The sequence below is a fragment of the Acinetobacter sp. YH12136 genome (assembly GCF_013418545.1).
GTDB classification, from domain to species: Bacteria; Pseudomonadota; Gammaproteobacteria; order Pseudomonadales; family Moraxellaceae; genus Acinetobacter; species Acinetobacter towneri.
The window spans coordinates 1-57,671 of the sequence record NZ_VPBV01000019.1; the positions used below are offsets into that span (position 1 = coordinate 1).

56 protein-coding genes and 1 rRNA gene (1 of these 57 running past the window's edge) are annotated in these 57,671 nt (G+C 41.5%); 42 read left to right on the forward strand and 15 right to left on the reverse strand.

Going from position 1 to position 57,671, the window contains the following annotated elements; translation table 11 throughout:
- From rrf to hisC, 8 genes are all read left to right on the forward strand, one after another.
- A 5S ribosomal RNA gene (rrf, locus tag FTU71_RS09590) occupies positions 1–104 on the forward strand; the annotation flags it as partial.
- Between the two features lie 220 nt (positions 105–324).
- Entirely contained in the window at positions 325–1,779 is a 1,455-nt protein-coding gene (locus FTU71_RS09595; protein WP_180111915.1) for an RNA polymerase factor sigma-54, read from the forward strand.
- A gap of 166 nt (positions 1,780–1,945) precedes the next feature.
- Entirely contained in the window at positions 1,946–2,278 is a 333-nt protein-coding gene (gene hpf / locus FTU71_RS09600) for a ribosome hibernation-promoting factor, HPF/YfiA family (RefSeq protein WP_004975196.1), read from the forward strand.
- 138 nt (positions 2,279–2,416) lie between these two features.
- Complete coding sequence (gene ibaG / locus FTU71_RS09605) at positions 2,417–2,668, forward strand: BolA family iron metabolism protein IbaG (protein WP_004975198.1); 252 nt, start codon at positions 2,417–2,419, stop codon at positions 2,666–2,668.
- Between the two features lie 7 nt (positions 2,669–2,675).
- Positions 2,676–3,932: a UDP-N-acetylglucosamine 1-carboxyvinyltransferase gene (gene murA / locus FTU71_RS09610; protein WP_004975199.1), complete on the forward strand. Its 1,257-nt coding sequence runs from the start codon at positions 2,676–2,678 to the stop codon at positions 3,930–3,932.
- Positions 3,932–4,636, forward strand: a complete 705-nt coding sequence (hisG, locus tag FTU71_RS09615) for an ATP phosphoribosyltransferase (RefSeq protein WP_167846233.1) — start codon at positions 3,932–3,934, stop codon at positions 4,634–4,636. The genes murA and hisG overlap by 1 nt, the downstream gene beginning before the upstream one ends.
- 186 nt (positions 4,637–4,822) lie before the next feature.
- Positions 4,823–6,127 carry a histidinol dehydrogenase gene (gene hisD / locus FTU71_RS09620; protein ID WP_179990908.1) on the forward strand — a complete coding sequence of 435 codons (1,305 nt, stop codon included), beginning with the start codon at positions 4,823–4,825 and terminating at the stop codon, positions 6,125–6,127.
- A 135-nt stretch (positions 6,128–6,262) separates the two neighbouring features.
- Positions 6,263–7,351, forward strand: coding sequence for a histidinol-phosphate transaminase (hisC, locus tag FTU71_RS09625; RefSeq protein WP_179990341.1), 1,089 nt, complete (start codon positions 6,263–6,265; stop codon positions 7,349–7,351).
- Between the two features lie 66 nt (positions 7,352–7,417).
- Here hisC and pabB read toward each other — a convergent pair whose 3' ends face one another.
- Positions 7,418–8,758 (reverse strand): aminodeoxychorismate synthase component I, encoded by a 1,341-nt coding sequence (gene pabB / locus FTU71_RS09630; RefSeq protein WP_180111916.1) that lies wholly within the window; start codon positions 8,756–8,758, stop codon positions 7,418–7,420.
- A 255-nt stretch (positions 8,759–9,013) separates the two neighbouring features.
- Between pabB and FTU71_RS09635 the strand changes: the two genes are divergently transcribed.
- The 6 genes from FTU71_RS09635 (at position 9,014) to FTU71_RS09660 (ending at position 17,237) form a co-directional block, all read left to right on the forward strand.
- A complete protein-coding gene (locus tag FTU71_RS09635) occupies positions 9,014–10,066 on the forward strand; it encodes a DUF6160 family protein (RefSeq protein WP_180006092.1) in 1,053 nt (350 codons plus the stop codon).
- Positions 10,067–10,258: 192 nt separating this feature from the next.
- Entirely contained in the window at positions 10,259–11,092 is an 834-nt protein-coding gene (locus FTU71_RS09640) for a C39 family peptidase (protein ID WP_096902113.1), read from the forward strand.
- A 45-nt stretch (positions 11,093–11,137) separates the two neighbouring features.
- On the forward strand, positions 11,138–12,268 hold the full coding sequence (locus tag FTU71_RS09645) for a hypothetical protein (RefSeq protein WP_180006091.1): 1,131 nt from the start codon (positions 11,138–11,140) through the stop codon (positions 12,266–12,268).
- Between the two features lie 12 nt (positions 12,269–12,280).
- The gene (locus FTU71_RS09650; protein ID WP_070154334.1) at positions 12,281–13,945 is read left to right on the forward strand and encodes an OmpP1/FadL family transporter; all 1,665 of its coding nucleotides are present in this window, start codon (positions 12,281–12,283) and stop codon (positions 13,943–13,945) included.
- Positions 13,939–15,306, forward strand: coding sequence for a putative pilus assembly protein FilE (gene filE / locus FTU71_RS09655; protein ID WP_180111917.1), 1,368 nt, complete (start codon positions 13,939–13,941; stop codon positions 15,304–15,306). Before FTU71_RS09650 ends, filE begins: the two co-directional genes overlap by 7 nt.
- A 20-nt stretch (positions 15,307–15,326) precedes the next feature.
- Positions 15,327–17,237 (forward strand): flagellar protein FilF, encoded by a 1,911-nt coding sequence (locus FTU71_RS09660; protein WP_180111918.1) that lies wholly within the window; start codon positions 15,327–15,329, stop codon positions 17,235–17,237.
- A gap of 101 nt (positions 17,238–17,338) precedes the next feature.
- Here the strand turns inward: FTU71_RS09660 and FTU71_RS09665 are convergent, their stop codons facing one another.
- Positions 17,339–17,887: an NUDIX hydrolase gene (locus FTU71_RS09665; protein ID WP_026438436.1), complete on the reverse strand. Its 549-nt coding sequence runs from the start codon at positions 17,885–17,887 to the stop codon at positions 17,339–17,341.
- A gap of 123 nt (positions 17,888–18,010) precedes the next feature.
- Here FTU71_RS09665 and FTU71_RS09670 point away from each other — a divergent pair, with 123 nt between their 5' ends.
- The 9 genes from FTU71_RS09670 (at position 18,011) to FTU71_RS09710 (ending at position 26,379) form a co-directional block, all read left to right on the forward strand.
- A complete protein-coding gene (locus tag FTU71_RS09670; protein WP_180111919.1) occupies positions 18,011–18,607 on the forward strand; it encodes a CoA pyrophosphatase in 597 nt (198 codons plus the stop codon).
- Between the two features lie 31 nt (positions 18,608–18,638).
- Complete coding sequence (locus FTU71_RS09675) at positions 18,639–19,169, forward strand: gamma carbonic anhydrase family protein (RefSeq protein ID WP_131261917.1); 531 nt, start codon at positions 18,639–18,641, stop codon at positions 19,167–19,169.
- A 160-nt stretch (positions 19,170–19,329) separates the two neighbouring features.
- On the forward strand, positions 19,330–19,995 hold the full coding sequence (tsaB, locus tag FTU71_RS09680; protein WP_096902124.1) for a tRNA (adenosine(37)-N6)-threonylcarbamoyltransferase complex dimerization subunit type 1 TsaB: 666 nt from the start codon (positions 19,330–19,332) through the stop codon (positions 19,993–19,995).
- Between the two features lie 12 nt (positions 19,996–20,007).
- Positions 20,008–20,832 (forward strand): undecaprenyl-diphosphate phosphatase, encoded by an 825-nt coding sequence (locus tag FTU71_RS09685; protein ID WP_180006089.1) that lies wholly within the window; start codon positions 20,008–20,010, stop codon positions 20,830–20,832.
- On the forward strand, positions 20,826–21,647 hold the full coding sequence (locus tag FTU71_RS09690; RefSeq protein WP_179989105.1) for a class I SAM-dependent methyltransferase: 822 nt from the start codon (positions 20,826–20,828) through the stop codon (positions 21,645–21,647). Before FTU71_RS09685 ends, FTU71_RS09690 begins: the two co-directional genes overlap by 7 nt.
- A 146-nt stretch (positions 21,648–21,793) precedes the next feature.
- Positions 21,794–23,203: a C13 family peptidase gene (locus FTU71_RS09695; protein WP_180006087.1), complete on the forward strand. Its 1,410-nt coding sequence runs from the start codon at positions 21,794–21,796 to the stop codon at positions 23,201–23,203.
- Between the two features lie 18 nt (positions 23,204–23,221).
- Positions 23,222–24,061 carry an S-formylglutathione hydrolase gene (gene fghA, locus FTU71_RS09700; protein ID WP_180006086.1) on the forward strand — a complete coding sequence of 280 codons (840 nt, stop codon included), beginning with the start codon at positions 23,222–23,224 and terminating at the stop codon, positions 24,059–24,061.
- Between the two features lie 168 nt (positions 24,062–24,229).
- Positions 24,230–25,333 (forward strand): YjgN family protein, encoded by a 1,104-nt coding sequence (locus tag FTU71_RS09705; RefSeq protein WP_180111920.1) that lies wholly within the window; start codon positions 24,230–24,232, stop codon positions 25,331–25,333.
- Between the two features lie 14 nt (positions 25,334–25,347).
- On the forward strand, positions 25,348–26,379 hold the full coding sequence (locus FTU71_RS09710; RefSeq protein WP_180006084.1) for a M48 family metallopeptidase: 1,032 nt from the start codon (positions 25,348–25,350) through the stop codon (positions 26,377–26,379).
- A 10-nt stretch (positions 26,380–26,389) separates the two neighbouring features.
- Here FTU71_RS09710 and FTU71_RS09715 read toward each other — a convergent pair whose 3' ends face one another.
- On the reverse strand, positions 26,390–26,671 hold the full coding sequence (locus FTU71_RS09715) for a DUF2218 domain-containing protein (protein ID WP_026438437.1): 282 nt from the start codon (positions 26,669–26,671) through the stop codon (positions 26,390–26,392).
- A 229-nt stretch (positions 26,672–26,900) separates the two neighbouring features.
- Here FTU71_RS09715 and rpe point away from each other — a divergent pair, with 229 nt between their 5' ends.
- The 8 genes from rpe to FTU71_RS09755 all read left to right on the forward strand — a co-directional run bounded on the left by rpe (position 26,901) and on the right by FTU71_RS09755 (position 34,412).
- Positions 26,901–27,587, forward strand: a complete 687-nt coding sequence (gene rpe / locus FTU71_RS09720) for a ribulose-phosphate 3-epimerase (RefSeq protein WP_004975246.1) — start codon at positions 26,901–26,903, stop codon at positions 27,585–27,587.
- 426 nt (positions 27,588–28,013) lie between these two features.
- Positions 28,014–28,535 (forward strand): hypothetical protein, encoded by a 522-nt coding sequence (locus tag FTU71_RS09725; RefSeq protein ID WP_253105011.1) that lies wholly within the window; start codon positions 28,014–28,016, stop codon positions 28,533–28,535.
- 45 nt (positions 28,536–28,580) lie between these two features.
- Positions 28,581–30,626: a multicopper oxidase domain-containing protein gene (locus tag FTU71_RS09730; protein ID WP_180111921.1), complete on the forward strand. Its 2,046-nt coding sequence runs from the start codon at positions 28,581–28,583 to the stop codon at positions 30,624–30,626.
- Positions 30,613–31,485 (forward strand): copper resistance protein B, encoded by an 873-nt coding sequence (locus FTU71_RS09735; RefSeq protein WP_180006081.1) that lies wholly within the window; start codon positions 30,613–30,615, stop codon positions 31,483–31,485. Before FTU71_RS09730 ends, FTU71_RS09735 begins: the two co-directional genes overlap by 14 nt.
- A gap of 122 nt (positions 31,486–31,607) precedes the next feature.
- Positions 31,608–32,669: a cation transporter gene (locus FTU71_RS09740; protein ID WP_180006080.1), complete on the forward strand. Its 1,062-nt coding sequence runs from the start codon at positions 31,608–31,610 to the stop codon at positions 32,667–32,669.
- Between the two features lie 146 nt (positions 32,670–32,815).
- Entirely contained in the window at positions 32,816–33,133 is a 318-nt protein-coding gene (gene sugE, locus FTU71_RS09745; protein ID WP_180006079.1) for a quaternary ammonium compound efflux SMR transporter SugE, read from the forward strand.
- A 97-nt stretch (positions 33,134–33,230) separates the two neighbouring features.
- A complete protein-coding gene (locus tag FTU71_RS09750; protein ID WP_180006078.1) occupies positions 33,231–33,722 on the forward strand; it encodes a methylated-DNA--[protein]-cysteine S-methyltransferase in 492 nt (163 codons plus the stop codon).
- 51 nt (positions 33,723–33,773) lie between these two features.
- On the forward strand, positions 33,774–34,412 hold the full coding sequence (locus tag FTU71_RS09755) for a nuclease-related domain-containing protein (protein ID WP_180006077.1): 639 nt from the start codon (positions 33,774–33,776) through the stop codon (positions 34,410–34,412).
- A 63-nt stretch (positions 34,413–34,475) separates the two neighbouring features.
- On the opposite strand, the gene FTU71_RS09760 is transcribed toward FTU71_RS09755, so the two are convergent.
- Positions 34,476–35,243 (reverse strand): hydroxymethylpyrimidine/phosphomethylpyrimidine kinase, encoded by a 768-nt coding sequence (locus FTU71_RS09760; RefSeq protein ID WP_180006076.1) that lies wholly within the window; start codon positions 35,241–35,243, stop codon positions 34,476–34,478.
- Between the two features lie 88 nt (positions 35,244–35,331).
- Between FTU71_RS09760 and FTU71_RS09765 the strand changes: the two genes are divergently transcribed.
- Positions 35,332–35,991, forward strand: a complete 660-nt coding sequence (locus FTU71_RS09765; RefSeq protein WP_019837216.1) for an HAD-IA family hydrolase — start codon at positions 35,332–35,334, stop codon at positions 35,989–35,991.
- A gap of 106 nt (positions 35,992–36,097) precedes the next feature.
- Positions 36,098–36,445: a hypothetical protein gene (locus FTU71_RS09770; RefSeq protein ID WP_004975264.1), complete on the forward strand. Its 348-nt coding sequence runs from the start codon at positions 36,098–36,100 to the stop codon at positions 36,443–36,445.
- Between the two features lie 117 nt (positions 36,446–36,562).
- Here the strand turns inward: FTU71_RS09770 and hemJ are convergent, their stop codons facing one another.
- Both hemJ and FTU71_RS09780 read right to left on the reverse strand, forming a co-directional pair.
- Entirely contained in the window at positions 36,563–37,015 is a 453-nt protein-coding gene (gene hemJ / locus FTU71_RS09775; protein ID WP_004975266.1) for a protoporphyrinogen oxidase HemJ, read from the reverse strand.
- Between the two features lie 18 nt (positions 37,016–37,033).
- The gene (locus FTU71_RS09780) at positions 37,034–38,263 is read right to left on the reverse strand and encodes a beta-ketoacyl synthase N-terminal-like domain-containing protein (protein WP_004975268.1); all 1,230 of its coding nucleotides are present in this window, start codon (positions 38,261–38,263) and stop codon (positions 37,034–37,036) included.
- Between the two features lie 284 nt (positions 38,264–38,547).
- On the opposite strand from FTU71_RS09780, the gene FTU71_RS09785 reads away from it, so the two are divergent.
- From FTU71_RS09785 to rimI, 7 genes are all read left to right on the forward strand, one after another.
- Entirely contained in the window at positions 38,548–40,056 is a 1,509-nt protein-coding gene (locus FTU71_RS09785) for an EcsC family protein (RefSeq protein WP_180111922.1), read from the forward strand.
- Between the two features lie 139 nt (positions 40,057–40,195).
- Complete coding sequence (rpsL, locus tag FTU71_RS09790) at positions 40,196–40,570, forward strand: 30S ribosomal protein S12 (protein WP_000246374.1); 375 nt, start codon at positions 40,196–40,198, stop codon at positions 40,568–40,570.
- 179 nt (positions 40,571–40,749) lie between these two features.
- Complete coding sequence (gene rpsG / locus FTU71_RS09795; protein ID WP_004975277.1) at positions 40,750–41,220, forward strand: 30S ribosomal protein S7; 471 nt, start codon at positions 40,750–40,752, stop codon at positions 41,218–41,220.
- Between the two features lie 131 nt (positions 41,221–41,351).
- Positions 41,352–43,487, forward strand: a complete 2,136-nt coding sequence (gene fusA, locus FTU71_RS09800; RefSeq protein ID WP_179990306.1) for an elongation factor G — start codon at positions 41,352–41,354, stop codon at positions 43,485–43,487.
- A 94-nt stretch (positions 43,488–43,581) separates the two neighbouring features.
- Positions 43,582–44,772: an elongation factor Tu gene (gene tuf, locus FTU71_RS09805; protein ID WP_179989672.1), complete on the forward strand. Its 1,191-nt coding sequence runs from the start codon at positions 43,582–43,584 to the stop codon at positions 44,770–44,772.
- A gap of 287 nt (positions 44,773–45,059) precedes the next feature.
- Positions 45,060–45,941: a metal-dependent hydrolase gene (locus FTU71_RS09810; RefSeq protein WP_180111923.1), complete on the forward strand. Its 882-nt coding sequence runs from the start codon at positions 45,060–45,062 to the stop codon at positions 45,939–45,941.
- A gap of 106 nt (positions 45,942–46,047) precedes the next feature.
- Positions 46,048–46,506 carry a ribosomal protein S18-alanine N-acetyltransferase gene (rimI, locus tag FTU71_RS09815; RefSeq protein ID WP_180111924.1) on the forward strand — a complete coding sequence of 153 codons (459 nt, stop codon included), beginning with the start codon at positions 46,048–46,050 and terminating at the stop codon, positions 46,504–46,506.
- A gap of 40 nt (positions 46,507–46,546) precedes the next feature.
- Here rimI and FTU71_RS09820 read toward each other — a convergent pair whose 3' ends face one another.
- The 3 genes from FTU71_RS09820 to trxB all read right to left on the reverse strand — a co-directional run bounded on the left by FTU71_RS09820 (position 46,547) and on the right by trxB (position 49,179).
- The gene (locus FTU71_RS09820; RefSeq protein ID WP_131261724.1) at positions 46,547–47,362 is read right to left on the reverse strand and encodes an arginyltransferase; all 816 of its coding nucleotides are present in this window, start codon (positions 47,360–47,362) and stop codon (positions 46,547–46,549) included.
- Positions 47,363–47,386: 24 nt separating this feature from the next.
- Positions 47,387–48,118, reverse strand: a complete 732-nt coding sequence (gene aat / locus FTU71_RS09825) for a leucyl/phenylalanyl-tRNA--protein transferase (protein WP_096902699.1) — start codon at positions 48,116–48,118, stop codon at positions 47,387–47,389.
- A 107-nt stretch (positions 48,119–48,225) separates the two neighbouring features.
- Positions 48,226–49,179 (reverse strand): thioredoxin-disulfide reductase, encoded by a 954-nt coding sequence (gene trxB / locus FTU71_RS09830; RefSeq protein WP_004975288.1) that lies wholly within the window; start codon positions 49,177–49,179, stop codon positions 48,226–48,228.
- A gap of 341 nt (positions 49,180–49,520) precedes the next feature.
- Between trxB and FTU71_RS09835 the strand changes: the two genes are divergently transcribed.
- On the forward strand, positions 49,521–52,709 hold the full coding sequence (locus FTU71_RS09835; protein WP_104853253.1) for a DNA translocase FtsK: 3,189 nt from the start codon (positions 49,521–49,523) through the stop codon (positions 52,707–52,709).
- Between the two features lie 130 nt (positions 52,710–52,839).
- Here the strand turns inward: FTU71_RS09835 and FTU71_RS09840 are convergent, their stop codons facing one another.
- The 6 genes from FTU71_RS09840 to FTU71_RS09865 form a co-directional block, all read right to left on the reverse strand.
- Positions 52,840–53,127, reverse strand: a complete 288-nt coding sequence (locus FTU71_RS09840; protein ID WP_004975291.1) for a PA4642 family protein — start codon at positions 53,125–53,127, stop codon at positions 52,840–52,842.
- A gap of 94 nt (positions 53,128–53,221) precedes the next feature.
- Complete coding sequence (minE, locus tag FTU71_RS09845) at positions 53,222–53,494, reverse strand: cell division topological specificity factor MinE (RefSeq protein ID WP_180111925.1); 273 nt, start codon at positions 53,492–53,494, stop codon at positions 53,222–53,224.
- Positions 53,495–53,496: 2 nt separating this feature from the next.
- On the reverse strand, positions 53,497–54,309 hold the full coding sequence (minD, locus tag FTU71_RS09850; protein WP_096902697.1) for a septum site-determining protein MinD: 813 nt from the start codon (positions 54,307–54,309) through the stop codon (positions 53,497–53,499).
- 69 nt (positions 54,310–54,378) lie between these two features.
- On the reverse strand, positions 54,379–55,104 hold the full coding sequence (gene minC, locus FTU71_RS09855; RefSeq protein ID WP_096902696.1) for a septum site-determining protein MinC: 726 nt from the start codon (positions 55,102–55,104) through the stop codon (positions 54,379–54,381).
- Positions 55,105–55,247: 143 nt separating this feature from the next.
- Positions 55,248–56,306 (reverse strand): hypothetical protein, encoded by a 1,059-nt coding sequence (locus FTU71_RS09860; protein ID WP_004975298.1) that lies wholly within the window; start codon positions 56,304–56,306, stop codon positions 55,248–55,250.
- A 15-nt stretch (positions 56,307–56,321) separates the two neighbouring features.
- Positions 56,322–57,248, reverse strand: a complete 927-nt coding sequence (locus tag FTU71_RS09865) for an acyltransferase (RefSeq protein WP_004975299.1) — start codon at positions 57,246–57,248, stop codon at positions 56,322–56,324.
- 256 nt (positions 57,249–57,504) lie between these two features.
- On the opposite strand from FTU71_RS09865, the gene FTU71_RS09870 reads away from it, so the two are divergent.
- A protein-coding gene (locus tag FTU71_RS09870; RefSeq protein WP_004975301.1) for an OmpA family protein crosses the window boundary here: on the forward strand, positions 57,505–57,671 show its start. 487 nt of this gene lie beyond the right edge of the window; 167 of the gene's 654 nt are visible here — the first part of the coding sequence; the start codon lies at positions 57,505–57,507; its stop codon lies off the right edge, out of view.

Genomic DNA, 57,671 nt, shown 5'->3' on the forward strand with positions numbered 1-57,671 from the left:
TAGCAAGAGTGAACCACCTGATCCCTTCCCGAACTCAGAAGTGAAACCTCTTCGCGCTGATGGTAGTGTGGGGTTACCCATGTGAGAGTAAGTCATCGCCAGCTCATTATTCTAAACACCCTCAACTAATGTTGGGGGTGTTTTTTTATGCAAGAGAGAAAATAAAGTTAGAAAAACAATAATAAATTGAATAGAACTTCTGATTAAAATCTTTATGTCTTTTGATAAATCTGTGCTATACCTAATAAAACGGCATAGAAATTGCTTATCAAAAACTTATATATTAAGTTGTTGAAAAACATAAATTTAAAAGAGTGGGTGAAAATGAAGTTATCGGTTGGATTAAAAGTTGCAAACTCCTTGTCACTGACACCGCAGTTACAACAAGCCATTCGTTTGCTTCAACTTTCGAGCTTGGAACTTGAACAAGAAGTTCAAATTCAGTTGGACAGTAATCCCTTATTAGAAAAAGTCGAAGAACAAAGTAGTGTCGAAAGTTTATCCACCTTAGAAGAGCAAGAGCATGATCAAAAGGATTTGACTAAAGAATTAAATGCAGATCATCTACCGAATGACTTGCCTGTCGATACAGACTGGGATGATGTGTACACTCATTTACCCACGAGTTTGGGAGCAGCGGAATATGAAGAGCGCGAGGATAATCGTCAGGGACATTTAGGTTTAAAAGAGCACATGATGCAACAAATCAATCTGTTGCATTTTTCTCAAGTCGAGCAGCTCATTGCCTACTGTATTGTCGATGCTTTGGATGACAATGGTTTCTTGGATTGTGAAATATCTGAAATAACTACATCTGTGCAACATTTATTGATCTCCATGGAATACAAAGATGAAGTTGAAGACGATGAAGTTTTGGTCGTTTTGAAACATATTCAGCGTTTAGAGCCGATTGGTATTGGTTCGCGTAATTTGGCGGAATGTTTATCTATTCAGCTTGAAAGTTTGGCTACAGATGTGCCTTATCGGCAGGAAGCACTGCAACTCTTGCAGCATTATGAGTTATTAATTTCGAATGATTTAGCCAAGTTAATTAAGCAAACGGGTTTAAGCGCAGATCAGCTACAGCATGCAGTGGCTTTATTAAAAACCTTGAAAGCGCATCCTGGTACAGCATTTGAAGATCAGGAGTCAGATTATCAAATTCCAGATGTAGTGGTCAGTAAAAAGCAGGACCATTGGCAGGTGCAGCTGAATCCTGATGTTGTACCGAAGCTTAGAATCAATTCATTTTATGCCAATATGATTAAACGCGCAGATCAAAGCGAAGACAATCAATATTTGCGCAATCAAATGTTGGATGCAAAAAACTTTATTAAAAGTGTCGATGAGCGTCATAAAACTTTATTAAAAGTCGCAACCTGCATTGTGCAACATCAACGTGAATTTTTAGAAATTGGTGCTGAAGGAATGAAACCGTTGATTTTGCGTGATGTTGCCGATGAGGTGGAGTTGCATGAATCTACAGTTTCACGGGTGACCACTAATAAATATATGTTAACTCCACGTGGTTTATTTGAATTGAAATATTTCTTTTCAAGTCATGTTGGAACAAGTTCAGGTGGAGAAGCATCCTCAACTGCGATTCGCGCCAAGATAAAAAAATTAATTGCAGAGGAAAATCCACGTAAACCTTTGTCAGACAACACAATTGCAAACCTTCTTAAGGAGGAGGGAATTGATGTAGCACGCCGAACAGTTGCGAAATATCGTGAGTCATTAAATATTCCGTCATCTTCTGAACGAAAAGTCTTGATCTAATTTTTAAAATCGGTCTATTCTAAGGATTCATTATGACCAAATAATGAATCTTTTTTGAAGGAATAGTTAGACATGATTTAAAGTGACCGCTACAGTGATCTGTTATTTGGCAATCAATCATGTGAACTATGCCTTCCTAATCCTAATGAAGGTGAGGGATAGAATTATGCAAATAACAATTCGTGGACATCACTTAGCTATCACCCCTGCAATTGAAGAAAATATTCGACTTAAATTTGCACAAATGACCAAACATCTGGATCAGGTCAATAGTATGCAGGTGAAATTAAGTAAAGATCATCAAATCGATAAACATTCTAAAAAAGGCAGCGCCAATCATATTGCAGAAGCAATTATTCGTTTACCTGGAACGGAGCTTTTTGCGCAGGCTAGTGCAGATGATATGTATACTTCAATTAAGATGATGACAGAAAAATTAAAACGTCAGTTAGAGAAACATCGGAAGATGCAGTTGGATTATCAGCCTTTAGCCATCTAGTTAAAATGTGATTTAAAAAGAGGTTTTGGATAAACCTCTTTTTTTATTGCGATAATGTATAGGATTAATGAATTATTTTTTCTATTTATAGTAAAATGACAGGTTTTTACACCGTTGGTCCTATAAGAGGTCTTTGTGATGAATAGTGAACAGCTCACTGAAATTTTAAAAGCTGCTTTTCCAGAGGCTGAAGTTGCTGTAAGTGGGCAAGGCGGCAAGTTTGATCTTCGTATTGTAGATAATCAGTTTGAAGGTAAGCGTCCTGTTGCTCGTCAACAAGCAGTGTATGCACCATTGAATAGCTATATTGCCAGCGGTGAAGTTCATGCGGTTACAATTCGTGCAATGACACAAGAAGAATGGCGTAAAGCAAGCTTATTTGGAGCTTAATAATTTAATGGATAAATTTTTAATTCAGGGCGGTAATAAGCTCGAAGGTGAAGTGCGTATTTCTGGTGCAAAAAATGCAGCCTTGCCACTTCTTGCTGCAATGATTCTTGCAGAAACGCCAATTACATTGAAAAATGTTCCAAATTTAAAAGATGTAAATACCTTGGTGAAGTTGATCGCAGGCTTGGGCATTAAAATGTCTTATGAAGGCGATACAGTCATTGCAGATACATCAACGTTGGACAACCAATTTGCACCTTATGAATTGGTAAAAACCATGCGTGCCTCTATTTTGGTGCTTGGCCCATTGGTTGCGCGCTATGGTAGTGCAAAAGTATCTTTGCCAGGGGGGTGTGCAATAGGCTCACGTCCTGTCGATCAACATCTTAAAGCACTTGAAGCTTTAGGCGCAGAAATTGAAGTTGAAAATGGCTATGTAAATGCCAAAGTCAATGGTCGCCTTAAAGGTGGCGAAGTGGTCTTTGATATGGTCACTGTTGGCGGTACAGAAAACATTCTCATGGCTGCGGTATTGGCAGATGGTGTTACCACTATTCGTAATGCTGCACGTGAACCTGAAATTACCGACCTTGCGCAAATGCTCATCAAAATGGGCGCTAAAATTGAAGGTTTAGACACCGATACTTTAGTGGTTACAGGTGTTGAACACTTGCATGGTTGTGAGTATTCAGTAGTTGCTGACCGTATCGAAACAGGTTCTTATTTGGCTGCAGCTGCAATTACGGGCGGTAAAATCAGAACCACACATACCGATCCTGCCTTGCTAGAATCTGTGTTAGATAAGTTTGAAGAAATGGGTGCGGAAGTCACACGTGGCGATGACTGGATTGAACTGGACATGATGGGCAAGCGCCCTAAAGCCGTGAGTTTCAGAACTTTACCACATCCTGAATTTCCAACAGACATGCAAGCACAGTTAATGGCGGTGAATGCGATTGGACGCGGTTTTGCTACCATTTCGGAAACTATTTTTGAAAACCGTTTTATGCATGTCCCTGAGTTGTCACGTATGGGTGCCAATATTCAGGTAGAAGGCAATGATGCGGTGGTGACAGGCGTAGAAAAACTTTCTGCTGCACCTGTTATGGCAACTGATTTACGTGCCTCATTCTCGTTGGTGTTAGCAGCATTGGCGGCAGAAGGCGAAACATTGATTGACCGTATTTATCATATTGATCGCGGTTATGAAAATGTAGAACAAAAGTTACAAGGTTTAGGCGCCCAAATTAAGCGAGTAAATTGATGAATGACATGAGAAACGATGATCCAAATTTTGACGTCATGGGCAATTTTGATCATGGTTTAACTTTGGCATTAAGTAAGGGGCGAATTTTAAAAGAAACTTTGCCTTTATTAGAAACTGCGGGAATTAATTTACTGGAAGATCCAGATAAATCACGTAAGTTGATTTTCCCAACCACACATAAACAAGTGCGTATTTTAATTTTACGTGCCTCTGATGTACCAACTTATGTTGAAAATGGTGCGGCAGATATTGGGGTTGCGGGTAAAGACGTGCTGATGGAGCATGGCGCTCAAAATGTATATGAGCCGCTGGATCTGAAAATTGCCAATTGTAAATTAATGACTGCGGGCAAAGTTGGTATGCAGCGTCCAAAAGGTCGTTTAAAAATTGCCACTAAATATGTGAATTTGACCCGTCAATATTATGCCAGCTTAGGTGAGCAGGTTGATGTCATTAAACTCTATGGCTCAATGGAATTAGCACCATTGGTCGGTTTGGGTGATTACATAGTCGATGTGGTTGATACAGGTAATACTTTACGTGCCAACGGTTTAGAGCCGCTAGAAGAAATCTGTAAAGTATCTTCACGTTTAATTGTCAATAAAGCCAGTTTTAAGCGCAAGCAAGATTTGCTCAATCCAATTTTGGCACAACTTGAAAAAGCAGTGGTAGAACGCGAGTTGGCAAAACAATCTGCTTAACTTTGCATCCATCATCCTGCTTTCTCAAAAAACCGTCATTTAATGACGGTTTTTTTATGTCCACCCATGATTCTGTTCTTGAATGATTTTGAACGTGAATTTCCATCAAAACATACTGCTTTCGCCATGTATAGATTCCCACAAAGCCCTAGAAACAAGGTAAACTAAACTTTTCTATCAAACCTTGTGGGTAAATTGATGCGACGTTTATCGACTCAAGATCAAAGCTTTAAACAAGCCTTTGCAGACTTGTTGGCTTTTGAAACTGTCAGTGATCCTGAACTTTTAAAAACTGTAGATCAAATTATTGCTGATGTGCGTCAGCACGGTGATGCTCAGGTTCTTAAACTCACTCAACAGTTCGATCGACATCCAGCGCATCAATTTTCAGAACTTGAGTTAAGTCAGGAGCAACTGAAAGCCGCATTTGATGCTTTAGATAACGAAGTTCGTGAAGCTTTGGAATTGGCTGCTGCACGTATTCGTGAATTTCACCAAGCGCAAAAGCAGGATGGCTGGACTTATGTTGATGCTTTGGGCAATACACTTGGGCAAAAAGTCACGCCATTAGATCGCGTTGGTATTTATGTACCGGGTGGTTTGGCATCTTATCCATCTTCTGTGCTCATGAATGCCGTGCCTGCGCATGTTGCTGGTGTACCTGAAATTATTATGGTGGTACCTGCACCGAATGGTGAACTCAATCCATTGGTTTTGGCGGCTGCATATTTAGCAGGGGTGACTCGTGTATTTACCATTGGCGGAGCGCAAGCTGTTGCTGCATTGGCTTATGGTACAGAAACCATCCCATCGGTAGATAAAATTACGGGGCCGGGTAACCGCTTTGTGGCGGCTGCAAAACGTGCTGTGTTTGGTCAGGTCGGCATTGATATGATTGCAGGGCCATCCGAAATTTTGGTTTATGCCGAAGGTGAAAATAATCCTGAATGGTTGGCGATGGATTTACTTTCCCAAGCCGAGCACGACACGGTTGCACAATCTATTTTTATTACACCAGATGCGCAATTGCTGAATCAGGTTGAACAAGCGATTGAACAGCACTTGGCGAATTTGCCTAAAGCTGAAATTGCCCGCACTTCTATTGCAAATCGTGGTGCATTGATCTTAGTCAAAGATCGTCAAGAGGCGATTGAATTGATCAACCAAGTTGCGCCCGAACACTTGGAGTTGTGTATGGATGATCCACAAGTGATGGCAGAAGAAATTCGTCATGCGGGTGCGATCTTTATGGGGCGCTATACACCAGAAGCTATTGGTGATTATTGTGCAGGGCCAAACCACGTATTACCAACGTCGGGTACAGCACGTTTTTCATCGCCATTGGGTGTTTACGATTTCCAAAAACGCTCAAGTCTGATTATGTGTTCAGCTGAGGGCGTGAAAAGTTTGGCGAAAACCGCTGATATTTTAGCGAAGCAGGAAAATCTGGATGCGCATGCACGATCAGCACGTTATCGTTATCAATCATAAATAGCATTACAACCTCTCCCTGACCCTCTCCTAATAAAGAGAGGGGAATTTAAACCACACAAATTTTGTGTCTTTAGTAATGAAAATTCCTCTCCCTTTGGGAGAGGTTAGGAGAGGGTTTAAAGAGAATACAAAATGAATATCACAGCAGAACAAATGCGTTTTTGGAGCCCTGAAGTACGTGAGCTAGAGCCTTATGTACCGGGTGAGCAGCCAAAAATTCAAAATTTATTAAAATTGAATACCAATGAAAACCCGTATCCACCTTCGCCTAAAGTGGTGGAAGCGGTGCAAAAGGTTTTAGAAAACTCGGCAGATGCACTGCGTTTATATCCAGATCCAGATGCGTCTGAGCTTAAGCAAGCCATTGCGAAACAGCAAAATGTAGCTGTTGGAAATGTCTTTGTTGGCAATGGTTCAGATGAAGTCCTTGCACATATTTTTAAGGCTTTTTTTGTTCAGGAACAGCCGTTACTGTATCCAGATATCACCTATAGTTTTTACCCTGTATATAGTCAATTTTTTGGGGTAAAAACTAAAATTTTGCCTTTAAATGATGATTTTGAAATTGTAGTTGATGACTATAAGCAAGCCAATGGTGGCATTATCATCACCAATCCGAATGCACCGACCAGTATTGCTTTGGGTTTAAGTGCGATTGAAGAAATTTTACAGGCCAATCCAAATTCAGTGGTGGTGATTGATGAGGCTTATGTCGATTTTGGTGCAGAGTCTGCAGTAAAATTGGTAGAAAAGTACGATAATCTTGTGGTGTGTCAAACCACATCTAAATCACGTTCTTTGGCAGGTTTACGTGTTGGTTTTGCGATTGCGCAACCGCATTTAATTGCCGCACTGGAAGCCGTGAAAAATAGTTTTAACTCCTATCCAATGGATCGTTTTGCGATTGCAGCAGCGGTGGCATCTTTTCAAGATCAGGCGTATTTTGAAGCACAATGCCAAAAAGTTATTGCAAGCCGTGAGAAATTGGTGACGGATTTAACGAGCTTGGGCTTTAAGATATTGCCATCACACGCCAACTTTATTTTTGCATCACATCCTCAACAGGATGCGGGTGAATTAGCTGCAGCATTACGTGAACGCGGTATTATTGTGCGTTATTTTAATAAACCACGCATCAATCAATATTTGCGCATTACTATTGGTACAGATGATCAAAATCAACGCTTAGTAGATACTTTAAAATACGATATTTTGGCTTAATTGTTAAAATATCGTAGAGGCGAGTGAAGCATTGAATTCACTCGCTTTTTTTGTTTTTGCGACATGCTATTGCGCAGGTTTGTACCAGCGGTTCAATAAGTCCAACATCGCTGAAACCTTGTCAAAACATTCTTGATATTCTGCTTCACAAACAGATGCAATCGTGACGCCACCACCAGCCCATAATGAAACATCTTGCTGATATTTCTGAATAGAACGGATCAGGATATTCCAAGAACCCGTTCCATCGGCATCAAAATAACCCATAGAGCCGCAATAGGCGCCACGTGCTGCACCTTCGAGTTCATCTATAATTTGCATGGCACGAATTTTCGGTGCGCCTGTAATTGACCCACCTGGCAAGGCAGACATCAACACATCAAAAGGATTCATCTCGGCTTTTAGTGTTGCGGTCACTTCACTGACCATGTGATGCACTTGGTTAAAAGACTCAATATTGAATAACTTTGGCGTTTTGACGCTGCCAGTTTCGGCATAAACACTTAAATCATTACGTAATAAATCCACAATCATCACATTTTCAGCCTGATCTTTTTTAGATTCACTTAATTGTTGTTTCGATTGTCGGTCTAATTCAGGATCGCCATAACGTGGCATCGTGCCCTTAATGGGTTTTGTGGTAATTTTTCGATTTTCCTCAAAATCGATAAAGAGTTCGGGCGAACAACTTAAAATTTCAAAATCACCAATACGTAAATAACCTGCATAAGGTGCATTGGTCAGTTGCCAAAACTGAGCTGCAGTCTCTAAAAGTTGACCTTGAGCCTCAGCGCTAAACTCTTGCGTAAGATTAATTTGATAACAATCTCCTGCCACTATATAGTCTTGAACATGTTGAAAGGCGCGTTGGTAATCTGTGAAATTCCAGCGGGCTTGACACTTTTGGCTTAATTGGAACTGTTCAATTATGGTTGATTGAGTATATAAATTTAAAATAAAATCAAAGATTTGAGTAGAAGCATCGTCTGAACTATAAAAATACCAGCCATCAGTTTCTTGCTGTAAATAGCTTTTAAATTGACCTAAAAAAATACTTGGCTGGGGACGAGACTGCATATTGATGTGTTGCTGTGCTGCTGCATCATACGAAACAAACCCCATTACACTGCAAAATGGGGCGGTGTCAGCATCTTCTAAAGCACCGAGATGAGCTGTTAAATCTAATTGAGTTGGACTTAATTCATATTGATCCAATGCCGTTTTTTGAAAGTAAAAATGTTGATGGTTTTGCTGCACACAATAGCGTTCAGCCAAAAAAGCAATACGTGCCTTTCCATTATTTTGCAAATAAATACAATGTGAAAGTGCTGCCAAAGCTTGCAAAATTCTTGCAGCCTCATATTCAGGTTCACAGAATAATTTTTTAAAATGAGTAGGATAGGACATAAAGCGTAAACAGCTGAGAGATTTTAAAAGGCTATTTTACATGATTGCAGCAGATAAAAAGCAAATAACCGTTTGTCGGTAAGATGTGGATTGCGACAAACAGCAGTTGAACAAAAAATAACTCAGATATACCTTTGTATGTGCAAACCGACTACTCAAGGAATGTGTGTTAGTGTTGTCCTCATCAAATAAAAAAACAATTACTAGCACTGAGTGGTAAAACCAAAAAAATAATACTCTCGGGAGAGTAACAAGATGAAAAAATTTACTAAACTTGCTTTGGTATCATCAATTGCGTTAACGACAAATGCAATGGCAATGCAGGCAATGGACGATACTGCATTAAGCGCAACTACTGGTCAAGATGGTTTAAGCATCGGGATTGGTATTTCTAAAATCGAAATCGAAAAACTTTTAATCCATGATAATGATGGTTTGGCTGCAAAAGGTGCTGCTGGTGATGCTGGTTTTGGTGGGACTGGTAATGCTGGTGCAATTGTTATCAAAGGCAATGGTGTTGATGGTAACGCTAACAAAACACATGGTATCGTGATTGGTGCAAACTATGATGATAATGGTGCTTACTTATTAACTTCGCGTAACTTAGCAGACTTGGTCATTGATACAGATGCAGGTTCTACTGCTGCAGGTGGAGCATTTATTAACGTTGCAGCTCAAGTATCTGGCTTAGATATCAAGATTGGTGAAATTGGCGTATCTGCATCAAATACAATTGACCCTAATGCAACCAATATTCGTCGTGGCCATAGTGATTCCAACTACAACGCAATTTTATCTGGTTTAGAAATCAAAACAGGTAAAATGGATGCCAATATCCAATTGGGTGCTGCCCCACAAGGCGCAATGGTTAAGTTGAATACGACGATGGTCGGCGGTTTAGAAATTAAAAACTTAGGTATTTTGGATAACTCAACTAAAGGCAAAGCAGTTGGTTCTGTAAGTGTTGGTGGCAATCCAACAGCTGTGAAAACGAAGGAAGCGGGTGAAATCTTTATTGAAAGCATTAAAATTGCAGATGCAGATAGTAAAGATTTGACCCTAAATCAAGATATCCAAGTATTTAATGATGCTTATGTTGGCGATAGTACTACTCTTGGTAAGGCGGCGCATATTCGCATTGTAAGCAATGATACTGGTGCTAAAGACCAATATATTAAAGGTATTCACTTAGGTAGTCGTACTGCAAAATCTATAGGTGATATGGAAGTTCAAGGTCTTCAAACTTTCTATAGTACTTCTCAGGGTAGCTATACCAAAGGTGCTATTATCACTATTTCTGGTCACTAATTTAAAAACTGAAAAAGCGCGTGAATTCACGCGCTTTTTTTTACAAATAAACTGATGAGTTCGCAAAAAAATAAAGAAAGCTCTTTTTTTTTTCTATAAAACGAGTATCTTTCTAAATACAAGGAAGTAGAGTGAAAACTCTAAAATAAAAATATTAGGCAGGTATTGCCGAGAACTAAAAAGTAAAAATATATGTTAGAGATCGCTTTGGGCTCGGCATTGATCTATTACGCTGCCACACAAGCCTTTGATTTAAAAGAACAGCATCCTGAAACTGTGCGTTACACAGAAACTTTGGATTCTAGAAATAATTCCTTTACCCGTATGCACAGAGAGCCTGTGCAAATTAAACCTGCTTTAGAAGATCAATTTCGCGGAATTGTGCGCCAAGCCTATGACTACAGTTGTGGTTCTGCAGCTTTAACAACCTTGCTGAATGGTTATGTAGGAACACAATTAAACGAGCAACAAACCATGAGTGGCTTGCTGCGTTATGGAGAATACGACCGAATTATTGAACGTCGTAGTTTTTCGCTATTGGATATGAAGCGCTTTGTCGCAGCTTTGGGCATGGAAAGTGGTGGATATCGCGGGGAGTTTTCGGATTTAGTTAAACAAGGACAGCCTGCAATTGTGCCGATTTCCTATGCAGGTTTTAAACATTTTGTGGTGTATAAGGCATATAAAAATGGACGTGTCTATGTGGCAGACCCTGCATTAGGCAATATCAGTTTCGATGAAGAACGCTTTAAGGAAGTCTGGGAAAATAACACCTTATTTCTAATTAATGTCGCACCGCAAAATCGTCAAACTATGTTGGCATTACAAGAAAAAGACTTGCGTCATGTGGAAGACGCAACAGTGAATCGTTATGCCTTTGTTGATATTCAATATCCACAATTTGCGATGGAAAAAATAGCCGATAAAGCATCGACAATACGTCTAGAGCGTAATGTAAATAAAGATTCTGAAAATTACGGACAGTACGAGCATCGTTTTTTAAGACTCTACTACAAAAACAAATAATCAGTTGTTCACGAAATACAAAAATAAAAATGGAAGGGGTAAATCATGGATCGTAAATGGATGAATAAAACCTTATTGGCTCTCAGTATTCAAATGGTATTTGGGGTGGCTTATGCCGCAGAGGAGCCGCAATTAGGGGAATATGAAACCACAACTGAACAGGCAGAAGTATCAGATACAGCAGCATCAACTGCAGAGACAAGTGCTGAAACAAATAGTGCGGTTGTCGCTGCAAATGGTGCACAAGCAGCATCATCTGCTTTGCAACAGCAAGAGGGCGACGCAACCAAAGAGGCGAATTTAGAGGAAGTGTTTACCTCGAATGAGCGTCAATACTCGCTCATGAAACAAGGTGATATTTCATCTTATTATGATATTGATTATACCTATCATCGTGATACGCAGCTCGACCTTGAAATGGCTCAAGGTCAGTTGTATCAGCTTCGTGTGCAAGAAAATGCGTCCCACGCATTAACTAACACCTTCACCGCACAATATGGTTTGCGTGACAATTTAACTTTATCTGCTTCTGTACCATTGGTTGCAAAGTCAGACTTGTTAAAAGATGCCACGGCAGCAGGCTTGGGGGATATTTCTTTAGGTGCACGTTGGGAGCCATTCCCATTAAAAGCGGGGCGTTTACCTTTAATTTTATTCGCAAATTTATCGACCAAAACGGGGGATAGTCCTTACGAGATTAATCCTGTTAAAGATTTATCAACAGGTAAGGGTTACTACTCTGCAGGCATCGGTGCAAGTACGCGTAAGTATATTGACCCAGTTGTATTGTTTGCTTCTGCTTCAGCCAACTATGGTTTTAAAGAAAGCGGTCTCAATCAAATTCGCGGTAGCCGTATTATTGAAGAGTTTGAGCCAGGTATTAGTGGTGGTTTTGCTTTTGGTTTTGCTTATTCGTTTAACTACGATGTGTCGATGACCATGTCCTATCAGCAAAGCTTTAATACAGGTTCGGAGTTTACTTATCATACGGGTGAAAGCTATTCACCTGCAGACCAGACCAGTTCGACTTTGGCTATTTCATTAGGCGTTCGCGTTTCACCTGAAACCATTGTGAATGGTACGGTAGGAATCGGTCTGACCGAAGACGCGCCAGACGTATCACTTGGTTTGTCATTCCCACTGGATATTCTCGGTTTCGGTAAAAAAATTCGCTAAGAGGCTAGTCGCATGAAAATGATACGACTTCGCCCGTTAGTGACTGCAATTATACTGTCGGGCTGTTCAGGGGCTGCTTTTGCGCAGCTTGGACAAAACTTATCTGTCGATATTCGTTCTTTGACTATGGGGAATGCGGTCACTGCAGATCCTCCTGGTATTAGTGCGATTCACTTTAACCCTGCTGCACTGACCAAGATTGAAGGTTTGCAAACAGATGTGCAAGGGGTGTTGGCACATTTTGATGTACAGCGTGAGCTTTCCGTTCCAGCAGGTTATGACGTATTTGGTTATTCTGATGACCCTGTGGTGTGTAACGATGGACCAGAAATTTTGGCCGATTTTTGTACCGATTTTAAAGGTACAGTACAAGCCGATGTAGAATATCCAACGCTGTATGTCCCGATTCTGAAAAAATTTGTCGATTTGGGTAAAGGCATGCCACTGGCAGCGCCAACCAACGGTATTGCCTATAATCCACCAGGTTCCAAAGTGACCTTTGCCACCGCATTATATGCGCCGTTGATTGCGGGCTTTGGTGCCGAAAATGGTAACCCTGGTAACTTTATGGGACAACAGGTTGCCTTAGAGCGTATTACTTATCTTTCTCCATCTATCGCCTATCAAGTCAATGATGAATTGTCAGTCGGTGCGTCAATAGGGATGTCTTACCAAGCCATCGCCATGAATACCGATTTACGCTTCCCGAATGAACTGATCGGGATGTTACGTATGGTGGATGAAGTGGTCTGTACGCCATTTAAAGAAAACGCCAATATCATCACCGATATTTTGTTGCTCGGGATTTGTAATGCCGAAGAAGGCATGAATCCATTTTCCCGTTTTGGGCAAATGCAACTGGCGGTTGAGCAAAGTTTAAGCCCGAGTTATAACTTGGGTATTTTGTGGGAACCGACAGAAGATTTTAGCTTTGGTATGGTGTATCAGAGTGCAGCTAAAATGCGCTTAAAGGGCAAATATCATATTGATAACTCGAAAGCACCGCGTGAGTTAATTAATGGTTTGATGTCTTCACCAACAGGTCAGATTTTAGCGGCAATTTTAGGTTTCCCAAGTTATATTCCAGCCAGTGAGTCTGGTTTGGTTTCTATGGATTTTGAATATCCTGCGCACTTTCAAGCGGGGATAAAATATAAAGTCATGCCTGATTTACAAGTCAATTTTGATGTGGGCTGGACTGACTATAAAGCATGGGATAAATTCAAATTCGAGTTTGACCGTCAAATCTCGGCATTAAAAATTGCAAAATTGCTTTCGGAGCATGTGTCTGATGACAGTTTAGCTTTGCCATTAGAGTTTAAGTCACCGTGGAACTGGGGTGTTGGCATCGAATATTCAGCCACAGACCGTTTAAAACTGCGTGCGGGTTATGAACCACGTGGTAGTGCGATTCCTGACAATAAACGTAACACCATGGTACCAATTAATAATGCACGTTTATTCGGTCTGGGTGTGGGATATCGTTTTGATGCAGATACAGACCTTGATTTATCCATCGGCTTTTTACAAAGTAAGGATAAAATTCCAGCCAATACCAGTAGCTTAGCCAATAAGGAAGGTGTGAATAACCTGCTGTTAAACCCTTATGCGGGTTTGAATGTGAAAACGGATACAAAAATTACAATTCTTGGATTGAGTTATAGAACACGATGGTAAGTTCAGTACGGAAAATAAAACGGACTTTATTTTCAAAGTCGATACTCACACTGATTTTCAGTATGGGATCGGTGTGTTACGCGAATCAGTTTTACACCATTATTGGACCAGATGGTCGTCCAATTGTGGTGCAGCGTAATGCTGCAGAAAAAAAGCAAACGATACAGGCGTTGGAAACCGCACAACAGCAAAAGCAAGTCCAACAAAAGCAAGTCCAACAAAAGCAACTACAAGAAAACCAACAACAAGACCAGTTTAAGCAAGACAAGGTGCATCAAGTACAGCAGATAACTGCTCAAACATCCGTTCAGGTATCTAAAAATATTTCTGTTCAGGCGAGCAAGCAACTGAATTTGTCTAAGCCGAATATCTCAGAACAATCCGCTATGTCACAAAATCAGGCTAGTCAAAGCAAAGAGAACTCATCATTGCGTGCATCACACACTGAGCCAAATGCAGTGCAGCAAGATATTTCCAGTGCGGAATCTGTTCATCAAACAGGATTGGCAAAAGAAGCAGCGATCAACAAAGTCGCGGTAAAACCATCTGTACTAGAGGATTTACAACAGCTTCCTCAGCAATTTGCGATTGATCCATCCACAGTGTCTGTTTCTAAAAAAACACCAGATCAAGCATCGCATGCATCTGCCCAACAAACGGGTTTTATGGAGATGGCGGGAGAACAGTATGTTAAAAGTGAGTATTTGGAAGATCAGGAGTTTAATTTAGAAGGAAAAAAACGCTTTTATAGTATGCCAGAAGGCATAATTGACACAAAAAATGGCGGTGGTGCTCGTATGCAAGTGGTCGAACGTGAACGTGGTGTAAGCCGTTCCGTTCTCAATAAATTATTTAAAAAGCAATCGGTTGCTGAGCCTCACGCTATTGTTTTGGCTGCAGACTATTATCGTGTTAATCAAGCTGAAGCAATTGAGGGTTTGGGGCAGCAATGTTTTGCTGAAAGCAAAAAAAATAAAGCTAAAACCTTAAAAGCACAACAAGATTTAAATTTGTGGCCTAGAGCTCCCTTAACCGAAAAATTTGATTATGAATTGGTGAAGTTAGAAGGCAATATTCAAAATATTCAAATCAACTCTTATGCCATGAAGCAAAATCAACCGACCTTTTATTGGCCGTTTGTGGTTTTTCTGGATCAAAAAGGCTGTGTGATTGAAGGTGCAGGTGGTTTTAGAAATCAGGATACTGCAGGCAATGTCTTACGACACGAGGTAATAGAAGGTATGCTGCAACTTCCAAAAAATAGCCACTATGTATTATTAACGCCATTGGCTTCTGCAGTGGATATGGAACATCGCGCGCTCAGTAACCAAGGGCAATTAAAACTCATTGCGATACGCTAACAACAATAAGAGAATTCAGGATGAAAACAAGACATATTTTACCTTTTGCAACGACAGCATTGATGGCGGCATTGAGTGGCTGTGGTGGAGAAAGTGCCAATATTAATCCAGAGCCTAATGCTGTGGCGTATATCAACGGGAGTTGTGCCAGTACAGCAAAAAACTGCGTGGAATTTGCATTGGATTATCCTGTGGATGGTTTGAATTTTACCTGTAGCAGTGATACCAGTAAAACCTACATCACCATGATTGAGCCGAAAAGTAATGCGGCAACAGGTAAATGTAGTGAAGGAGATAAAGTCCACTTCTTTATTCAGGAAAAGACCAATCAATATATTGATTTAGGGACAGTATCATTGTCTGATATTGGAATGGTCAGTACTGCAGGTGCGGGTTATCCACGTTTAAGTGTGTTAGATATGGCACGTGGATTAACAGGACGCCAAGCAACGAGTTTAAGTAGTAGTGACGAAACGATACAGGTCGCGACTGCAATTGTACGCTTGCTACAAGCACTTTCTGTTGAAGGTGGAGGAACCATTGCAGGTGATATTCAGCCTTTAACGATTACGACACTCAAAAAAGAACAATTGGCAAATATTGCTGAGTCAGTTGAGGTTGGTGACTATCGTTCAGGGGCTTATGCCAGTATTTTACGCCCGTGGGTAGATGTGTCACAGGTATCTCAAGATGATGCTTATCAAGCATTAAACACCTTGGTTTACATGAATAACTCGGCATCTTATCAAGCTAACTATCCAATTTTAGCCAAAGAAGATTCACAATTACCACAAGGTTTATATGGCTGTAATTTGGCAGACTGTAAATCTACGGTCGCAGATTTGAAACACCTCATTGGGCAATATCAACTAATCACAGACCGTTCTGGATATACCTTCGGTTATGGTATGCAATGGAAAGGTACGGTGTCTGCAAACACGACCAACCCAATTTTAACGGTGAGTGGTGAATTGATTCGTAAAGTACGTCCTGAGCGTATGGTAGCAGCAGCACAAACCACATGGGTCAACCCATTGAATAAACGTATTCACGGGCCATTCCATTTTAGTGTGAATGACAATGCGGCTGATGATTTTAAAATTACCCAAGGTAAGGTGTTTAATGATTATTTAATTGCAGGCACGGAAGGTTTTTATAAATTATTGACCAAATCTACAACAGCGAATCCTGCAGATTATGGTCAATGGCAACAAACCATAGGTACCGATCAGTTCAAAGGTTCTTTTGATGCCTATAAATTCTTTTCTGTGAACTTTTTGGATAATCGCGTTTTTAAAACCCAAAAAAATGTACCTTTAGGCAGTCGCTATATTTTCCCAATTTATGCAACCTTGACCTTTAATTTTGATGGCGGAACGACGACAGATAGCATCAAATTAGGTGTTGTTTTAGATGAAGATGGCAATATTCGTACAGATATAGCACCAAATGCCACAGAAACCGATATGTCTGGTCAGTGTGCAGCAATTCGTCAGTCTGGTGCTGAATATGTTGATACAAATGGTGTGCAGCAATACCGTATAGGTGTGTTAGGTGCAACCGATATTGACAATAAAGCAGTTACTTTGCGTATGATTTTGGCCAATCCAAAATTTCATAAACTTGATGGCGCAGTCATTGGTTTGAATACCAAAATTGAAGCGGTTGAAGGTGGAAATGGTCAAGTGGTGGGCGGTGCACGTGCCAATATTGGCAATTTAGTTGCAGCCAACTCTACACGTATTACATTGTCTGATTTCAATGGCTCAACAGTGAAGTGGAGCAATATTTATCATGCGCAACTTGCAACTTACGTGGCTCAAAACCCTGCTTTAGCAACTGATGCAGATAAAGCTTTGGTGAAAGCCCAAGGTGGAGCTGTAAGTCTAGATGTTGCTGAGTGTTATAACCCAAATAAAGTGCGTATTTAGCATTAATTTTAGGTGACATAGTGATGAAAATAGCCCACTTTAGAGTGGGCTATTTATTATTCGAATTTTAGCTTGATTCAAATGAACATCATGTGGGGTTTTTAACCCGTATGATCTGTACGTGAACCTAAGGTTTCTAAGTGGGTCGTAAAATGATTGTTTTTTCGATCTGCAAAGTAGTGTTGTAAAGTACGTTCTACACTTGGGAAAGCCAATTCAGACCACGGAATTTCATCTTCACTAAACAAGCGTGATTCGATGGTTTCTTCACCTGCACCAAATTGACCATTCAACAATTGAGCTTTGAACAGCACATAAATTTGCCCAATCCGTGGAATGTTATACATGCAATAAAGTTGTTCGATTTCAATTTCCGCTTCGGCTTCTTCGCGGGTTTCACGGGCAGAACCTTGCTCCATGGTTTCAAACATTTCCATATAGCCTGCGGGTAAAGTCCACAAACCATAGCGTGGTTCAATTGCACGACGACACAACAATACTTTATTTTCCCAAACGACCAATGCCCCACAAATGACTTTTGGATTGACATAGTGAATATTGCCACATGCGCTACACACTTGACGTAATTGCTGATCGCCAAGCGGAATTTTCGTTGTTGTTTTTTGTCCACAATTTCCACAAAAGTTCATAGTGATCGTCATTTTTGAAGGGAGTTCTCAGAATAACTGAAAATTTCAACTTTGGCATCCTCTCTATCTATTGCCCACCTATTTCAGCTATGATGAAAACTTAGACAAGGAGAATTATAAGGCATGATTGATCATTCGCTCACGCATCTATTACAGCAACGTTTGCGCTTTTCTAAAACGTTCATGGAAGCGCATGCAGCGGTATTGATTGCCATTACCGACGAGTCTGATCCAAAGGTATTGCTAACCCGCCGTTCTACCTTACTCAATAATCACGCGGGTGAGGTGTCTTTCCCTGGTGGCAAACGCGATCCGCAAGATACCAGTAATATTGTGGTGGCGTTACGTGAAGCACAGGAAGAAACGGCGTTAAATCCATTTGAAGTGCAGTTGATTGGTGATTTACCAATGCAAAAAGCCCGTAATGGGATGTTGGTTAAACCTGTGGTGGGGCTGATTCCCCCAAAAATAGAACTAATTCCACAACCTTCAGAAATTGATCGGATCTTTTTTGCCTCTTTACAGCATTTAATGGAAGCGCCACCAACGCCGTATGAAGTGAGCTTTGCACAACAAAAATTATATTTTCCGAGTATGCAGGTTGAAGATGAAGTGGTTTGGGGCTTAACAGCGCGGATGTTGGTGTCTTTATTTGAATATGGTTTGGATTATCGTAAAGAATGGCCGTTTTTGTTAAATTCACCAACATTTAAGAAATAGAAAAATTTTGATGTGAAGATAGGAAGGAACCATGTTGTATAAATTTAAAGGATATGCCCCGAAAGCAATGCAGCAACCGTGGGATGGTTGGGTGGCGGATAATGCCACGGTCATTGGTCAGGTTGAGTTGGGACAGAAAGTTAGTATTTGGTTTGGGGCTGTGGTACGTGCCGATAACAGTAAAATCAAATTGGGTAATTTTAGTAATGTTCAGGAAAATGCTGTTTTGCACACCGATGCAGGTATTGAAATGCAGATTGGTGATTATGTGACTATTGGACATCTGGCGATGTTACATGGTTGTACCGTGGGCGATAACACCCTGATTGGTATTAATGCAGTGGTGCTGAATCATGCGGTGATTGGTAAAAACTGTATTATTGGTGCCAATGCTTTAATTCCTGAAGGGAAAGTGATTCCCGATAATTCTGTGGTGATGGGTTCTCCCGGTAAAGTGGTTAAGACTTTGGATGAGTCTGCAGAAGCACGTTTAAAAATGAGTGCGCTGCACTATGCTGAACATTTTCAGCATTTTGTAAACCTAGAGCCTGCAACACTCTAAAATAGAATTTGCATCGTTTAGTCAAACGCATTTTTTAGCTGTAATTACATAGAATTTTATACTCAGGAATTGCAATCTAAGGCATGTAAATCCTCGCGTGAATTTCAGGAGTGGAGTATCATAACGCCAATTTTTGATATTTACTCCTTGAAGGTTGTGCATGAAATTGCTGGCATTGGAAACTGCCAATGAGCAGTGTTCCGTTTCGATTGTAGATGAAACACAGGAACTCTTTTTTCAATTAGATGCGCGAGCAAAAGCACAAACGCAAACCATCTTACCGATGATTGAGCAAGGCTTTGCTGAAACTCAAATTAGTACGGCTGATCTGACTGCAATTGCCTTTAGCCGTGGCCCGGGTTCTTTTAGCGGTGTGCGAATTAATGCGGCAGTCACGCAAGCTTTGGCGTGGGCGCATGATGTGCCTGTAATTCCTGTATCGACTTTGCAGGCATTGGCGCAGGCGGCTTATCGTCTTGAAGGATTAACTGCAGTTACGGCTGTGTTGGATGCACGCATGAATGAAGTGTATATCGCCAGTTTTGAGCTAGATGCACAAGGAATCATGCAGGCGGTTGATCAGGAACAATTATTGAATTATAGCGATGCTGCACAGACGGTACGCTTTCAATTGGTCGGTTCTGGTGCAGGTCTCATTGATCAAGAACAAATACAATACAAAGGCTTAAGTGCAACCGCACAAGATATTGCTACTATTGCACGCGTCTGTGCACAGCAACAGCAATGGGTCAGCGCAGAACAAGCATTGCCTGTTTATTTACGTGACAATGCTTGGAAAAAAATTCCAGAACAAGGCAAGGCATAATTAGGGTTATTTATGGATCTTTTACTGCTGCTCAAAGCGGCAATTATGGGTATTGTAGAAGGGATTACCGAATTTCTACCCATTTCTAGCACAGGACATTTGATTCTAGCTGCAGAGCTAATGGACTTTTGGACCAAAGAAAAAAGTGATGTATTTGTAATTGCCATTCAAATGGGGGCAATTGCAGCGGTCATATATGAGTATTGGGCACGTCTATGGGGCGCAGCCACAGGCATGTTTACTGGCGAAGAAAAAGGTCGACGCTTGGGCTTTGGTCTGATTATGGCATCTATTCCAATTATTCTGATTGGATTGACCTTTGGGCAGACTGTAAAAGAATTACTCTTTAATGATGTTGCCGTGGCGATTGGTTTGATTATTGGCGGTTTTATTATTATGTGGATTGAAAAACATCCACCACAAGTACGTGCCCATGAGGTTGAAGAACTAACTTATCGAGATGCGATTTGGATTGGTCTAATTCAGGTATTGTCGCTGATTCCGGGGACTTCGCGTTCAGGTGCAACCATCATTGGTGCGATGTTCTTGGGTGTGTCGCGAAAAGCAGCAACTGAGTTTTCCTTCTTTTTGGGGATTCCTGTCATTATTGGCGCAGGCTTGCTCGACTTATATCAAAGCTATGATGTATTCCAAACTACTGAAGATTGGACCGTACTCAGCTTCGGGATCATCGTCTCTTTTGTTTCCGCACTTTTGCTGATCCGTGCATTGGTGGCTTATGTGGCGAAACGTAATTTTATGATTTTTGCTTGGTATCGTATTGCTTCAGGTTTAATCATTTTATTGTTCGCATTCACAGGCTGGAAACTATGGTAAGCGAACTTCGCTTATATACCGAAGCCGAGTGGCTCACTCAAGCACAGCATTATTCTGCTGTGCTTTTGTCTAGAGGCGTGCAAACGTGCATTGAAACAGTAGAAAAACTCAATGCGCGTTTTTTGCGTTTGAACCCTGAGTTGGCATTGTGTGTAGATGCTGAAGGGCTGTGGTTGTGTGCCAATGGTATGAAAATGCAACCCGATTGGAAAGCTGAAGTTGGGCGATTGAAACGTGCCTCTTTAAAATCGGAAATGATTGCTCGTGCCTGTAATTTGTCGGAAAAACCAAGCCTAATTGATGCTACGGCAGGATTAGGACACGACAGCTTACTCATGGCACACTTGGGTGCTCAGGTCACGTTGTTGGAGCGTCATCCTATTCTTTTTACTTTGTTGGAGGATGCTAAACGCCAAGCCGCAGATGATCCTTTTTTAGCAAGTGTTGTTGCCCGTATCCAGTTGGTTTTTACAGATTCAGCAGATTATTTACGCAACTGCGCAGCGCAGGGCAAAGTGGTTGATGTGGTGTATTTAGACCCGATGTTTCCGCAGCGAGATCAACATCAACAGGCGCAGAAAAAGCAGGCACAAGTCAAAAAACAAATGCAGTTATTACATTTGCTGTTACCTGAAGATGGCGAAATGGATTTAGGTGATCATTTACTGGGTTTGGCACAGCAAATTGCCAAACGTGTTGTGGTGAAGCGCCCACGTTTGGCTGTATTTTTGGCGGGGCAGGAAACCACACATCAATGGCAGGGTGATGCTTGCCGATTTGATGCCTATTTCCAAGCAAATTTGAACAATGGGTAGATTTCTACCACTAAAGCAGTGGCAAGGCGTTCAATGCTTCTATAATGCGCAAAGATTTGTTATATAGTTAAAATTGACAATTGATAATTACGACGACAAGCATAAACTTGGAGTGTGGAAACGCGAGCTGCGATTAACAGAATCCTATGATTGACTTCAAACCCTCCATTAATTTTTGGCACGATTTTAAAAGCAACCAAGCCGCAGGCGTTTGGTTATTTTTGGGTTCGCGACGCTCTTTGCAAATTATTCGTCCTTCTATCTTACAACTGATTTTTTGGGGGATTTTAGGTGGTCTTGCCAATACCTTATTCAGTTGGTTGGTCGCGGGAGAAGTGGGTGAATTTAACCCACAAGGTTTGGTCAGTTATGCCTTGTGGCCCTTTATTGCCTTAATTGTCGGAATTATTCTTTCTCAGCGTGTCAATAACCCGCGTTTATTGTTAGTACCTGCTTTGTTGTGGTTGGTATTAGATACTCACGTTGCATTATTACAAAGCTTGATTCAATACATGGGCATGATGGATGTCTTGCCGTATGTGTTGTATGACTATTTGCCTACCATTTTTATGGTGCTATTTGTTTGGCAAAGTTTGGCAGTGGTATGGGTGTTTTCACGTGAATTGCATTGGCCGTGGTGGGAACGTGCGCTGATTGTTTTGGCGACCTTATTCACTTTGGTAGTTTGGCAAATGTCAGTGAAAAGTCAGCCCATTTGGAAAGTAGAAGAAGTTCCACCAAGTCTAAGCGAAGAAGCTTTTTATGCACAAAGTCGTGTACTCAATAAAGCTTTAGACAGTATTCAATATGGGGAATTTGCTCAATCGCATTGGTACTTTTTAGGCGTTGCAGGGGCGAGCTATCAAGACGTATTTATGTCTGAAATTGAGCGCATTCGTGAACAGTTTGATACCCGTTTTGGTACTTTTGGACGTTCGATGGTGCTCATTAATAACCCAATGACCCGCAATGTAATTCCAATTGCTTCGCAAACCAGTATTGAATTAGCGCTGCGCCGTATTGGACAGCGCATGAACCGTGAAAGTGATGTGCTGTTTTTATATATGACCTCACACGGTTTAAAAGATCATTTTGAAATTGAAAATGCACCACTTGACTTAAATCAGGTCGATCCGAAATGGTTACGCGATACTTTGGATAAATCGGGTATTCGTTGGCGTGTGATCGTCATTTCAGCCTGTTATTCAGGTAGCTTTGTATCCGCCTTGCAAGATGATAATACCTTGGTGATTACTGCATCGGCAGCAGATCGTGAGTCGTTTGGTTGTTCAAACGAAGCTGACTACACCTATTTTGGTCGTGCCTTTTTTGATCAGGCTATGCGTGAACAAAACTCTTTTGCTAATGCTTTTAATGAAGCCAAAGTGACTGTGGCGAAATGGGAGCAAGCGCAAGGTTTTGAACCTTCAGAGCCACAATGGGCAATTGGTAAAAATATGGAATTAATGCTGCCACAATTAGAGCAGCGTTTGTTTCCACAAAAAAGTGTTGTAACATCGGCAGAAATTCAATCGAGTGCGCAGTCTGTTCAATAAGCCAAAGAGGAGAGGGTGATGGAGTTAATTCAGAACAACTGCTGTTTTGAGGGTGAGCAACGGATTTATCGTTTTCATTCAAATGCTTTAGGGACTGAAACTCAGTTTGGCATTTTTTTACCAGAACAAGCTTTGGCGGGGCAGGCATGTCCTGCGGTATTTTATTTGGCGGGTTTAACGTGTAACGAAGAAACTTTTGCGATTAAAGCACATGCGCAGTACATGGCAGCGCAATTGGGACTAATTTTGATTAGTCCAGATACTTCACCACGTGGCGAAGCTGTTGCCAAAGGCGACCATTGGGATATTGGGCAGGGTGCAGGTTTCTATATCAATGCAACACAAGCACCGTGGGCGGCACATTACCAAATGGAAACGTTTGTCGCCGATGAGCTTTATCAATTGGTACTGCAACAGTTCCCAATTCAGGCACAGCACGTTGGCATCATGGGGCACAGTATGGGCGGTCATGGTGCATTGACCCTCGCGTTTAAATATCCTGACAAATTTAAGTCCGTGTCTGCTTTTGCTCCGATTTGTGCGCCAAGCCAATGCCCGTGGGGTGAAAAAGCATTTTCTAATTATTTAGGTACAGATCAGCAAGTGTGGTTACAGCACGATGCGACTGCTTTGGTGCAGGTCAAAGGTGCATTGTTCAGTGAAATTTTGATTGATCAGGGATTGCAAGACCAATTCTACAGTCAGCTCAATCCTGCATTATTTCAGCAGGCTTGCGATGCAGTTGGGCAAAAACTGAGTTTGCGTGAACATGTAGGCTATGATCATGGCTATTATTTCATTCAAAGCTTTATAGATCAGCATTTACAATTCCATGCGGTGCAATTGCAAACTGACTAAGCAAAGTACTCAATTTTACATATTGATTTTTAAACTTTTCTAGGCAAGTTGTTCACTTTTAATTAGAATGGTGGACACTTGCTTTTTTACCATTTGGAAAGATTGCTCATTTGGGTTTGAGTGTCTAGGTAAAATAACGACTGCACAATAAAATAAATAAGGCATCACATGCACAATTCAGAATGGGATTCACCACAACAAGCAACGCCATCTTCCCCGTTTTTTCCAGCGGAGCCTACAACACCGCCTGCGCGTAATCCATTACTTGGACGCATTCATCATTTTCAGTTTCATGGTAGCGCCTCAGAGTATTTTGGCATTTGGATTGTTAATATTTTGTTGATGATCGTGACCTTTGGGTTGTATGCACCGTGGGCAAAAGTGCGTCGTTTGCGCTATTTTTATGGCAATACCGAATTAATCAAACGTCGTTTTGATTTCACGGGTATCCCACATAAAATTTTATTAGGACGTTTAATTGCCATCGGAATTTATGTTGTGATCTCGGTGATTTCCAATTATTCAGTCAAAGCCATGGTTATTGGCGTGGTGGTTTTATATTTGGCTGTGCCATGGTTGATTCGAGCGACCATCCGTTTTAAGGCGCGAAATAGTAAATTTGGCAATGCGCGTTTTTATTTTTCAGGCAGTAACAAAGAAGCCTATTGGGTATTTCTAAAATGTATCGTAATTAATTTGTTTACTTTGGGCTTATTTTTTCCTGTGTTGGTGTGGATGTATAAGCGTTATTGCCTAGACCATTTATATGCAGGACAGCTTAAATTTAAACTAAAAGCAGACTGGCCAGCATATATGCGCGCAATGTATATGCCTATTTTTTTGTTCTTTGGCATTTTGCTTGCTGTCGGGATAATGTTGGCTTTGGCAGGACAGTTGAGTCGTAATCCTGCGCAGTTGGTTTGGTTATTTTTAGCGGTTTATCTGTTGGGGATATTTTTAATTTGGCCACTAATGTCGGCGCGAATTTTTATCACCACATGGAACAATACCAGTATCAGTCGTAGTGAATTTCAGACCGATTGCGGACAGTGGCACTATACTTGGATTGTGGTGACCAATTGGATTGTGAAAGTTCTGAGTTTGGGTTTAATGACCCCATGGGCAGCCATTCGTTTATATCGTTATCAGGTTGAGTCTTTGAGTCTACATTTAAAAAATGATCCAGATTTGATGATCAATAAACTGCAGGCTGAACATAGCGCACTTGCAGAAGAAATCAGTGATATTTTTGATATTGATGTATCGCTGTAAGCTAGGAGAAGAAGATGGCAGCACAGATCGTGGATGTGGTGTTTTATGATGGTGTAGTGTCTAAACCATGGGCTGCCAAAATCTCTCCTATAGATGCTCAGTCGGTACTTATTCGTTATGGTGAAAATTTACAGCAACAACGACACTATCATTATCAAGACATGATGTTGGTGGGCGCACTAGGTAAAATTCAACCTGTCATTGAACTTAAAGACGATGCACGTATTGAATTTTCCGAAGCCTTGCCTGAATGGTTTCAACTGCGAAATAAACAGGTGCAGCATTCTATTTGGAAATTGGAACGTACGCCAAGCCTAATTGTATTTAGTCTGGTTTTTGTGTTGTTGATGGTATTTGCCACAGTGCAATGGGGCATCCCAAGTGCATCCAAATACGTTGCTTTTCAGTTACCTGCGAATACCTTAAAGCAAATTGGTGATGAAGCAGAGCGTTATATCTTAGACATGACAGCGCCAAGCCAACTGCCCGCAGCGCGTCAGCAGAAAATTCTAACAGATTATCGACAGCTTATTGCAGGAGATACACCTGCCAAAGTGCTGTTTCGACAAGGTGATCGCTTAGGCGCGAATGCTCTGGCAATTCCGAATAACACCATTATTTTGACCGATGAATTGGTGGAATTGGCGCAGAATGATCAGGAAATCATTGGCGTGTTGGCACATGAACAAGGGCATTTGGTAGAACGACACAGCTTGCAACAGGCTTTATCGAGCTTAGGGTTTAGTATTATTTTGCTCGCGATTACAGGAGATGGTACAGATTTAGTTTCGACCTTGCCTGTGGCGCTCGTGGGGGCAAATTATTCACGTAATTTTGAATCTGAAGCAGATTATTATGCTTTAAATACGATGCATGCTCAGGGCATTCCAACCATTCATTTTGCCCATTTTCTGGAGCGTTTGGCAGAAGATGCAGGTGAAGACACCGCCAAAAGCCCTTTGGATTTTTTACAAAGCCATCCTGCAACACAAAAACGTATTCAAGCGGTTAAGGATTTTGAACAAACGCAGCGTTTAGCGCCTTAACATGAAACAGTTAGTACCGTTGCCAAACCGCGCTCAATTCTGTTTGTCCCATACGACTTAAATGATCAAGCACGACTTGTTCGAGGTAACTTAAATCTGTTTCAGTATTTTTTACCTGAATTTCAACTACAAGCTCATGTGTTTGGGGTATAAGTAGAATTGTGGCACTTGGCATCATAATTTGGTATTGGGTTGCGCTTTCTGCAACGTCAAATTTATGTTTCCAGTGGTTGAGTAGACGCTTGGCAATACGGCTTGCTTGCGTTGTTTGAATATGGGCAGAACTGTTCATCATCTGTTGAAACCAGCATGTTGTTCAAATGAGTAAAGACCTTTACTATAACAAAGCCAGACTGAAAGAACAGTGGAGTGCTGCAACAGAGCGTTGCGGAGATAGAACTATCAAATTGGCTGATCGACCTGAATCATCGAACTGAATGATCCAATCGTAACAGAATCCACCACACCAAGCAGTCTTTGCTATAATGCGCCACAATCCCAATATTTAGCTAGGTTCTCCCATGTCCAAGCCTTATTTAATTGCGCCGTCTATTTTATCTGCAGATTTTGCTCGTCTAGGCGAAGAAGTGGAAAATGTACTTCAGGCAGGTGCCGATGTGGTGCATTTTGATGTGATGGATAATCACTATGTACCGAATTTAACTTTCGGTGCAGGTGTATGTAAGGCATTGAAAAACTATGGTATTACTGCACCAATTGATGTGCACTTAATGGTAAAACCTGTAGACCGCATGATTGGTGATTTTCTAGAAGCGGGCGCAGACATTATCACGTTCCATCCTGAAGCTTCAGAGCATATTGACCGTTCATTGCAACTGATTAAATCGGGTGGGGCAAAAGCGGGTTTGGTCTTTAACCCTGCTACACCGCTGCATTATTTAGATTATGTACTTGATAAAGTTGATCAGATTTTACTCATGAGTGTGAACCCTGGTTTTGGTGGGCAAAAATTCATTCCAATGACTTTAGAGAAATTACGTCAGGCACGTCAAATCATTGATGCTTCAGGTCGTGATATCCGTTTAGAAGTCGATGGTGGTGTGGGACCTGCCAATATTCGTGAAATTGCAGAAGCGGGCGCAGATATGTTTGTTGCAGGCTCAGCAATTTTTGGCAAGCCAGACTATAAAACGGTGATTGATGAAATGCGTGCTGAATTGGCAAAAGTTGGCGCAGTCGAAGTATAAATTTCTACAATCACAAGTGCTTATGCTGTGGATAACTTTGTAGATAACCGTATGGATATCTATGTTGATAACACTATGGATAAGCCGATTAATTTATAAACATTTGTACATCAATTGTTTATGACTTATACAAAATAAGTATAAAAAGGATTCAGTCGAATCCTTTTTGTTTATTTTAAATACACTGAATTTATTGAGTATTTACTCAGTTAATTATAAAAATAAGTTGCTTAATATATAACTTGATTGTTTTAGTTGGCTTTTAAATCGCACGGATTCACTCTGTTTTTCAATGCAGAAGATATTGTGTATAAGTGGGGCTTGAATTATATTGAGTGCATTGCAGATTGTGGATTGTACTTGGCAAAAATGTTCAATTCTTGTGCAAGTTCAGGTCTGCATCTTTCATACTCAGGAATTTATTTAGTGCTGACTCAACCCTACAATCAAATGTGGTTTGTTGTCCTGATGGCATTTGTCATAGGGTGGAGTGGTATTGTTAGTGCTGCGGTAAAACCTGCACATGATTGGATGATGTCAAATCAGGCAGCAGGGTCTGAGATTCGACATTCTGCAACCGCAGCGAGTGAAATGACATCTTTACCAGATTGTCATACCACAGCTTTACAAACGTATCCTGAAACCAAGCAGCATATATCTGGGCATGATGCCAAGGCCAACCATCATCTCAGTCAGCACACATCCGCAACGGATACCGATTTAAATGCGGCAGATTGTTATGGCTCGGCTGATTTTTCTACTGCAAAGACGAATTGTCAGGACTGTGCGCAGTTGCATTGTCAAAGCTTAAACAGTGTGTTGAATGTGCAAGTCCCTGAACTGATTCAACCTATAGCATTTACATCGGTCAATATTCTATTGCCTGCTTATCAAGCTCAACATTTACTTGGGCATTGGCAGCAAATTTTACGTCCACCCAAAGCTTAATCCTGAATTCAAAACACCTTTACGTTTTATTTTAAGGATTAAGTCATGTCTAAATTTTATCAGCCTGCGCTGTTTTTAACAGTCTGTGCATTGTGTTCGAGTTCTGCATTTGCTGCGGTCAAGGAATATCACCTGACCATTGCAGAACAAACGGTCAATATCACGGGAAAACCTGTTCAACGTATTACAGTCAATGGACAATTTCCCGCGCCTGCACTCGAATTTGAAGAAGGCGATGAGGCGGTAATTCACGTTAATAATCAATTAAAAAATCAGGACTCATCTATTCACTGGCATGGTTTATTGTTGCCCGGTTTGATGGATGGTGTGCCTGGATTTAATGGTTTTCAAGGGATTAAGCCACAAGGACATTTTGTTTATCAATTTAAAGTACGTCAAAGTGGTACCTATTGGTATCACGCACATTCCAAAGGTCAGGAACAAGATGGTCTATACGGCTCTTTGGTGATTCATCCTAAAGCCAAGCCAGCCGTAAACGCACATGAATACACAGATCGTGATTATGTGGTGATGCTGTCAGATTTTCATGAAAAATCTAGCAATCAAATTCAGAAAGATTTAAAAATTTCAGCCGAGTTTTATCAAAATCAGCGTGAAACCTTAGGTGATGTTTGGCGTCAAGTACAGCGTGATGGGCTAAAAGCCACATGGTCAGACCGCAAAATGTGGAATCAGATGCGCATGCTGAAAACCGACCTTTCCGATGTCACAGGCTATACTTTTTTAATGAATGGCAAGACACCTGAACAGAACTGGACAGGTGTATTTAAGCCAAATGAAAAAGTGCGTTTACGTTTTATCAATGCCTCTGCCATGTCGTTTTATGATGTGCGGATTCCAAACTTAAAAATGACAGTGGTCAGTGCCGATGGTCAGCCAGTCAAACCTGTTACTGTGGATGAATTTCGTATCGGCACTGCAGAAACCTACGATGTGATTGTTGAACCTCAAGCAGCGCATTATCAAATTGAAGCGGAATCAATAGACCGCTCAGGTTTTGCTGTGGGTAGCTTGCAGAGTGAACTTCATTCTGCAACATCAAATCTACAGCTCCCTGCAGCGCGCCCGCGTGCTTTACTCACCATGCAAGATATGGGGCATGCTACAGAGCATTCAGGCGATGATCATTCCAAGATGAACCATGCAACGATGTCTGAAATGGATCACTCAAAAATGAATCATGCAGCGATGTCTGAAATGGATCATTCCAAAATGAACCATGCAGCGATGTCGGATATGGATCATTCCAAGATGAACCATGCAGCAATGTCGGAGATGGATCATTCCAAGATGAATCATGCAGCGATGTCGGAAATGGATCATTCCAAAATGAACCATGCAGCGATGTCGGAAATGGATCATTCCAAGATGAACCATGCAGCGATGTCAGAAATGGATCATTCCAAGATGAATCATGCGGTAATGTCGGAAATGGATCATTCCAAGATGAACCATGCAACAATGTCTGAAAATACGCATACACAACATGGCATGCCTTCAACAGAACACAAAAATGCGGTGGTATATGGATGGGCAAATGCTTCTACACCCGCGGGGCATAAAGCCTTGCACTATGAAGATTTGAAATCGCTGCAGCCACAAGCAGATACACGTGAACCCAGCAGTGAATTGGTCGTGCGTTTAGGCGGTACGATGGAGCGTTATATCTGGACAATCAACGGTAAGAAATTTAGTGATGCCACACCACTCAAGGTGAAATATGGTGAGCGTATTCGGATTAAATTTATCAATGACAGCATGATGGCGCATCCAATGCATTTACATGGCATGTTTATGCAGTTGGAAAATGGTCAAACGGCAGCAGAAATGCCGAATAAACACACCTTAATTGTGCCGCCAGGCAAAACCGTAACTGCACTGCTTACTGCAGATGAATTAGGTGAATGGGCAATACATTGTCATTTGCTCTATCACATGAGTGCGGGAATGATGAACAAATTGATTGTGGCACAGGTCAGTGATAATGAACCGCTTTCAACCACAGCGATTCAATCGACTCAAACCCCTTCAGCGACAGCGCAAAAAGGAGCAGCACATGCACAACACTAATCTTTTTGCGAAAACGGTTTTAAGTATTTTAGTCTGCTGCATCAGTACAGTTGGGTTGGCAGCGACAGAGGCGCATAGTGCACATGCCAGTTCAGCAGAAATTACAATAATCGCTGATCAGGCTGATACTCAATCGCATCAATTGCATCAATCCGCTTCGTCCGTGCAAGAGTTGCAGTCACACGATCATCGTAAAGTACATGGTGCGCAAATATATACGGTGAGCACTTTAGATACGCAATGGCAAGTGAATGATCATGCCGAGGGAGTACTCAAATCTGAATTACAAACTCGTATTGGAACTGATGAAAACAAGTTGTTTGTGAAAATTCATAGCGATAAGCACGAATCACAAGCGACTGAATATGATGCCAAGTTGTTATACAGTCGTATGATTTCAGATTTCTGGGATGTGCAAGCAGGTGTGCGTTATCGACATGAAGTGAATCAGCAAGCGCATCAAACAGACCGAGAAGATAAGTTTGACGCTGTGCTTGGCTTACATGGTTTAGCGCCTTATTTTTTTGAAACCGATGCTTATTTTTATTTGGGTGAAGATCAATATGCGGCTTTGAGTTTGGAAGCCACACGGGATCTGTTATTGACTCAGAAATTGATTGCACAGCCTTATTTAGATGTAGATGTTATTCTGCAGGATGATGCCAAATATGCGAAAAAAACAGGACTCAACCGCGCGGCTTTGGGTGTGGAAATGCGTTATGAAATCAGCAAGAACATCATGCCGTATATCAGTGCAGGTTATGAATATACGAAAGGTAATCAACAAACTGCTTGGCAGTCTGCAACCGATTCCGAGCAAGGCGGCTTATATGCGATAGGCTTGCGTTTCAGGTTTTAATGATTAGGGGTATTTATCAATGATTAAGTCAATGGATCGTTGCTGCTTCTAAATAGAATAGATTGTCCCTAAATACATAGGCTTGGTTTATACTGAGCCTATTGTATTTTTGGGTGTGGCGTATGTCTTCATCAACTCAAGATCCTCAATTAAATCAAGATAAAAACTTAGAAAACCAAAATCTAAACAATGCTAGCTGTGGTTGCGATACACAAAAAAATGTAAACCAGCCTTGTGCAACTGCCCCTATACAGTCCGAGTCATGTGACGCCACAGGCTGTGGTTCATCTTGTGATACAGAAAAAAGTTGTGCTGATCAAAATAGCTGTACATCTGCAACGACTGCCAAGACAGATAAAGCAACAGTCGTAGGTTCTGAACTTTTGAGTCCGTGGGTGAGTGCGTACCATATTCCTAAAATGGATTGCGGCGCAGAAGAACAAATGGTGCGGATTGCTTTGGCAGACCATAATGATATTGCTGCCTTATCTTTTGATTTGCCTGCACGACTTTTAAAGGTTTATCACCACAATCAATCTGCCACAGAAATCACCCATAAATTAGAAGCATTGGGTTTGGGTGCTGTGCTGCAACAGACTGAAGCCAATACACAAACCGAATTGCCTGTATCTAACAGTGCTGAACAACAAAAAGTGCTGTATGCCTTGCTTGGCATTAATGCCGCTATGTTTTTGGTGGAATTGATTGCAGGTTTAATTGCATCTTCTACAGGGTTAATTGCCGACTCCTTAGATATGTTTGCCGATGCCGCCGTGTATGGTTTGGCTTTATTTGTGGTGGGGCAATCTGCCAAGAAACAGCTCAAAGCTGCGCATTTGTCTGGTTGGGTGCAACTGGGTTTGGCTGCACTGGTTATTTTTGATGTCCTGCGCCGTTTCTTCTTTGGCAGTGAGCCTGAATCCATATTGATGATGGGAATTGGCGCTGTGGCATTGGTGGCGAACGTTACCTGTTTATGGCTGATTTCAGGGCATAAAGATGGTGGAACTCATATGCAGGCCAGTTATATTTTTTCCGCCAATGATGTGATTGTGAATTTAGGTGTGATTATCGCGGGCGGTTTGGTGATGCTCACAGGCTCGAATTATCCAGACCTAATTATTGGCTTAGTTGTGGCCATGTTTGTGTTGAATGGTGCGCGCAAAATTTTAAGTTTAAAATAGACGGGTCATCGCTGCGCGATGGCTTAAATTGCAACAGGAGGAACGACCTCCCTTGTTTGGGTTTTTAGAAATAGTCAAAGCAACTAAATACTCGACAAGAAAAATCTTCAGGACGGCCTGATTTCATGCTATTGAAGGAGGGCGTTATGGCCTGGTTAATGTTGATATTGGCGGGTATTTTTGAAGTGGTTTGGGCATATTCTATGAAACTGTCTGATGGCTTTAGTAAATTAACGCCCAGTATCGTGACGCTCTTTTTTATGATTTTAAGTTTTGCCTTGCTTGCGTATGCTATGCGTAGTTTACCTTTAGGTACGGCTTATACGATTTGGACAGGTATAGGTGCAGTCGGTTCATTTTTAGTGGGTGTTTTTGTTTTAGGCGAACCTGCCAGCGCCATGCGAATGTTGGCTGCAGTTCTGATTATTTCAGGTTTGGTGCTGATGAAAATTTCATCCACATAATTGGGAGTGTGGTTGTTTGGTGTGTAAGCGCAATCACAGATCGGTTTGAGTTAAAACAGGATGAGCTGATACCCAACCTGCTTGAGGAGAAAAAATAATGCAACTGGCATTTACTGAAATGGACACTCCCGTAGGTGTGCTTAAATTGGTGGCTCATGATCACGCATTGGTCGCGGTAATGTGGGATAACGAAGATCACAAACGGGTACGTTTAGCCAATTTAGTTCGACAAGATGATCATCCAATTTTGCTCAAAACTCAGCAGCAACTCCAAGAGTATTTTGCAGGTCAGCGTCAGCAATTTGATGTGCCTCTTGATTTTGAAGGCACTGAATTTCAGAAGAAAGTCTGGCAGGCGTTATTAAGCATTCCTTTTGGGGAAACTCGTAGTTATAAGCAAATTGCCGAACAAGTTGGTAGTGAGAATGCGATGCGTGCCGTAGGGGCGGCAAATGGCAAAAATCCAATTTCGATTATTGCACCGTGTCATCGGGTGGTGGGTGCAAGTGGAAAATTGGTGGGCTTTGCAGGCGGGTTGGATAATAAAGCGATTTTGTTAAAGTTAGAATCTTCAACTTCAAAAGTTTAAATGACTGAGATTCAACAACAATTTTGATCAAAATAAAATAGAGCAGGGGAAATGTTAAAAACATTATTGTTGCAGTTTTGGTGGCTTATTCTGCTTGTTGCAGGTGTAGGGCTGATCAAAATTTTCAAACCTTTTCTAAAGGGAAAGGTGGGGGAACTCGCAGTAAGTACGCATGTGAAGTTGTATTTAGATGAACATTATATCTTGTTGAATGATGTAACTTTGCCTGATGAGTTCGCAGGAACAACTCAAATAGATCATATTTTATTGAGTCCTTTTGGGGTTTTTGTGATTGAAACAAAAAACTATAAAGGCTGGATTTTTGGTGGAGAACGCCAAAAAGTATGGACACAAAAAATTTATAAAAAGACCTACAAGTTTCAAAATCCTGTCTATCAGAACTATAAGCATATAAAAGTTTTGGAATCAGTATTGAGCGATATTGTCGAGCCTGAATATCTGCATTCTGTGATTGTATTTATGCCAGACTGTGAGTTTAAGACCTCTTTGCCCAACAATGTTTTTAAAGGCAGTGCATGGGTTGAGTATGTCAAAGGTTTTCGGCATGAAGTCATTTCACCGATGAAACTGAAACGTATTCAGCTGAGAATTGAAAAAGAACTACTTGATAAGTCTTGGAAAACCAATCGTCAACATGTCGAAAATTTGAAACAACGGCACGAACGTTAAAAAGTTGCAATGAAAAACCCTGATACAAGGTGATCAGGGTTTGAAGGAGTTGAACGATAAGCACTAAAACCTTTTCGGAATTTTCTGTCCGTTCGGTACAGGCGTTTCCGCGTATTTAAGCACACCAAACAACCAAGTTTCAGCATGTTGTACCGCTTGTTTCAGTTGATCTCCCATTGCCAAGCGCCCTGCAATAAAGCTCGCCAATGAACAGCCTGAACCGTGATATTCACCTTCAAGCCGTGGACAGCGGGTTTCTGAAACCATTTCATTGTTAATATACAGTGCATTACGAATATGATCAGGGGTATCTTCATGCCCACCTTTGACCAAAACGGCCTGCGCGCCCATTGCAAATAATTTAGCTGTTGCGCTTTCTAAATCATCTTCACCCGTTAAGGCACGTAATTCCACAGTATTTGGCGTGATTAAAGTCGCCAGTGGAATCAACTCGACAAATGCCTGAACCAAAGTCGCTTGATCACCTAAAGAACCACCACTATTGGCAACCAAAACAGGGTCAAGCACATATAAATAATCAGGATGTGCACGTAAAAAATCTGCCAGCGCTGCAATATTGTCAGTGGTGCCCAACATGCCCGACTTTACAACTTTAATGGGCAAATCATTCACCACCGCATTGGCTTGCGCCAATAACAATTCTTTAGACGTTGCTTCAAAGCCAAATACTTGCTGAGAGTTTTGAATGGTCAGTGCTGTGCAGGCAATCGCTGCATGTGCACCGCTATTGCCAACGGCTTCAATATCAGCCTGTAAACCAGCGCCACCCGAAGGGTCTAAACCAGAAAAACATAGTACTGTTGGTCGCACACACATATCCTTAATTGCTTCTATTTACGTTAGTATAGGCAACTTTGGAGTAACACTCGATAGTCATTTAGGCACATAGGCTGACATTGTGATAAAGAACCTTTTAATTGATTTAGATGGCACGCTGACCGACCCGAAAGAGGGCATTACCGCTTCTGCGCGTTATGGTTTGGCTAAGGTTGGACATCCTATTGCAGATACGGAAAATATTGATTGGATTATCGGGCCGCCCTTAAAAGCCTCTTTGGCAAAATTACTTCATGTAGATGTGCATGACGTATTGGCAGAGCAAGCCTTAGCAGGCTATCGAGAGCGTTTTGCTGCAACAGGCTTATTTGAAAATCATGTCTTTGAAGATGTTGCTGCAACATTGGCAGATTTAAAACAGCAAGGCTATCGACTGTTTTTAGCAACAGCCAAACCTGAAATTTATGCACGCCAAATTTTAGATCACTTCGATTTATTGCAATATTTTGAATATCCCTACGGTAGCGAACTAAATGGTGAGCGTACCAATAAAGCGGATTTAATTGCCTATATTTTGCAGCAAGAACAATTGCAACCTGAACAATGTTTAATGATTGGAGATCGTGAACACGATATTTTAGGTGCACGAGCCAATGGAGTCGATTGTGTTGCAGTCGAATACGGCTATGGTTCGGCTCAGGAGTTAGACTTGGCTGCACCAAAACATAGAATTCAGTGTTTTGCGCAAATTTTGTCGGTGCTTGAACAGTTATCTGGATGAGCGAGATGCTTACATCTGTTTGCATTTCTAGCGCAGTGTTATTGCAAAGATCGTGCTTCAATATTTAATTTGAATATTTAATTTTAATATTGAAAGAGGGTATGTGATGAAGATATTTAGTCAATCTATTGCAGTAGTAGCGGTTTCAATACTGATGACTGCATGTGCCAATCATGCTGCTACATCCACAACACCTACTGCGCAGGTCGAAATGTACACATCATTGCAACATCGACAGTGTGAGCCAGATTCAGGTTTAACCCTTACGGAAATTGTTCAGCGTTTACAGCAAGCACAGATTCAGGTGAAGCGGGCCAGTGTAGGTTCAGATGGGCGGATGTATGCACAGGTCTGTGGTGGTGCAGATGGAAAAATTGCTATTGTCACGATTCCTCAATCTCAGCAGAAACAAGCAGCGGCATTGGGCTTTCAGCCTTACTCACAAATACGTTGAATTAAAGCATAAGTGCTGTTTTTAGTTGTCACCCATAAAAAAACCTCAGTTCTTTGCACTGAGGTTTTTTTACAACCGAATCAGGTTGAGATGTCAGGATACTTGGCGTTTCAAATTTTAGAACTGTGGTTTTACCACGACTAAAATTACAATCGCTAATAGCAGCACAGTCGGCATTTCATTGAAGAATCGCCAGAACTTGTGTGATTTATAATGCGCATTGCCAATCAGTTTTTGGCGGTAATAGCCACAAACCAAATGGTAAATCACCAATAAACCGACCAATGCTACTTTCAGGTAAAACCATAACGCATCGTGGTAATTGCGGGTCGCATCGCCCCAATCTACCAAAAAGTGTGCCGTGATGAGGGTGGCAATCATAGACGGCCACATAATCCCTCGGTACAACTTGCGCTCCATGATTTCAAAACGCTGATGGCTCAGTGTATCTTCACTCATGGCATGGTAAACATATAAACGTGGTAAGTAGAACAATGCAGCGAACCAGCAAACCACGGCAATAATATGTAATGCTTTTACCCATAAAAAAGCATCAGAAGGTGCATCCATCGACTATCCTATAGGAGATTATTCATCCCACTTCTTGAAAATAAGGCAGGCATTTACACCGCCAAAACCAAAACTGTTACTCATCACAGTATTCAATTTTGTGTCGCGTTTTTCAAGTACGATATCAAATGCTTTCGCGCCTTCATCAAGTTCAGTGACGTTGATGTTTGGTGCAATGAAGTCGTTTTGCATCATCAAGACAGAATAAATTGCTTCTTGAACGCCTGCAGCACCCAAGCTGTGACCAGTCATTGACTTCGTTGAGCTAAGAGCAGGCACTTTACCTTCACCAAACGCACGTTCCATGGCTTTCAATTCAGTCACGTCGCCTGCTGGAGTAGAAGTACCATGTGTGTTCACATAGTCAATTGCGTCTACACCGTGTTGTTTCGCTTCGTCTAAAGCCATCAAGATACAACGTGTTGCACCTTCACCGCTTGGTGCAACCATGTCTGCACCGTCAGAGTTTGCAGCATACGCAACCACTTCAGCTAAAATATTTGCACCACGTGCTTGTGCGTGTTCAAGTGATTCAAGAACCACGAAACCACCACCACCTGCAATGACGAAACCATCACGGTCTGCAGAGTACGGACGAGATGCTGTTTCTGGTGTGTCGTTGTATTTAGAACACAAAGCACCCATCGCATCAAACAATAAGCTTTGTGACCAGTGATCTTCTTCACCGCCACCTGCAAGCATTAAATCTTGTTTACCCAATTGAATTAGGTTGTAGGCATAACCAATTGCATCGGCAGAAGTTGCGCATGCACTGGTAATTGAGTGCGCGATACCTTGTAATTTGAACGCAACACCCAAGTTTGCCGTAATGGTGTTCGACATGTTACGTGGTACGAAGAACGGGCCAATTTTACGTGCCCCTTTTTCTTCAAGTAGCTCAATCATTTCTGCAACAGATGCAGTTGAGTTACCGCCTGAACCACCCGCGATACCGTAACGTGGGTTGCCTGCTAAATCTTCTTGCTTTAAGCCCGCATGTTCAATGGCATCTACTGCAGCGTTGTAAGCGTACATCGCACACACGCCCATAAAGCGTTTTAATTTACGGTCAATGTGGTTAAAGTTTTGTTCTGCTGCTGCACTTACGTGGCTTTTGAAATTAAGTTCAGCATAAGTTGGGTTGGAACGTGTCCCAGAAATACCGTTTTGTAAAGAATGAGTCACAGCTTCTAAAGTATTACCAATGCACGAGTTAATGCCCATGCCGGTGATTACAACACGTTTCATCTACAGATCCCTTTTATGGTGATAATGTTGAGCCGAACACCGTGACTGCCAAGCAATCGCTGATACGGTATGACTCATGTCTTACAATTGCGTTCATAATAGCAGAAAGAATTTTGAATTCTTATGGCAAATATGATGCCACTTTGCAGGGAAGATCAAACCGCAGTAAAGCAGCAAATAAGATGCAGGAAGCCAACCAAAAGATACACAATCACATTGAGATAAACTTAGACTACACCTAGTATTTACCCATAAATCATAGAAATTAAAAATGAGGAGTAAGAATGTCAGATTCCAACAATAAACAATCAAGCGGATTCTTCTCGAATGCGATTGGAGTGGCTAAAAAGCTCAGCAGTACAGGCATCCATGTATTGCAGCAAGTTGCACCGGGTACTGTAGCGAAGGATGAGCACAGTGCAAAATCAGGGCAAATTATTGAAGGTCAGGCACGTAGTTTTAGTGCTTTTCAAGCGCGTCAGTATGACAATCCTCAACACATGCTCAGACAGCATGTGCCACAAGTTTCACGTCAGCTTTTAGGACGTCACTATAATCGCGTCAATCAGGTAGCGAGTTTTGTGTCGCCCGATTTTTCCGACAAAATTTCAGATTATTTATTTGATCAGCTGAATAGTTTTACCTCCAATATTAGCTCTGTTGATGATGTGCTTGATCAAGCAGGTGTGCGCGATTTAGAAGAATTGACTCAAGATGTAGATCGTTCTAAACGAATTAGTCAGGCACTCGCAGAACAAAATAAATGGATTGCATCACTGCAAGGCGCATTGACAGGTGCAACAGGAGTAATCGGTTCAACTATTGATGTGCCTGCATCTATTGTGATGTCTTTGCGTACCATTTATCAGGTGGGACGTGCATACGGTTTTGAACTGAACAAAGACACCGAGCAAGAAATTGTTCAGTTTATTTTTAAACAAATTGATTTAGGCATCATTGCAGAAAAGCAAGCGGTACTGATGGGGCTAAAAACCTTATCCAATATGCTGCAAACTCATGATGTGCATCAATTACAAAATATGCTCGGTTCAAGCAATGATTATGAGGCATTAAAGAAATACTTCTTGAATGAGCAAGGTCAAGTCAAATGGTCGTGGTTGAATCATGTACCTAAGTTTTCCATGTTGAATAAACTCACGCCTGTAGCAACCGCATCGGTGAGTGCAGTATATAGCTGGAAATTGGTGGAAGATGTGCATCACAAGGCACAGCAAGTGTTTTCCAATGCCCGTAGCTATTTAATTCAGCATAAAGACAGCAATTTATCAGCCATTCATGCGTATGAAAAATCGTTGGAATTGCTGGCACAGGCTGCGCCTAAACTCTTGGAGCAATTGAAGGGCAATGAAGCTAAACATGCGGAGCAAGATGAATTAGTAGCGGGGCAAGAGCGCGCGGAATCTGCGCCGTCAGATGCTTTAGTGCAAACCGTATCAGACCATGAAAGTATCCGAGCGGTAAAAGTGCAGAAAAAATCGGACAAAGTGGAAACAACTGCAGCACAGCTCGATGAAAATATTCAGCAAGGTCTAGAAGAATTGGCAGATCAAATGCTAGAGCCACATGCTGAAGTTGCACCGCAAAAACCTGCTGTACCTGCAGAAGAAATTGATGAATATAGGCTGGAAGATGCTTTAGAGCCTGTGGAAGATTCAACCCAAGTGGCTGAAACTGTTTCGGAAAATCCAGTAACATCAAGTACAGAAACTGCAAAGCAGGTTACAAAAAAGCCGAGAACTCGTACAAGTACTCGCAAGCCAAAAGCTGAATAAAAACAAGTGATAAGTAGAAATTTGGTTGGTATTTTAACTGCCTATGAAATATTGACCATTTTTCTATCTTCGCTTACAATTGCATGCCCTCAAAAAGTAGTATGTTTTTGGGGCTTTTTATTAACGGGAGAATTGCCACATGGCAACAACAAATCAGTTGATCCGTAAGGGTCGTACGACTTTGGTTGAAAAATCAAAAGTTCCTGCGTTGAAGGCTTGTCCACAACGTCGTGGTGTTTGTACACGTGTTTACACAACTACACCTAAAAAACCTAACTCAGCAATGCGTAAAGTTTGCCGTGTTCGCTTAACTTCAGGTTTTGAAGTTTCTAGCTACATCGGTGGTGAAGGTCACAACCTACAAGAGCACAGTGTTGTTCTTATCCGTGGTGGTCGTGTTAAAGACTTACCAGGTGTACGTTACCATACCGTTCGTGGTTCTTTAGACTGTGCTGGTGTGAAAGATCGTAACCAGTCACGTTCTAAATACGGTGCTAAACGTCCTAAGAAATAATCTTTTAAAGATTAAACTCTTAGTTCGTAGAACTGCAATCCTTTATCGTCTCGCTTGTCTGATTTCTGCATTTAATTTTGTGAAATTCAAGCGACGTGTAGTAAGGCCAGCGAAATGCACACGACACTTTGTGCTACGGCTGGATCACCCTGAAGTGTCATATTTATAGGTAGTTTAAAATGCCAAGACGTCGCGTAGTCGCTGCTCGTGAAATCCTTCCGGATCCTAAATTCAGCAGCCAAACAATCGCTAAATTCATGAACCACGTAATGCAAGATGGTAAAAAATCTATTGCTGAAAGTATCGTTTACGGTGCTTTAGACCGCGTTCAAGAAAAATCTAAAGTAGACCCAGTTGAATTTTTTGAAGCTACGCTTGAAAAAGTTCGTCCAATGGTCGAAGTAAAAGCACGCCGTGTTGGTGGTGCTACTTATCAAGTTCCTATGGAAGTACGCCCATCCCGTCGTACTGCTTTAGCGATGCGTTGGTTGGTAGATGCTGCTGCTAAGCGTTCTGAAAAAACTATGGCGTTACGTCTTGCTGGCGAGTTGCTTGATGCATCTGAAGGTAAAGGCGCAGCGATCAAAAAACGTGAAGATGTGCACCGTATGGCTGAAGCCAACAAAGCCTTCTCTCACTACCGTTTCTAAGCGGATAAAACAGGCCCTAATCAGGAGGGTGATGAATCGGTTGTCACTGAATTGTCATCAAATCGCTTTAAGTTGCTAGGCAGCTTAAAGCGTCCTGTTTTAAACAACAAAATTTAGGAATGCTAGAAATCATGGCACGTCAAACCCCAATTTCTCGTTACCGTAACATTGGTATCTCTGCGCACATCGATGCGGGTAAAACAACAACTTCAGAACGTATTTTGTTCTATACAGGTGAAAGTCACAAACTTGGTGAAACTCACGAAGGTTCAGCAACAACTGACTGGATGGAACAAGAGCAAGAACGTGGTATTACTATTACCTCAGCAGCTGTAACATGCTTCTGGAAAGGTATGGGTAACCAATTTGACCAACACCGTATTAACGTAATTGACACACCGGGACACGTTGACTTCACAATTGAAGTTGAGCGTTCTATGCGTGTTCTTGACGGTGCATGTATGGTTTACTGTGCTGTAGGTGGTGTTCAACCGCAGTCTGAAACTGTATGGCGTCAAGCAAACAAATATAAAGTACCTCGTTTAGCGTTCGTTAACAAAATGGACCGTACTGGTGCAAACTTCTTCCGCGTAGTTGAACAAATGAAGACACGTTTGGGTGCTAACCCAGTGCCTATCGTTGTTCCAGTAGGCGCAGAAGACACATTTACAGGTGTTGTTGACTTAATCGAAATGAAGTCAATCATCTGGGATGAAGCTTCTCAAGGTATGAAGTTTGAATACGGCGAGATTCCAGCTGATCTTCAAGCAACTGCTGAAGAATGGCGTACTAACATGGTTGAAGCTGCTGCTGAAGCATCAGAAGAACTCATGGACAAGTACCTAGAAAATGGTGAACTTTCTAAAGAAGAAATCATTGCTGGTTTACGTCAACGTACATTAGCGGGTGAAATTCAACCTGCAATGTGTGGTTCTGCATTCAAAAACAAAGGTGTTCAACGTATGTTGGACGCAGTAATTGAATTCTTACCTGCACCAACTGACGTTGAAGCAATTAAAGGTATCTTAGACGACAAAGACGAAACTGAAGGTTCTCGTGAAGCGTCTGATGAAGCACCGTTTGCTGCGTTAGCGTTCAAAATCATGAACGACAAATTCGTTGGTAACTTAACGTTCGTACGTGTTTACTCAGGTGTTCTTAAAGCGGGTAGCCCGGTTTATAACCCAGTGAAAATGAAGCGTGAGCGTATTGGTCGTATCGTACAGATGCACGCAAATGACCGTCACGACATCGAAGAAATTCGTGCGGGTGATATCGCAGCGTGTGTAGGTCTTAAAGATACAACCACTGGTGATACATTGTGTGACGAAAACGCAGTGATTACACTAGAGCGTATGGAATTCCCAGAGCCAGTAATTGCATTGGCTGTTGAACCTAAGACTAAAGCTGACCAAGAAAAAATGTCAGTAGCTTTAGGTCGCTTGGCGAAAGAAGACCCTTCATTCCGCGTACGTACAGACGAAGAATCTGGCCAAACGATTATTGCGGGTATGGGTGAGCTTCACCTTGACATCATCGTTGACCGTATGAAGCGTGAATTCAACGTTGAAGCGAACATTGGTAAACCAATGGTTGCTTACCGTGAAACGATCAAAAAGTCTATCGAACAAGAAGGTAAGTTCGTACGTCAAACTGGTGGTAAAGGTAAATTCGGTCACGTATTCGTACGTTTAGAGCCGCTTGATCCTGAAGCTGGTAAAGATTACGAATTCGCTGAAGAAGTTGTAGGTGGTGTAGTACCTAAAGAATTCTTCGGTGCAGTAGACAAAGGTATCCAAGAACGTATGAAGAATGGTGTCTTGGCTGGTTACCCAGTTGTAGGCATTAAAGCTACATTGTTCGACGGTTCTTACCACGATGTCGACTCTGACGAATTATCGTTCAAAATGGCAGGTTCTTACGCATTCCGTGATGGTTTCATGAAAGCAGATCCTATCCTTCTTGAACCAATCATGAAAGTTGAAGTAGAAACTCCAGAAGACTACATGGGCGATATCATGGGTGACTTAAACCGTCGTCGTGGTATGGTTCAAGGTATGGACGACTTACCTGGCGGTACTAAAGCAATTCGTGCTGAAGTTCCACTTGCTGAGATGTTTGGTTACGCAACACACATGCGTTCTATGTCTCAAGGTCGTGCGACTTACTCTATGGAATTTGCTAAATATGCTGAAACTCCACGTAACGTGGCTGATGGCATTATTGCTAAATTCCAGTCTGGTGGTAAAAAAGGTGACGACGAGTAATCTTTCGATTACTATAAGCGCAAACTAATTCATAGTTAAAAACCTAATGCTCATGGAGTGATCCTCCATGAGTCGTTTTAAAAAGGAAGATCTCATGGCTAAGGCTAAGTTCGAACGTAATAAGCCACACGTTAACGTGGGCACAATCGGTCACGTTGACCATGGTAAAACAACTTTAACAGCTGCAATTGCAACTGTATGTGCAAAAAAATTCGGTGGTGAAGCGAAAGACTACGCTGCAATCGACTCTGCACCAGAAGAAAAAGCACGTGGTATTACAATTAATACTTCTCACGTAGAATACGACTCTCCAACTCGTCACTACGCGCACGTAGACTGCCCAGGCCACGCCGACTATGTTAAAAACATGATCACTGGTGCTGCTCAGATGGACGGTGCGATCCTTGTTTGTTCAGCGACTGATGGTCCAATGCCACAAACTCGTGAACACATCCTTCTTTCTCGTCAGGTAGGTGTACCTTACATCATCGTATTCTTAAACAAATGCGATATCGTAGACGACGAAGAGTTAATCGAATTAGTTGAAATGGAAGTTCGTGAACTTCTTTCTACTTACGACTTCCCAGGCGATGACACTCCAGTAATCCGTGGTTCTGCTCTTGCAGCACTTAACGGTGAATCAGGTCAATACGGCGAAGACGCTGTTGTAGCTCTTGTTGAAGCGCTTGACACTTACATTCCAGAGCCAGTACGTGCAATCGACCAAGCATTCTTAATGCCAATCGAAGACGTATTTTCAATTTCTGGTCGTGGTACAGTAGTAACTGGCCGTGTTGAAACTGGTATCGTGAAAGTAGGCGAAGAAGTTGAAATCGTTGGTATCAAAGACACAGTTAAAACAACTGTAACTGGCGTAGAAATGTTCCGTAAACTTCTAGACGAAGGTCGTGCGGGTGAGAACTGTGGTGTTCTTCTACGTGGTACTAAGCGTGAAGACGTACAACGTGGTCAAGTACTTGCTAAACCAGGTACAATCAAGCCACACACTAAATTCGATGCGGAAGTATATGTACTTTCTAAAGAAGAAGGTGGTCGTCACACTCCATTCCTTAACGGTTACCGTCCACAATTCTATTTCCGTACAACTGACGTAACTGGTGCAATCCAGTTGAAAGAAGGCGTTGAAATGGTAATGCCAGGTGACAACGTAGAAATGTCAGTAGAATTAATCCACCCAATCGCAATGGACGCTGGTTTACGCTTCGCGATCCGTGAAGGTGGTCGTACTGTAGGTGCGGGTGTTGTTGCTAAAGTAACAGCATAATCACTGTATAGTCTGAAAAAGCGCTCCATTTGGAGCGCTTTTTTTATGGTTATTTTTTATCTATATCACAAAAAAATTTAAAGCCTCGCTATTTGTGCTTTTGCACCACAAAAACAATTTCACTCATCATTATTTTTGTCCCTCATGTCCTGAACTGACAATTTGCTGTCCTTAACTGCACTTAAACAAAAACGAGAAAACTTTAAGATGAAAGCAAGTCAAAAATAAGAAATACGTCGGTTACTGAATAGATGTATTGGTTTTACAGTAATCGAGGGAGATAAAATATGAATGCTAAAGTCAGTATTAGTCAGCGAGCAGGAGCAAGTTTCCCTGTACGTCGCATGAATTTTAACTTTGATGCATTGCCAGAATATTGGATGAGTGGGAATGCTGGTCTTACCCATTTTATGACTGCATTATCTGCTTTATTCCCTGCAGGTGAAAAGTTCTTTATAGACAGTGTACGTGTTGTACGTTATCACCCAATGTTAAAAGACAATGCTGAATTGCAAAAAGAAATCAGTGCTTTTATTGGTCAAGAAGCCATGCATACACATGAGCATGTGGGCTTTAATGCTTCAGCGCAAAAGTTTGGACATGATGTTGATACTTTAGATCGTCACACTGATACAGTCATTCAGACTACACGCAAGCTGCTTGCCAAAATCGCAAAACCGGTTGGTATTACACAGGAAATGGTGGATTTAACTGCAACCACAGCCTTAGAGCATTTTACGGCTACGATTGCCTCACAATTATTGACCAATTCACATATTCAAGAATTGATGACCGATGACACCATGAAAACTATGTGGTTGTGGCATGCGATTGAAGAAAACGAACATAAAGCTGTTGCGTATGATGTATTTGAAGGTGTGTTTGGCAAAGGTCTGAAAGCCTATGCACTACGTACAAGTTCTTTGGTTATTTCGATGCTGACTTTATTTTTTGTACAAAACTATTTTTTGTGGCGTTTACTAAAACAAGACAAGCAGTTGAATTTGGAAAATTTACGCATGATTTATCGTTATGCCTATAGTCCATCTAAAGGGATTATTACAGGCATGGGCAAAGAAATGTTGTTCTATTTCAAACCGAATTTTCATCCTAACGATTTTGATACCACAACATTATTAAATACTTGGAAAGCTAAATTAGGCTTTTAAACTTTTCCTTTTGGTCAGGCAACGTAAGTTGCCTTTTTTTTTGCTCGATTTTTTTGTCGTGAAATCTATAATGCCTACATCTTAGAACAGCACAAGATCATTTCTTATGATTCGTTTAATGCAAGCCCATGATGTCGCCGATGTGGTTGCGATTGAAAATTTGGTACAAAGTCATCCGTGGAGTGCCAAACAATTTGCCGAAGCGGTAGAGAGTTATCACAGTACCGTGATTGAACATGCAGGGAGAGTGGTGGGTTTTTGTATTTTGCAACCTGTGTTGGATGAAGCAAATTTGTTGTTGATGGCGGTGCATCCAAGTCAGCAAGGCAAAGGTTTAGGTTATCAACTGCTAGAACATTCTATTGCAGGTTTGAAAAACCAACCTGTGCAGATTTTTTTAGAAGTACGTGAAAGTAATTTAGCTGCGATAGCCCTGTATGAAAAGTCAGGTTTTCATCAAATTGATTTACGTAAAAATTATTATCCTAAAACGGATGGCACACGGGAGCATGCCATTATTATGGTGAAATCTTATAGCGATGATTTTGCCAGTTTGTTTAAGTGAATCTGATCGATGCAAAAATCAGTATTGCATCATTACATTTTTATTTGATGATGGAGTTATTCCAGCCTAAGGGCAGCGTGGTCATTAAGGAGTTTCCCAATTGCTGCACCTCATCGGTATTTAGGCTGCGGTTAATGCGTCGCCATTGACCATCAAGCAGTAGCTCAAGGGGCACATATTGCGATTTATAGTTCATTTTATTGGAATGTGGTACCCAATAACCTAAGTAAACATATTGCAGTCCCAAATGCTGTGCCTGTTCAATTTGTTTTAATACCGCAAATGTTCCGAGTGAGCGACGACTTTCGTCTGGGTCAAAAAAGGTATAGACCGCAGAAATACCATCATCTAAATAATCACAGGTCGATACTGCAATTAAGCGATCATCTTGCCAAACCTCTAAAAAGAAGCTGCTGGTACAACTGTGGATTAGGAATTTTTCAAATTGGTCACGGCTGGCAGGGAACATATCGCCATCGGCATGTCGTTCATTGATATAGCGTTCATACAGCGCATAATGCAAATCACCTGCATCTTGTGGCTTGGTGATTTTGATCTGTAAATCGTGATTGCGTTTCCAAGCTTTCTTTTGCGTGCTGTTCATTTTAAATTCAGCGACAGGAATACGTGAAGAAAGGCATTGGCGGCACAAATGGCATTCAGGACGATAGACAAAATCGCCACTGCGACGAAAACCGACCCGAGAGAGTTCAGACAAAGTCAGCACATCAATTTTATGTGCAGGATCTAAAAAAACCATCCGCGCAGATTTTTCAGGTAAATAGCTGCAATCATGCGGCGGAGTAATGTAATACTGCAAATCATTTAGCAGGGATTTTGGGTGATATGAATTCATTTTCAAGATCCCTCTCTGTTATTGTCATTCAAATAGGCGCGCATACTGCGCTATTGTTTTACTTGAAAATACACTGTCCTGATATTTTTTCCAATTGATTGCAGGCTGTTTTACAACATCTTGTAACGATTTAAGATAGTCTTGGCGAGAAAGTGTACATGCGCCCAGACTAATTAAATGATCATTGACCAATTGACAGTCAATCCAAGGCAATTGTTGTTCTTGTCCGAGCAGCATCAAACTATAAAATGCCATTTTAGATACATCAGTGCGATGGCTAAACATGGACTCACCAAAACAGCCCTTGCCAATGCTGACCCCATATAAACCACCGACCAAAAGATCTTGCTCCCAAACTTCGACACTGTAGCCATAACCTGCTGCAAAAAGCTGACTGTAACCTTGAATGATCTCTTCAGAAATCCAAGTTTCATTGGCATAGCTACGGGGCAAGGCACAATTGCGAATTACCTGTTCAAAGGCATGATTGACAGTAATGCGATAATCCATTTTTTTCATGTTGCGGATTAAAGACTTACTCGGCTGATAATGTTGCGGAATAATCACGCAACGTGGCTCAGGACTCCACCAACAAATAGGATCACCTTCTGAAAACCATGGAAATAAGCCATGTGTATAGGCTTCATATAAGGTTGAAGGGGAAAGGTCTGCACCTACACAAATCAAGCCTTCACCCTCAGGATCAACTTCAATGGGATCGGGGAAAATGAATTGTGAAGCCGGGAGCGTGTGCATATCAATTGCCGTATGAAGTTTTACGATGAACTTGATTTCATCATACCTAAAAATGCCGTGATAAAAAAACCGCTCAAGGAGAGCGGTCTTTAAACTTGGTCACTAAATTATTCACCAAGTGCATCTAAATATTTTTCTGCATCCAAAGCTGCCATACAACCTGAACCTGCAGAAGTAATCGCTTGGCGATAAATTGAATCGGCCACATCACCTGCAGCAAATACGCCAGCCACAGAAGTTTGAGTCGCATTGCCTGAAGTGCCGCTTTGTACTTGGATATAACCATCACGCAAGTTCAATTGACCTTCGAACATGCCTGTATTCGGTTTGTGACCAATCGCAATGAATAAGCCAGACACATCAACAATTTGAGTAGAACCATCGGTAGTTGATTTTAAACGTACTGAAGTTACGCCTGTGTTGTCGCCCAAGACTTCGTCAACTTGGTTGTTCCAAAGAATGCTGATTTTGCCTTCTTTCTCTTTGGCAAATAAATGATCTTGCAAGATTTTTTCAGAGCGAAGTGAATCACGACGATGCACCAATGTCACGTGTGATGCAATGTTAGACAGGTATAATGCTTCTTCAACAGCCGTGTTACCACCGCCAACGACCATCACTTTTTGGTTTTTATAGAAGAAACCATCACAGGTGGCACAGGCACTTACGCCTTGACCCATAAATGCTGCTTCAGATTCTAAACCTAAATATTGTGCAGTCGCACCTGTGCAAATGATTAAAGCATCACAGGTAAATTCTTCCATATCACCTTTCAGTACAAATGGGCGCACATTCAGGTTTACTTCATTGATATGGTCATACACGATTTCTGTGCCAAAGCGTTCCGCATGAGCTTGCATACGTTCCATTAACGCTGGGCCTGTTAAACCTTCAGGATCACCTGGCCAGTTATCAACTTCCGTAGTTGTGGTGAGCTGACCACCCAATTGTAAGCCTGCAATTAAAGTCGGTTTTAAGTTGGCACGTGCAGCATATACTGCGGCACTATAACCTGCAGGGCCTGAACCTAAAATAATTAAACGTGAGTGACGAGCGCTCATGCACAGCATCCTTTTTTTATTTAGAAATTTATGGAATTATACGTGAAACAGGATGAGTTTGCTGTGTGATTAAAGTTGATATTACTGATCATGTAAATCGATTTGAGCTATATAGAAAAAGTTAACAACACACTTCAATAATCTTGCATCTTTTTCTAGGCAACACATGCATAATAGAAGGTCTGTTATAATTTATAGCTTGCTGTGTGGTGAAGCTTGCATCGTGAAATGCAACTTAAATGACACAGCTAAATGAAATACAGACGCTCCGAATCAGGTGGCTTTTTAAGACCATCGAACAAACAAAAAACATTGATGAAGAATTGGCGACAGGACAATATATGACTGCGGTGTCGGGTGCTTATGCACATCGCTTAATAGCGACATTATTTTTGGTCTCTTTTGGAATATATCTGTTCCTTGCAACGGTGACCTATACTCCATTTGACCCAGGTTGGATGCACATTTCCAGTGACACCCAACAGGTTTCAAATGCGAGTGGAATCGCAGGTGCGTGGATTGCCGATTTACTGTTTGGCTTTTTAGGTTGGGCGAGTCTGCTTCTTCCTGCTTATTTTTTTATTGAAGCCTTACAAGTCTGGTGGCCACGTAGTTTTTTAAACCGACCATTTCGTTATGCTGCACAATTCTTCATTTTATTGGCAACAGCAAGTTTGCTGTATTTATTTTGGCAAGTACCTGCCGATACGTTAGACAATGCCTCAGGCGGCATCATTGGTTTTGAACTTGGGAAAAGTTTATCGCAAATTTTAACCATTTATGGAGCAACACTTTTTTTAGTCGTCTTTTGGATTTTCTTATTTACCCTCGCATTTGGGGTGAAGTGGAACAGAACGTGGGCAACTTTAAAAGCTACACCTGCTTATCTGCAAGATTTGTTCTATCGCAATGTACCTGAAGCAGAATCTGACTTTGACCGTTCTACACCACAGGTGAAAAAGACCGTTGTCGCTGCTGCACCTGTGGTTGCTGTTGAAGTGGCATCAACTGATTTAGAAGCAGCAAGTGAACCCGTGGTTGCACAGGCGAAAGAAGCTGAAACAACTGCGCCACATCCTGCGGCAGAGCGTATGTTTAATCACATGCAGCAACGTGAAGAAGAAGAGCAACAGGCGCAGCAACAGCTATTGGTGCAAGATGAAATTGATGATGTTGAGTTAGAAAAAACCATCGAAAAGGCGCATCGCTTAGAACAAGACAGCCAGCGTATTGTTGCGACAGGCGAAGTGTGGCGTGCTTTACAAGAAAATACCGACAGTCAGCATAACCAAGACATTCATGCATTATTACGTGCTTCTGAAGAACCAGAGCCACATCTACAATCGAATCCTTTTGATGAAGTGCGTCCTGCATCTACGGCATCTCAAGCCACTGCAAAATCTTCGTTAGATTGGGATGATGATCAAATTTTTGATGAATTGCTCGCAGCAGTTCCGCAAGGCAAAGCTGCAAGTGATTTACACAGCCCATTCCAAAACAGCGGGGCAATGGATACTTTAGATGAGTCTGTGACCCAGCAAGAAACAGTGCATCCGCACTCGAATCCTACGGCTCACAATTTTAACGATGATCTCAGCAGATTTGAGTCAGATTTTAACCCGCCATCGTCAAGTGCTTCGAATACGCAAAATCATGCTGTACGCCAAGAGCGCCATTTGCAGCATGATTTAGACAGTTTAGATGACTTGTTGGTGGATGATCTTTTGGGTGATGAGTTACAGCAAGATGCATTTCAAGATCAAGCGCCTGTAGCGCGTAGTACCAGTAGCTATGCACAAAGTTCTGCTTTTGTTCAGGCACCTATTCAGACGGCAGCCACTGCCGCAGTGATGGCAAACGCAGCGACTGCTACACAGGCTGAACAAGCAGAAAAAGTGGCGTTATCCAAAGAAGCATTTATCGAAGCTTGGCAGGAAACCGCAGGCAAACCACTAGACGAAGATGACTTTGATTTTGATGCGCCGCTGACCGATGCACATGGTCGTCCGATGTCACGCGCCATGCAGGTTGCAGAAAAACGTCGTGATTTATCGCCATTACCGGGTTTGGATTTGCTTGATAAAGTCGATCCAAACAAAAAAGTGAACTTCACCGCAGAACAATTATCGCGCTTGTCGGAATTGCTGGAAATTAAATTACAGGAATTTAATGTCAAAGCCAAAGTGGTTGAAGCACAGCCTGGTCCTGTCGTGACCCGTTTTGAGCTGGATTTGGCACCTGGGGTCAAAGCTTCAAAAGTAACCAATATTTCTCGTGACTTGGCGCGTTCAATGTCGATGGCATCGGTACGTGTGGTCGAAGTGATTCCGGGCAAACCGTATATTGGCATTGAAGTACCGAATAGTTCACGTGAAATGGTACGTTTGATTGAGTTATTACAAACGCCTGCTTTTGAAGATCCAAACGGCATTTTATCTATGGCGATGGGGAAAGACATTTCAGGCAATCCTGTGATTACTGAATTGGGCAAAGCACCACACATGCTCGTAGCAGGGACAACGGGTTCAGGTAAATCAGTGGCAGTGAACTCGATGATTTTGTCGATGTTGCTGAAATACAAGCCTGATCAATTACGCTTAATTTTGATTGACCCGAAACAATTGGAACTCGCCAACTATAACGATATTCCACACTTATTGACGCCTGTAGTGACTGATATGAAAGATGCCGTCAGCGCTTTAAATTGGTGTGTCAATGAAATGGAACGTCGTTATAAGCTAATGTCTTTCCTGAAAATTCGTAAATTAAGCGACTATAACCGTAAGGTTGAAGAATCTATTGCCAATGGTGAAGATTTAATTGATCCAACTTGGAAGCCGGGAGATTCAGCAACGCAAGAACGTGCACCGCGTTTAACACCATTGCCATCTATTGTGATTGTGGCAGATGAGTTTGCCGACATGATCATGCAAGTGGGCAAGAAAGCGGAAGAAATGATTACCCGTTTGGCACAAAAATCACGTGCAGCAGGGATTCACTTACTCTTAGCAACTCAGCGTCCATCGGTGGATGTGATCACAGGTCTAATTAAAGCCAACATTCCAACCCGTGTAGCTTTGCGTGTGAACTCGAAAATTGACTCACGTACTATCTTGGATGCGGGCGGTGCAGAAGACCTGCTTGGTCATGGTGATATGCTATTTTTAGGGCCGGGTAAAATTGAGCCAGAACGTGTGCATGGCGCATTTATTTCGGATGATGAAGTCAACCGTATTTGTGATGCGTGGCGTGAGCGTGGCGATCCTGACTATGTCGATGAAATCTTGACGCCATTTGATGAAGAACCATCTTCACGTGGTTTTGAAGATGGTGAAGGCAGTCCAGACCGTGATGTGTTGTATGATCAGTGTGTAGCATTTGTTTTGGAAACACGTAAAGTGTCGACCTCATCTTTACAGCGCAAATTTAGCTTGGGCTATAACCGTGCGGCACGTATTGTCGATCAGATGCAAGAGCAAGGCATTGTGAGCGAGCAAGGAGCAAATGGGAAACGTGAAATTTTAGTGTAAAGCTTTCACTTTCTGTTTGATTTTGAATCAAGTAGTGCTATAAAAAAATCCCGCAATTCAATTGCGGGATTTTTTCTTTTTACACTCAATCTTTTTGGCTGAATTTAGCCAGAGATTGTGTTTAAACAGTTTAAGCAAACTTGGCTAAAACTGCTAAAAAACCATCTTTTTGACGTGGAAATTCAGCAATCACATCGTGAATACGCTGACCTTCAGGATTAGTGGCATTGACATCGCGACCATCGGCAACAAATTGTGTCAATAGACGTTCATAGTCGCTTGGACGCATGTGTTTAAATGCGTGATAGAGTACGTGAAAATCTGCATTCACACCTGCAGGTGGAAGTTGATTCAAATAGGCAAATACACGTTCATCCGACCATGCTTCGTTAAAGGTCGCAGGTTGAGATAATGCCATGGCAATCTCCTTTATATTCTTTTGAAAAAAATAGGGCAAAATAACTAGTGTTATTTTGCCCTGATTCAATTTGCTTGACTAATCAGTATTCAGATTATCGCTCTTCAGGCAAATTGATATTCATTTCCAACATTTCAATATTGGCTTCTGAACGCACAGACATTTGAATATGTTGTTCATCGACACCACGCACGTAGCGATTTACCACTTGCATGATTTCTTTTTTCATCTGATCAATTTTGTCTTGGCTTAAGCGTTTACATAGACCTTGTTCAGAAGCAACAATCACTTTTAAGCGATCTTTTGCTGTTTGTGCGCTAGATGGCTTGTCTTCACCGCTAAATAGTTTGCTCCAAAATCCTGCCATGTCTACGCTCCAAATAATCGTGCTAACCAACCTTTCGGTTTTGTTTCAATATGACGAAACGGACGTTCTTCACCCAAGAAACGTGCAACTAAGTCATCATACGCCTGACCTGCAGCAGCATCGCTATACAGAATGACAGGTTTACCTTCGTTAGATGCTTGAAGTACGCTCTTACATTCAGGAATCACGCCTAAAGTTGGTACACGTAAAATATCTTTAGAAATGTCGTCAATGGTCAGCATTTCTTGTTTATCGGCACGTTCTGGGTTGTAACGTGTAATACACAAGTGCTTACGCACACGACCTTCATTTTGTTCTACTTTTTTGGTTTTGCTGTCAAGCATACCAATAATACGGTCAGAGTCACGTACTGAAGAAATTTCAGGGTTAGTCACAATAATCGCTTCATCGGCATGGTACATTGCAAGAATGGCACCGCGCTCAATCCCTGCAGGTGAGTCGCAAATAATGTAATCAAACTCTTGTGCCAACTCATCCATAATACGTGCCACACCTTCATCGGTGAGGGCATCTTTATCACGGGTTTGTGAAGCTGGAAGAATATAAAGGTTTTCGATATCTTTATCGCGAATTAATGCTTGTTGTAAACGCGCTTCATTATTTAATACATTCACAAAATCATAAACAACGCGACGTTCACAACCCATAATTAAGTCAAGGTTACGTAAACCCACGTCAAAATCGATAACAACAGTTTTGTGACCACGTAGGGCTAAACCTGTTGCAAAAGATGCACTTGTAGTGGTTTTACCTACGCCACCTTTGCCTGATGTTACGACAACAATTTTCGCCACCGAATCCACTCCTGTTATGGTTTAAATTCCCCTATATTTTTTCGGGGATTTTTGGTGATTATTTATACATTAAAATTGTAGAGCTTCAAATACAAGCTCTTGGTTATCATTTAAGTAAATATGCACAGGTTTTTTAGTCACATGCTGAGGAATATCGTCCGCCACGCAATACGTGCCTGCAATAGATACCAATTCTGCTTCTAGGGAATGACAGAAAATTCGTGCCGCAATATTCCCGCCCGCGCCGGCAATGACTCTACCACGTACACTACCATAAATATGTATATTTCCTGAAGCAATCACTTCAGAACCGCTGTTGATGCCTGCGGTTAAAATAATGTCGCCCTGATGTTGTACCAAGCATTGACCTGTACGCAAAATTTCATCGTGATAAGACGTAATATGCGCCACAGCAGGTGCAGTTTCAGCGACTTGATTTTCCGTCTGTTGCTGTTCTGCCGCAGGTTCAGGTTTTACTTCAACCACTTGTTCTTTGGTGGCTTTCACTTCCTGCAATGGACGGTCTTGCGGGATGACAGGGAACTGAATAGCACGTGCCTGATCTGCCATAATGCCTTCAGTCACAGCAATTGGCTGTGCTTCTAGGCTAATTAGCAATTGAATTAGCGCAATCAATTCTTGTTCGACTGAACTTTCAATGACCACCAAAACCCCTGGTGGAAATGATTTTTGCAACATTGGGCTTAGTTGCTGGCGGATCGCATCATGATCATTGGTGTCTAAGCTAATGCGAATCGCATTGACCAATCTGCCTTTTATCCGTATGTCAGCCATAATAATTCCTTAACACTTCTAACTTTGCTGGTTGTTGAAGTCATCTTATAAATAGAGCAAATCCTAGAACAAATTGGGTGAATTCTCTAGTTCAGTTACTAAAAATATTTCACATTGTTTTAGCTAAAATTATCGAAAGACCTTTATGAAATATCGTGTTGTTGTCCTTCATTTAAAATTTGTTGCCATTGTTTAACTTTTACTTGTTTGCGAATTGCTTCTAAACTTTCAAATATCGCTGATTCCACTAATTTATCAATATGCTGATTATGTTCAATCTCAATCTGACTAATTTTTTCAGCAATCATTTGATAAGTTGGATTTTGTACTTGTTGATGCTGCTGTGCAAAAGGTTCAATTAAACCTTGGGTGATATTTTCGCCCAATCGTTGTCCGATACTTTGAATTTGCTGTTCAATACGTCCACCGACCAATGGAATCAGGCGCAGCAATTGCGTCAGTTCAGGCGTATCTTCAATGGCTTGATTCACCACCAACCCGACATTTTTCGCAATCATGTGACGCTGCATTTGTAATTCTTTGCCTAAGGATTCCTGCAAAATATCGGCTAGGGCAATCGCGAGTAATTGACGATGATGCTCGACCAAATCATCAATAAATTGTTTGTGAGTGGTACTGGTGGTCAATTCACGTTGCACACCATTAAGTACTGTGAGCACCACACGGCTACTCAGTTCTTCCATTAGCAAGTTGTAGTAAAAGTTGCCGCGTTTATACCAACTGTCTGGAATGACTTTATAGCCATGGCTATGCAGGTTGTAACCAATCGCGATGGCACGTAATAAACGTAAAAAACGCAATTGCGGAATAATTGCAAGAATTTCATACCAGTGAATAAACGGGAAAAACCACCAACGCTGATGATGTTTGAAAATAATTGCAATACCCCAACGCACGCCCAACTCTACAATTAAAAACGTGGTAAACCAGCCTTCGGTAATCACCACCCAAGGGCGCAATTCTGTTCGATAAAACTGTAAAATTTCAGGTAGACGAATAAAATCGAACAACCATTCGCCAAAATCACTCATTAAAATGGCATTGGCACTTAAACAGAACAAGTTAAAGATGATTAAACCCATCAAAAACAAGTCATAAGCCAAGGCAATTTTCCATCCCCATGAATCTTTACGCAGGGGATGAAAAGAGGATTTGATGACAGGTTCTTCAGACTTTTTCATGGCGTACCTGAATGGTTATGCAGTCGGAGCTGCAAGTTTTTGTTGCATGCTTTCAATCAATTGATCTTTTTCCAGCCACAGTTCATGCACCCATTGCTGAAAACGCTCACGATATTCAGTATCATCTTCGTAATTGCCGCCCAACACCCAAGCTGGAATATTAATTTTGCGTAAATTCACCGCAATGCGCGGCACCTCACCTAACCAAAACTCGCTATAGCCCGGCACGCCATCTGGGTACACAATGGTCATATCTACCAAGGCATCAATTTGATCACCCAAAATATTCAATGCCAAAGCTAAACCACCAGCTTTTGGCTTTAATAAATGTTGATAAGGCGATTGTTGTTGATCATGTTTTTCTTGGGTAAAGCGTGTGCCTTCTAAATAATTCAGCAGGGTAAAGGGCTGACTTAATAACTGTTGGCAGGCTTTACGCGCTTCTTCCATATCGCGGTCTTTCAGCTCAGGTTTTTTGGCAATTTGTGCTTTGCTGTGACGCTTCATCATTGGGAAGCCTAAAATTTTAAAGGCTTGTCCTACAAAGGGAATAAAGATCAGTTCCCACTTGGTAAAAAAGCGGGTCAATGGCATACGGGTTAAGCCAAAATACTGATTTACTGTGGTATCGACCCAACTTTGATGGTTACAGGTCATGAGATAACGACCTTGCATGCTCAGTTGCAAATCTTCATCAATGCTGATATCCCATTGGGTATTGGGTAATACATGATCAATCAGCCAGTTGTTTACACTGAGCCAACTGTTGGTAATTTGAATATTGGTTTCATCGACCTTACGTGACTGCTTTAACAGTTTGGTTAAGCCCAAAGCCAACACAGGAGGGCCGTGAAAAAATGTACTGCCAGTGATGACTGTACCCACGGTGAGACCTTTTGTGATTTTTTTTAATAAAGGGTGTTTCTTTGCTTGCGATGACATATAAATCAATCCTGAAGATAAATCGTCCAATGCGTCACGTGTTTGTAGATGACTCCAATATAAATGTTGTTTTTAAAATAAAAAAGTGTTGAAGTGAAAGTGTGTAGAAATTGTGATGAAGTTATACCAAGATTTGTACATGATCATGTATATTTGTAAGTAAAAGTTTTTTTATTAACAAAAAATCAATGGTCTAAGTATATTTTTTCATTCAATATTCAGCATATACAACAAAACACAAGTAAGGAGGCATGCCATGCGTGCATTAGCAATTTCGGCAGCAGTCGTAGGGGCAATGGTTTTAACTGGTTGTCAAACGACTGGTAACAACCTTGGTGGTATGGAATATGACAAAACTGCGTTAGGCACAGTAATTGGTGCTGCTGCAGGTTATGGGGTCTCTAAAAGTAACGCAAATACAAG

What these genes read in the sequence shown, in the direction of transcription:
- FTU71_RS09650 (WP_070154334.1), top strand. Translation starts at nt 12,281, where the DNA reads ATGAAAATGATACGACTTCGCCCGTTAGTGACTGCAATTATACTGTCG.
- hemJ (WP_004975266.1), bottom strand. Translation starts at nt 37,015, where the DNA reads ATGGATGCACCTTCTGATGCTTTTTTATGGGTAAAAGCATTACATATT.
- FTU71_RS09640 (WP_096902113.1), top strand. Translation starts at nt 10,259, where the DNA reads ATGTTAGAGATCGCTTTGGGCTCGGCATTGATCTATTACGCTGCCACA.
- sugE (WP_180006079.1), top strand. Translation starts at nt 32,816, where the DNA reads ATGGCCTGGTTAATGTTGATATTGGCGGGTATTTTTGAAGTGGTTTGG.
- FTU71_RS09635 (WP_180006092.1), top strand. Translation starts at nt 9,014, where the DNA reads ATGAAAAAATTTACTAAACTTGCTTTGGTATCATCAATTGCGTTAACG.
- FTU71_RS09730 (WP_180111921.1), top strand. Translation starts at nt 28,581, where the DNA reads ATGTCTAAATTTTATCAGCCTGCGCTGTTTTTAACAGTCTGTGCATTG.
- tsaB (WP_096902124.1), top strand. Translation starts at nt 19,330, where the DNA reads ATGAAATTGCTGGCATTGGAAACTGCCAATGAGCAGTGTTCCGTTTCG.
- ibaG (WP_004975198.1), top strand. Translation starts at nt 2,417, where the DNA reads ATGAATAGTGAACAGCTCACTGAAATTTTAAAAGCTGCTTTTCCAGAG.
- fusA (WP_179990306.1), top strand. Translation starts at nt 41,352, where the DNA reads ATGGCACGTCAAACCCCAATTTCTCGTTACCGTAACATTGGTATCTCT.
- filE (WP_180111917.1), top strand. Translation starts at nt 13,939, where the DNA reads ATGGTAAGTTCAGTACGGAAAATAAAACGGACTTTATTTTCAAAGTCG.
- FTU71_RS09595 (WP_180111915.1), top strand. Translation starts at nt 325, where the DNA reads ATGAAGTTATCGGTTGGATTAAAAGTTGCAAACTCCTTGTCACTGACA.
- FTU71_RS09705 (WP_180111920.1), top strand. Translation starts at nt 24,230, where the DNA reads ATGCACAATTCAGAATGGGATTCACCACAACAAGCAACGCCATCTTCC.
- rpe (WP_004975246.1), top strand. Translation starts at nt 26,901, where the DNA reads ATGTCCAAGCCTTATTTAATTGCGCCGTCTATTTTATCTGCAGATTTT.
- FTU71_RS09735 (WP_180006081.1), top strand. Translation starts at nt 30,613, where the DNA reads ATGCACAACACTAATCTTTTTGCGAAAACGGTTTTAAGTATTTTAGTC.
- FTU71_RS09860 (WP_004975298.1), bottom strand. Translation starts at nt 56,306, where the DNA reads ATGAAAAAGTCTGAAGAACCTGTCATCAAATCCTCTTTTCATCCCCTG.
- FTU71_RS09685 (WP_180006089.1), top strand. Translation starts at nt 20,008, where the DNA reads ATGGATCTTTTACTGCTGCTCAAAGCGGCAATTATGGGTATTGTAGAA.
- FTU71_RS09710 (WP_180006084.1), top strand. Translation starts at nt 25,348, where the DNA reads ATGGCAGCACAGATCGTGGATGTGGTGTTTTATGATGGTGTAGTGTCT.
- FTU71_RS09780 (WP_004975268.1), bottom strand. Translation starts at nt 38,263, where the DNA reads ATGAAACGTGTTGTAATCACCGGCATGGGCATTAACTCGTGCATTGGT.
- FTU71_RS09785 (WP_180111922.1), top strand. Translation starts at nt 38,548, where the DNA reads ATGTCAGATTCCAACAATAAACAATCAAGCGGATTCTTCTCGAATGCG.
- hisC (WP_179990341.1), top strand. Translation starts at nt 6,263, where the DNA reads ATGAATATCACAGCAGAACAAATGCGTTTTTGGAGCCCTGAAGTACGT.
- hisG (WP_167846233.1), top strand. Translation starts at nt 3,932, where the DNA reads ATGAATGACATGAGAAACGATGATCCAAATTTTGACGTCATGGGCAAT.
- rpsG (WP_004975277.1), top strand. Translation starts at nt 40,750, where the DNA reads ATGCCAAGACGTCGCGTAGTCGCTGCTCGTGAAATCCTTCCGGATCCT.
- fghA (WP_180006086.1), top strand. Translation starts at nt 23,222, where the DNA reads ATGGAGTTAATTCAGAACAACTGCTGTTTTGAGGGTGAGCAACGGATT.
- FTU71_RS09755 (WP_180006077.1), top strand. Translation starts at nt 33,774, where the DNA reads ATGTTAAAAACATTATTGTTGCAGTTTTGGTGGCTTATTCTGCTTGTT.
- FTU71_RS09865 (WP_004975299.1), bottom strand. Translation starts at nt 57,248, where the DNA reads ATGTCATCGCAAGCAAAGAAACACCCTTTATTAAAAAAAATCACAAAA.
- FTU71_RS09695 (WP_180006087.1), top strand. Translation starts at nt 21,794, where the DNA reads ATGATTGACTTCAAACCCTCCATTAATTTTTGGCACGATTTTAAAAGC.
- FTU71_RS09715 (WP_026438437.1), bottom strand. Translation starts at nt 26,671, where the DNA reads ATGAACAGTTCTGCCCATATTCAAACAACGCAAGCAAGCCGTATTGCC.
- FTU71_RS09660 (WP_180111918.1), top strand. Translation starts at nt 15,327, where the DNA reads ATGAAAACAAGACATATTTTACCTTTTGCAACGACAGCATTGATGGCG.
- FTU71_RS09645 (WP_180006091.1), top strand. Translation starts at nt 11,138, where the DNA reads ATGGATCGTAAATGGATGAATAAAACCTTATTGGCTCTCAGTATTCAA.
- minC (WP_096902696.1), bottom strand. Translation starts at nt 55,104, where the DNA reads ATGGCTGACATACGGATAAAAGGCAGATTGGTCAATGCGATTCGCATT.
- FTU71_RS09670 (WP_180111919.1), top strand. Translation starts at nt 18,011, where the DNA reads ATGATTGATCATTCGCTCACGCATCTATTACAGCAACGTTTGCGCTTT.
- FTU71_RS09690 (WP_179989105.1), top strand. Translation starts at nt 20,826, where the DNA reads ATGGTAAGCGAACTTCGCTTATATACCGAAGCCGAGTGGCTCACTCAA.
- hpf (WP_004975196.1), top strand. Translation starts at nt 1,946, where the DNA reads ATGCAAATAACAATTCGTGGACATCACTTAGCTATCACCCCTGCAATT.
- FTU71_RS09750 (WP_180006078.1), top strand. Translation starts at nt 33,231, where the DNA reads ATGCAACTGGCATTTACTGAAATGGACACTCCCGTAGGTGTGCTTAAA.
- rimI (WP_180111924.1), top strand. Translation starts at nt 46,048, where the DNA reads ATGATTCGTTTAATGCAAGCCCATGATGTCGCCGATGTGGTTGCGATT.
- FTU71_RS09820 (WP_131261724.1), bottom strand. Translation starts at nt 47,362, where the DNA reads ATGAATTCATATCACCCAAAATCCCTGCTAAATGATTTGCAGTATTAC.
- aat (WP_096902699.1), bottom strand. Translation starts at nt 48,118, where the DNA reads ATGCACACGCTCCCGGCTTCACAATTCATTTTCCCCGATCCCATTGAA.
- FTU71_RS09740 (WP_180006080.1), top strand. Translation starts at nt 31,608, where the DNA reads ATGTCTTCATCAACTCAAGATCCTCAATTAAATCAAGATAAAAACTTA.
- murA (WP_004975199.1), top strand. Translation starts at nt 2,676, where the DNA reads ATGGATAAATTTTTAATTCAGGGCGGTAATAAGCTCGAAGGTGAAGTG.
- FTU71_RS09770 (WP_004975264.1), top strand. Translation starts at nt 36,098, where the DNA reads ATGAAGATATTTAGTCAATCTATTGCAGTAGTAGCGGTTTCAATACTG.
- FTU71_RS09675 (WP_131261917.1), top strand. Translation starts at nt 18,639, where the DNA reads ATGTTGTATAAATTTAAAGGATATGCCCCGAAAGCAATGCAGCAACCG.
- minE (WP_180111925.1), bottom strand. Translation starts at nt 53,494, where the DNA reads ATGGCAGGATTTTGGAGCAAACTATTTAGCGGTGAAGACAAGCCATCT.
- pabB (WP_180111916.1), bottom strand. Translation starts at nt 8,758, where the DNA reads ATGTCCTATCCTACTCATTTTAAAAAATTATTCTGTGAACCTGAATAT.
- trxB (WP_004975288.1), bottom strand. Translation starts at nt 49,179, where the DNA reads ATGAGCGCTCGTCACTCACGTTTAATTATTTTAGGTTCAGGCCCTGCA.
- tuf (WP_179989672.1), top strand. Translation starts at nt 43,582, where the DNA reads ATGGCTAAGGCTAAGTTCGAACGTAATAAGCCACACGTTAACGTGGGC.
- FTU71_RS09835 (WP_104853253.1), top strand. Translation starts at nt 49,521, where the DNA reads ATGACTGCGGTGTCGGGTGCTTATGCACATCGCTTAATAGCGACATTA.
- FTU71_RS09810 (WP_180111923.1), top strand. Translation starts at nt 45,060, where the DNA reads ATGAATGCTAAAGTCAGTATTAGTCAGCGAGCAGGAGCAAGTTTCCCT.
- rpsL (WP_000246374.1), top strand. Translation starts at nt 40,196, where the DNA reads ATGGCAACAACAAATCAGTTGATCCGTAAGGGTCGTACGACTTTGGTT.
- FTU71_RS09665 (WP_026438436.1), bottom strand. Translation starts at nt 17,887, where the DNA reads ATGAACTTTTGTGGAAATTGTGGACAAAAAACAACAACGAAAATTCCG.
- FTU71_RS09840 (WP_004975291.1), bottom strand. Translation starts at nt 53,127, where the DNA reads ATGGCATTATCTCAACCTGCGACCTTTAACGAAGCATGGTCGGATGAA.